The 57,671-nt window shown below is 72.2% G+C and carries 45 protein-coding genes (1 of these 45 only partly in view); 20 read left to right on the plus strand and 25 right to left on the minus strand.

Translation table 11 applies throughout. The features are described 5' to 3' along the window. The 9 genes in view from HHX35_RS32380 to HHX35_RS32420 are tightly spaced (at most 16 nt apart) and all read right to left on the minus strand, a layout consistent with a single transcriptional unit that may run on beyond the window. A protein-coding gene (locus HHX35_RS32380; RefSeq protein WP_182902458.1) for a non-ribosomal peptide synthetase crosses the window boundary here: on the minus strand, nt 1-1,539 show its start. The gene continues 1,602 nt to the left of window position 1, outside the view; 1,539 of the gene's 3,141 nt are visible here — the first part of the coding sequence; it begins with the start codon at nt 1,537-1,539; its stop codon lies beyond the left edge, outside the window. Then, nucleotides 1,536-3,431 (minus strand): non-ribosomal peptide synthetase, encoded by a 1,896-nt coding sequence (locus HHX35_RS32385; RefSeq protein ID WP_182902459.1) that lies wholly within the window; start codon nt 3,429-3,431, stop codon nt 1,536-1,538. Before HHX35_RS32385 ends, HHX35_RS32380 begins: the two co-directional genes overlap by 4 nt. A gap of 13 nt (nt 3,432-3,444) precedes the next feature. Beyond that, the gene (locus tag HHX35_RS32390) at nt 3,445-4,872 is read right to left on the minus strand and encodes a condensation domain-containing protein (RefSeq protein ID WP_182902460.1); all 1,428 of its coding nucleotides are present in this window, start codon (nt 4,870-4,872) and stop codon (nt 3,445-3,447) included. Further along, nucleotides 4,869-5,108, minus strand: coding sequence for an MbtH family protein (locus HHX35_RS32395; RefSeq protein WP_396781288.1), 240 nt, complete (start codon nt 5,106-5,108; stop codon nt 4,869-4,871). Before HHX35_RS32395 ends, HHX35_RS32390 begins: the two co-directional genes overlap by 4 nt. 16 nt (nt 5,109-5,124) lie before the next feature. Next, nucleotides 5,125-6,969 (minus strand): condensation domain-containing protein, encoded by a 1,845-nt coding sequence (locus HHX35_RS32400; RefSeq protein WP_182902462.1) that lies wholly within the window; start codon nt 6,967-6,969, stop codon nt 5,125-5,127. Beyond that, the gene (locus tag HHX35_RS32405) at nt 6,966-7,199 is read right to left on the minus strand and encodes an acyl carrier protein (RefSeq protein WP_139572866.1); all 234 of its coding nucleotides are present in this window, start codon (nt 7,197-7,199) and stop codon (nt 6,966-6,968) included. The genes HHX35_RS32400 and HHX35_RS32405 overlap by 4 nt, the downstream gene beginning before the upstream one ends. Then, nucleotides 7,193-8,764 (minus strand): condensation domain-containing protein, encoded by a 1,572-nt coding sequence (locus HHX35_RS32410; protein ID WP_182902463.1) that lies wholly within the window; start codon nt 8,762-8,764, stop codon nt 7,193-7,195. The genes HHX35_RS32405 and HHX35_RS32410 overlap by 7 nt, the downstream gene beginning before the upstream one ends. A gap of 1 nt (nt 8,765) precedes the next feature. Then, nucleotides 8,766-10,355: a class I adenylate-forming enzyme family protein gene (locus tag HHX35_RS32415; protein WP_182902464.1), complete on the minus strand. Its 1,590-nt coding sequence runs from the start codon at nt 10,353-10,355 to the stop codon at nt 8,766-8,768. Beyond that, nucleotides 10,352-15,976, minus strand: a complete 5,625-nt coding sequence (locus tag HHX35_RS32420) for a non-ribosomal peptide synthetase (protein WP_310739457.1) — start codon at nt 15,974-15,976, stop codon at nt 10,352-10,354. The genes HHX35_RS32415 and HHX35_RS32420 overlap by 4 nt, the downstream gene beginning before the upstream one ends. A gap of 545 nt (nt 15,977-16,521) precedes the next feature. Between HHX35_RS32420 and HHX35_RS32425 the strand changes: the two genes are divergently transcribed. From HHX35_RS32425 to HHX35_RS32450, 6 genes are all read left to right on the plus strand, one after another. Further along, nucleotides 16,522-17,445 (plus strand): thiamine pyrophosphate-dependent dehydrogenase E1 component subunit alpha, encoded by a 924-nt coding sequence (locus HHX35_RS32425; RefSeq protein ID WP_310739458.1) that lies wholly within the window; start codon nt 16,522-16,524, stop codon nt 17,443-17,445. Beyond that, on the plus strand, nt 17,442-18,419 hold the full coding sequence (locus HHX35_RS44830) for an alpha-ketoacid dehydrogenase subunit beta (protein ID WP_182902467.1): 978 nt from the start codon (nt 17,442-17,444) through the stop codon (nt 18,417-18,419). The genes HHX35_RS32425 and HHX35_RS44830 overlap by 4 nt, the downstream gene beginning before the upstream one ends. Continuing rightward, entirely contained in the window at nt 18,416-19,654 is a 1,239-nt protein-coding gene (locus HHX35_RS32435; RefSeq protein WP_182902468.1) for a 2-oxo acid dehydrogenase subunit E2, read from the plus strand. The genes HHX35_RS44830 and HHX35_RS32435 overlap by 4 nt, the downstream gene beginning before the upstream one ends. A gap of 4 nt (nt 19,655-19,658) precedes the next feature. Beyond that, nucleotides 19,659-20,981, plus strand: a complete 1,323-nt coding sequence (locus tag HHX35_RS32440; RefSeq protein ID WP_220506154.1) for a GH1 family beta-glucosidase — start codon at nt 19,659-19,661, stop codon at nt 20,979-20,981. A gap of 537 nt (nt 20,982-21,518) precedes the next feature. Next, nucleotides 21,519-22,415, plus strand: coding sequence for an aldose 1-epimerase family protein (locus tag HHX35_RS32445; protein ID WP_310739459.1), 897 nt, complete (start codon nt 21,519-21,521; stop codon nt 22,413-22,415). Continuing rightward, nucleotides 22,416-23,420 carry a phosphotransferase family protein gene (locus HHX35_RS32450; RefSeq protein ID WP_182902471.1) on the plus strand — a complete coding sequence of 335 codons (1,005 nt, stop codon included), beginning with the start codon at nt 22,416-22,418 and terminating at the stop codon, nt 23,418-23,420. 2 nt (nt 23,421-23,422) lie between these two features. Here the strand turns inward: HHX35_RS32450 and HHX35_RS32455 are convergent, their stop codons facing one another. Then, complete coding sequence (locus tag HHX35_RS32455) at nt 23,423-23,590, minus strand: hypothetical protein (RefSeq protein WP_161627906.1); 168 nt, start codon at nt 23,588-23,590, stop codon at nt 23,423-23,425. Nucleotides 23,591-23,709: 119 nt separating this feature from the next. Between HHX35_RS32455 and HHX35_RS32460 the strand changes: the two genes are divergently transcribed. Further along, nucleotides 23,710-24,957 (plus strand): FAD-dependent oxidoreductase, encoded by a 1,248-nt coding sequence (locus HHX35_RS32460; protein ID WP_182902472.1) that lies wholly within the window; start codon nt 23,710-23,712, stop codon nt 24,955-24,957. 11 nt (nt 24,958-24,968) lie between these two features. Further along, nucleotides 24,969-26,339 carry a class II 3-deoxy-7-phosphoheptulonate synthase gene (locus HHX35_RS32465; RefSeq protein WP_352239967.1) on the plus strand — a complete coding sequence of 457 codons (1,371 nt, stop codon included), beginning with the start codon at nt 24,969-24,971 and terminating at the stop codon, nt 26,337-26,339. A 129-nt stretch (nt 26,340-26,468) separates the two neighbouring features. Here the strand turns inward: HHX35_RS32465 and HHX35_RS32470 are convergent, their stop codons facing one another. Beyond that, a complete protein-coding gene (locus tag HHX35_RS32470) occupies nt 26,469-26,834 on the minus strand; it encodes a co-chaperone YbbN (protein WP_182902473.1) in 366 nt (121 codons plus the stop codon). A 122-nt stretch (nt 26,835-26,956) separates the two neighbouring features. On the opposite strand from HHX35_RS32470, the gene ctaD reads away from it, so the two are divergent. Next, nucleotides 26,957-28,645 carry a cytochrome c oxidase subunit I gene (ctaD, locus tag HHX35_RS32475; protein WP_182902474.1) on the plus strand — a complete coding sequence of 563 codons (1,689 nt, stop codon included), beginning with the start codon at nt 26,957-26,959 and terminating at the stop codon, nt 28,643-28,645. A 54-nt stretch (nt 28,646-28,699) separates the two neighbouring features. On the opposite strand, the gene HHX35_RS32480 is transcribed toward ctaD, so the two are convergent. The 3 genes from HHX35_RS32480 to HHX35_RS32490 all read right to left on the minus strand — a co-directional run bounded on the left by HHX35_RS32480 (nt 28,700) and on the right by HHX35_RS32490 (nt 32,756). Beyond that, nucleotides 28,700-31,153: an ExeM/NucH family extracellular endonuclease gene (locus HHX35_RS32480; protein ID WP_182902475.1), complete on the minus strand. Its 2,454-nt coding sequence runs from the start codon at nt 31,151-31,153 to the stop codon at nt 28,700-28,702. Between the two features lie 163 nt (nt 31,154-31,316). Beyond that, the gene (locus tag HHX35_RS32485) at nt 31,317-32,198 is read right to left on the minus strand and encodes a universal stress protein (protein ID WP_182902476.1); all 882 of its coding nucleotides are present in this window, start codon (nt 32,196-32,198) and stop codon (nt 31,317-31,319) included. An 87-nt stretch (nt 32,199-32,285) separates the two neighbouring features. Beyond that, a complete protein-coding gene (locus HHX35_RS32490; protein WP_182902477.1) occupies nt 32,286-32,756 on the minus strand; it encodes a universal stress protein in 471 nt (156 codons plus the stop codon). A 401-nt stretch (nt 32,757-33,157) separates the two neighbouring features. Here HHX35_RS32490 and HHX35_RS43985 point away from each other — a divergent pair, with 401 nt between their 5' ends. Beyond that, entirely contained in the window at nt 33,158-33,874 is a 717-nt protein-coding gene (locus HHX35_RS43985; protein ID WP_182902478.1) for a permease prefix domain 1-containing protein, read from the plus strand. On the opposite strand, the gene HHX35_RS32500 is transcribed toward HHX35_RS43985, so the two are convergent. Next, on the minus strand, nt 33,834-34,157 hold the full coding sequence (locus HHX35_RS32500; RefSeq protein WP_182902479.1) for a helix-turn-helix transcriptional regulator: 324 nt from the start codon (nt 34,155-34,157) through the stop codon (nt 33,834-33,836). The genes HHX35_RS43985 and HHX35_RS32500 overlap by 41 nt on opposite strands. A gap of 100 nt (nt 34,158-34,257) precedes the next feature. Here HHX35_RS32500 and HHX35_RS32505 point away from each other — a divergent pair, with 100 nt between their 5' ends. From HHX35_RS32505 to HHX35_RS32540, 8 genes are all read left to right on the plus strand, one after another. Beyond that, nucleotides 34,258-35,445 (plus strand): cytochrome ubiquinol oxidase subunit I, encoded by a 1,188-nt coding sequence (locus tag HHX35_RS32505; RefSeq protein ID WP_182902480.1) that lies wholly within the window; start codon nt 34,258-34,260, stop codon nt 35,443-35,445. Between the two features lie 14 nt (nt 35,446-35,459). After that, nucleotides 35,460-36,206, plus strand: coding sequence for a cytochrome d ubiquinol oxidase subunit II (locus tag HHX35_RS32510; RefSeq protein WP_182902481.1), 747 nt, complete (start codon nt 35,460-35,462; stop codon nt 36,204-36,206). Between the two features lie 10 nt (nt 36,207-36,216). Beyond that, nucleotides 36,217-37,941 (plus strand): thiol reductant ABC exporter subunit CydD, encoded by a 1,725-nt coding sequence (gene cydD / locus HHX35_RS32515; protein WP_182902482.1) that lies wholly within the window; start codon nt 36,217-36,219, stop codon nt 37,939-37,941. Further along, nucleotides 37,938-39,692, plus strand: coding sequence for a thiol reductant ABC exporter subunit CydC (cydC, locus tag HHX35_RS32520; RefSeq protein ID WP_259405603.1), 1,755 nt, complete (start codon nt 37,938-37,940; stop codon nt 39,690-39,692). The genes cydD and cydC overlap by 4 nt, the downstream gene beginning before the upstream one ends. 160 nt (nt 39,693-39,852) lie before the next feature. Then, nucleotides 39,853-41,160 (plus strand): extracellular solute-binding protein, encoded by a 1,308-nt coding sequence (locus tag HHX35_RS32525; protein ID WP_182902483.1) that lies wholly within the window; start codon nt 39,853-39,855, stop codon nt 41,158-41,160. Between the two features lie 95 nt (nt 41,161-41,255). Next, nucleotides 41,256-42,155, plus strand: coding sequence for a carbohydrate ABC transporter permease (locus HHX35_RS32530; RefSeq protein ID WP_285782065.1), 900 nt, complete (start codon nt 41,256-41,258; stop codon nt 42,153-42,155). After that, a complete protein-coding gene (locus HHX35_RS32535; protein WP_310739461.1) occupies nt 42,152-42,982 on the plus strand; it encodes a carbohydrate ABC transporter permease in 831 nt (276 codons plus the stop codon). Before HHX35_RS32530 ends, HHX35_RS32535 begins: the two co-directional genes overlap by 4 nt. 12 nt (nt 42,983-42,994) lie before the next feature. After that, nucleotides 42,995-43,882: a MurR/RpiR family transcriptional regulator gene (locus HHX35_RS32540; RefSeq protein WP_182902484.1), complete on the plus strand. Its 888-nt coding sequence runs from the start codon at nt 42,995-42,997 to the stop codon at nt 43,880-43,882. 72 nt (nt 43,883-43,954) lie between these two features. Here the strand turns inward: HHX35_RS32540 and HHX35_RS32545 are convergent, their stop codons facing one another. The 7 genes from HHX35_RS32545 to lon all read right to left on the minus strand — a co-directional run bounded on the left by HHX35_RS32545 (nt 43,955) and on the right by lon (nt 53,364). Further along, nucleotides 43,955-45,253: a S1C family serine protease gene (locus HHX35_RS32545; RefSeq protein WP_182902485.1), complete on the minus strand. Its 1,299-nt coding sequence runs from the start codon at nt 45,251-45,253 to the stop codon at nt 43,955-43,957. Between the two features lie 134 nt (nt 45,254-45,387). Beyond that, nucleotides 45,388-46,923 carry an acyl-CoA synthetase gene (locus HHX35_RS32550; protein ID WP_182902486.1) on the minus strand — a complete coding sequence of 512 codons (1,536 nt, stop codon included), beginning with the start codon at nt 46,921-46,923 and terminating at the stop codon, nt 45,388-45,390. A gap of 61 nt (nt 46,924-46,984) precedes the next feature. Further along, the gene (locus HHX35_RS32555) at nt 46,985-48,124 is read right to left on the minus strand and encodes a Fic family protein (protein WP_182902487.1); all 1,140 of its coding nucleotides are present in this window, start codon (nt 48,122-48,124) and stop codon (nt 46,985-46,987) included. A gap of 67 nt (nt 48,125-48,191) precedes the next feature. Beyond that, nucleotides 48,192-49,025: a MetQ/NlpA family ABC transporter substrate-binding protein gene (locus HHX35_RS32560; protein ID WP_182902488.1), complete on the minus strand. Its 834-nt coding sequence runs from the start codon at nt 49,023-49,025 to the stop codon at nt 48,192-48,194. A 22-nt stretch (nt 49,026-49,047) separates the two neighbouring features. Further along, entirely contained in the window at nt 49,048-49,704 is a 657-nt protein-coding gene (locus tag HHX35_RS32565) for a methionine ABC transporter permease (protein WP_182902489.1), read from the minus strand. After that, nucleotides 49,701-50,645: a methionine ABC transporter ATP-binding protein gene (locus HHX35_RS32570; protein ID WP_182902490.1), complete on the minus strand. Its 945-nt coding sequence runs from the start codon at nt 50,643-50,645 to the stop codon at nt 49,701-49,703. The genes HHX35_RS32565 and HHX35_RS32570 overlap by 4 nt, the downstream gene beginning before the upstream one ends. A 358-nt stretch (nt 50,646-51,003) precedes the next feature. Beyond that, nucleotides 51,004-53,364: an endopeptidase La gene (lon, locus tag HHX35_RS32575; protein WP_182902491.1), complete on the minus strand. Its 2,361-nt coding sequence runs from the start codon at nt 53,362-53,364 to the stop codon at nt 51,004-51,006. 154 nt (nt 53,365-53,518) lie between these two features. Here lon and HHX35_RS32580 point away from each other — a divergent pair, with 154 nt between their 5' ends. Continuing rightward, nucleotides 53,519-54,997, plus strand: a complete 1,479-nt coding sequence (locus HHX35_RS32580; RefSeq protein WP_259405604.1) for an MFS transporter — start codon at nt 53,519-53,521, stop codon at nt 54,995-54,997. Here HHX35_RS32580 and HHX35_RS32585 read toward each other — a convergent pair. Both HHX35_RS32585 and HHX35_RS32590 read right to left on the minus strand, forming a co-directional pair. Further along, the gene (locus HHX35_RS32585; protein ID WP_139572895.1) at nt 54,978-55,556 is read right to left on the minus strand and encodes an HAD family phosphatase; all 579 of its coding nucleotides are present in this window, start codon (nt 55,554-55,556) and stop codon (nt 54,978-54,980) included. The genes HHX35_RS32580 and HHX35_RS32585 overlap by 20 nt on opposite strands. A gap of 30 nt (nt 55,557-55,586) precedes the next feature. After that, entirely contained in the window at nt 55,587-56,420 is an 834-nt protein-coding gene (locus HHX35_RS32590; RefSeq protein WP_182902493.1) for a hypothetical protein, read from the minus strand. A 171-nt stretch (nt 56,421-56,591) separates the two neighbouring features. Between HHX35_RS32590 and arfB the strand changes: the two genes are divergently transcribed. Beyond that, the gene (gene arfB, locus HHX35_RS32595; protein ID WP_182902494.1) at nt 56,592-57,014 is read left to right on the plus strand and encodes an alternative ribosome rescue aminoacyl-tRNA hydrolase ArfB; all 423 of its coding nucleotides are present in this window, start codon (nt 56,592-56,594) and stop codon (nt 57,012-57,014) included. On the opposite strand, the gene HHX35_RS32600 is transcribed toward arfB, so the two are convergent. Continuing rightward, on the minus strand, nt 56,986-57,612 hold the full coding sequence (locus tag HHX35_RS32600; RefSeq protein ID WP_220506155.1) for a TetR/AcrR family transcriptional regulator: 627 nt from the start codon (nt 57,610-57,612) through the stop codon (nt 56,986-56,988). The genes arfB and HHX35_RS32600 overlap by 29 nt on opposite strands. Nucleotides 57,613-57,671 lie beyond the last annotated feature (59 nt).

Raw genomic sequence — 57,671 nt, forward strand, 5'->3', positions numbered from 1 at the left:
GACGCCGACCACGTCGCCGGGGCGCACGCCCTCCGCCCGCAGCGCCGCGGCGAGACGTGCCGCCCGCCGGTCCAGCTCGCCGTAGGTGATCTCGGTCTCCCCGCAGACCACCGCGACGGCGCCGGGCATGCGCCGAACGGTCTCCGCGATCATCTCGGGGACCATCGGTCCTCTGCTGTCCGGCTCCGGGGCGTCGGCGCCGTCGCCGGCCATGGCACGGATGTCGGCCTCGTCGTCGCCGGTCCAGACGCGCAGCTCGGAGATCCGGCGACGCGGCTCGGCCACGGCCGACTCGAGCAGGAGCAGGAAGCGCTCGGCGAGCCGTCGGACGGCCTCCGCCTCGTGCGGGGATCCGCTGGACCCGTCGTGGCCGAACGACACGACGATCTCGCCGTCCTCGAACCACGCCTCGGCGTACAGGCCGAGCTTGACCTGCCGGTATCCGTCGGGGAAGAAGCCGACGGACAGGTCGCCGAACGGCCGGGTGGGCCCCAGGTCCTGGGTGTGCAGGATGAACATGGTCGGCATCAGCGCCTCGGCGGGGTGCCCGATCCGCTCGAACGGGACCGAAGGCCGGCTCAGCGCCGTCAGCGCCTCATGCCTGATGCGCCCCAGCAGTTCGGTGAACGGCGGATCGCCGTCGAGGTCGCCGCGCAGCACGACGGTCTGCGAGAGGTAGCCGATCATCGGCTCCAGCTCGACCCGGTCGCGGCCGGCCACGGCCGTGCCGACGAGGACGTCGGTGTGGCCGGTGTGCCGGTGCAGCAGCACCTGGTAGGCCGTCATGAGCACGGTGAACAGCGTGGTCCTGTGCTCGCGGGCGAGCCGGTCCAGCTCGCCCGCGACCTCCCGGCCCATCCGGACGACCTGGAAGCCCGCGCGCCCCTCGTCACGGATGCCCTCGTCACCGGTGCCCCCGCTCCCCATGGCGCAGGGCAGGTCGGGCGGCGGCGGATCGGCCAGCCGCTCCTGCCAGTACGGCACCGCGCGCTCGGCGCGGCGGCGCTGCCAGCGGGCGTAGTCGGACGGCTGGACCGGCAGCGGCGCCAGACTCGGCGCGCGCCCGTGCAGGCGCGCGGTGTAGCACTCCGCCAGGTCGTCGAAGAGGATCCCCAGCGACCAGCCGTCGCCGATGATGTGGTGCATCGTGACGCACAGGACGTGGTCCAGCGCGCCGATCGCGATGACCGCGACGCGCAGCGGCACGCCCTCGGCGAGGTCGAACGGCGCGTTCACCCGCTCGGCGACGAGCCGCCGGGCGTGCTCCTCGTCGCCGGCCTGGATCCGCTCCACCGGCGGGAGGGACCCCGGCGCCCCCGGCGGCTCGGCGACCGCCCAGGGGACGCCGTCCTCCTCGTCGAACCGGGTGCGCAGGCCCTCGTGCCGGGCCACGACGTCGGCGAGGGCCTGTTCGAGGGTGCCGGTGTCGAGGGGCCCGCGCAGCCGGCGGACGGTGTACATCGTGTAGGAGGCGTCGCGGGGATTCAGCCTCTGCAGGAGCCAGAGCCGTTCCTGGCCCGGCGACAGGGGCGCCCTCATGCGTCCGACGCCATCTCGTCGAGCACGGCCGCCAGGTCCTCGGCGCTGAGGCCGTCGAGCTCGTCGCGGAGCGCGGCGATCTCGGCGAGGTCCAGATCGTCGTCGTCGAGCCGGTCCATCGCCGCAGCCAGGTCGGCCACCGTGGGGTTCTCGAACAGCACCACGATCGGCACGTTGATCGCGAAGCGCGCCTGGATCCTGGCGATGATCTGGGTGGCGGTCAGCGAGTGCCCGCCCAGCTCGAAGAAGTCGTCGTCGACGCCGACCGGCTCGGCGATGCCGAGCACCTCCCCCCACATCGCCGCGAGGTCCTCCTCCAGCGGGGTGGACGCAGGCCGGTAGGGCCGGCTCCGCGCCCGGGTCCACTCGGGCACGGGCAGGGCCTTGCGGTCGAGCTTGCCGTTGGGGGTGAGCGGCAGGGCGTCCAGCACCACGAGGTGCGCGGGCACCATGTACTCGGGCACGTCGCGGCGCAGCCGGTCACGCAGGGACGGCCACAGGTCGGCCTCCTCGGGCTCCCCGGCCGCGCGTACGACGTAGGCGACCAGACGCGGCAGCCCGTCGGGGCCGTCGCAGACGCCGACGGCGGCGCCGGCCACCTCCGGCGCGGCCCGCAGCACGCTCTCGATCTCGCCGAGCTCGATCCGGAACCCGCGCACCTTCACCTGCTGGTCGGCCCGGCCCAGGTAGCGGAGCCTGCCGTTCTCGATCTGGGCGAGGTCGCCCGTGGCGTACAGGCGGGCCCCCGGCGCTTCGGAGAACGGGTCGGGCAGGAACCTGGCCGCCGTCTGGCCCGGCATGCCGCGGTATCCCCTGGCCAGGCCGGCGCCGCCGATGTGCAGCTCACCGGCCTCGCCGGGCTGCACGGGACGCCCGTCGGGGCCGAGGATGTGCACCGTCGTGTTGCCGATGGGCTCGCCCAGGTCCACAGGCGCGGGAGAGGGCGCCACCCGGCCGGCCGTCGACCAGACCGTCGTCTCGGTCGGGCCGTACACGTTCCAGAGCCGGGCGCCGCCGTCGAGGAGGGCGTCGGCGAGGTCGCGGGGCAGTGCCTCGCCCCCGCACAGCCGGGTCGCGACGTTCTCGGGGACCCCGCCGGATTCGAGCAGGATGCGCCAGCTCGCCGGGGTCGCCTGCATGATCGTGACGGCCTCGCTCACGGCACGCGACCGCAGGGCGCGGCCGTCCGCCGTCTCATGCCCGGACGCGACCACCACCCGGGCACCGCAGGCCAGCGGCAGGAGGAGCTCGAGCACCGAGATGTCGAACGACAGCGTCGTGACCGCCAGCCAGGCGTCGCGCGGGGTGAGCTCCAGCAGGGAGGCGAAGGACTCCAGCAGGTTGACCACCGCGCCGTGCGGCACGGCGACCCCCTTGGGCCTGCCGGTGGAACCGGAGGTGTACATGAGGTAGGCCAGGTCGCCCACGGGGCCGCCGACCAACACCTCGCCGTCGCCGGACGCCCAGCCCGCGACGGGAACGCCGTCCTGCGTCAGCTCGACCACGTCGGGGACGCCGTCGAGCAGCCGGGACCCGACGCCCTGGCCGGCCAGCACCAGCCGGATGCCCGCGTCCTCCCGCATGAACCGGAGCCGGTCCTCGGGGAATCCCGGGTCGAGCGGCACGTAGGCGCCGCCGGCCCGCCACACGGCGAGCAGGGCGACGACCATGCCGGGGCAGCGCTCCAGGCACAGGCCCACCGGGACCTCCGGGCCGACTCCGCGGGCGCGCAGCAGCGCCGCCAGCCGGTCGACCCTGTCGTGCAGCTCCCGGTATGTCAGCACGCCGCCGGCGCCGCTCACCGCGACCGCGTCGGGGCTCGCGTCACGCCACCGGCGGATCAGCGCGAGCGCCGTATCAGGGCTGGTCACGCCGCTCACCGCGTCACTCACTTTCATGCACCTTTCACTTCGGGAACACGCTCGCGAACGCGCCGCTCAGCGCCGACAGCGGGACGTCCGGGTCGGCCCCGGCCCGCCGTACGACCTCAGTGAATCCGCCGAGGAGGCGGCGCGCGGTCGCGGGCGCGAACAGATCGCTGCTGTAGTCGAGGACGCCGCCCAGCCCCTCCGGGCCCCGCCACAGGTCCATCGAGACTTCCGACTTGGTGTGGCTGGGCGGGACCGTGTAGACCTCCCGATCGAGGTCGGCCATCCGGGTCCCCAGCAGGTCGTCCTTGGGCAGGTTGTGCAGATTGAACATGGCCTGGCACAGCGGCGGCCTGCTGATGTCGCGGGGGACGCGCAGCGCGGCCAGGACGTGCTCGAACGGCACCTCCGCGTGCCGCATCCCGGCCAGGGTCGACTCCCGCACGCGGTCCAGCAGCTCGTGGAACGACGGGTCGCCGGACAGGTCGGCGCGCAGCACCATCGTGTTGCCGAAGTAGCCGATCAGCGGCGCCAGCTCGCTGCGGGTACGGCCGGCCACCGGCACGCCGATACAGAAGTCGGTCTGGCCCGACGCCAGGGCGAGGGTCGCCTGGTAGGCGGCGACCAGGGCCATGAAAGACGTGCAGCGCCGCTTCCTGGCCACCTTCTCCAGCGGCGTGATCTCCTCCGGCGGCAGCAGCAGGTGTTCGCGCCCGCCGCGCCCGGACCAGCGGTCCGGCCGGGGGTGGTCGGCCGGAAGGTCCAGCGCGGGCGCGCCGGCCAGGCGGCGCGTCCAGTGCTCCAGGCCCTGCGCGTGGTCCCGCTGTCTCTCCTGTACGGCGAAGCGGGGGTACTGCGTGGGCAGCTCCGGCAGCTCGGGCTCACGTCCCTCGCGCCCGGCGGCGTAGCACTCCGTGAGCTCGCGCAGGAGCACGTCGAGCGACCAGCCGTCCATCACGATGTGGTGCAGGACGATGCACACGACCGCGTCGTCCTCGCCCGGCTCGGCCAGCCCGGCCCGCAGGGGAGGCTCGTTCTCCAGGTCGAACGGGCGCTCGACGAACTCCTTCAGGGCCCGGTCGAGGTCGGCCTCCCCGGAAAGCGCGATCTTCTCCAGCGGCACGGGTCCGGGCGGCAGCACGACCTGCACGGGGGCGTCCCCGCGCAGCCGGAAGCGGGTCCGCAGCACCTCGTGCCGCTCCACGATCCGGGTGAACGCCGCGGTCAGCGCGTCCACGTCGAGCGGCCCGCGCAGCCGCATGCACCAGGGCGTGTTGTAACTGGTGTCGCCGGGGTCGAAGCGGCTGAGGAACCACAGGCGCTCCTGTCCCGGCGACAGCGGCCACTCCTGCCCGCCGGGTTCCCGCGGCGCGCCCCCGAGGGAGCGCAGCAGCGCCGCCCGGCGCTCGGGGGGCAGCCCGGCCAGCTTCTCGATCAGCGCGGCGCGGCGCTCCGCGGTGGTCATCTGTCCCGGGCGCTCAGCGTTGCCGGGTCGCGTACGCTCAGCGTTTCCGGGTCGCGTGCGCTCAGCGTTGCCGGGTCGCGTACGCTCAGCGGGCGCATGTCGGTCCACACCGTCTCGATGTGGTCCAGGCATTCCTGCCGCGTGCCCGCGAAGCCGGTGGCCCGCCACCCGGCGGGCGGCTCGCGGTCGCTCCACCATACGGAGTACTGCTCCTCGTCGTTGACGACCACGAGCATCGGGGAGTCGGTCATGTCACCTTCCCAAGACGGTCATTGCGGAGGACGGGGCTCGGCCACCGCCCTCGATCAAGCGGGGACAGGCGGGCCAGCCGGCGGGGCCGGCCGGCGGCGCCGTGCACAGGACGTAGTGGTGGGGGGCGAGCACGTCGGTCCGGCCGGCCGCGGCGCGCATCACGGCGGTGTGGACGGCCTCGGGCGTGTCCAGCCCGGGACGCGCGACGAGATACCCGGTCAGCCGGGCCGCGGCCGCGTCTCCGGCGTCGTCTCCGGCGTCGTCTCCCGCGTCGTCTCCCGCGTCCTCCACCACGACCGCGGCCAGGTCGGTCCCGCACACCCGGCGCAGCAGCGCCTCGGTCTCCGGCACGTCCACCCAGTCGGGGCCGATCGCCGTCCACCCGGCGGGGCGCAGCACCGGGTCCAGGCCCGCCACCTTCGCGACCTGGTCGAGCGGCACCTCCTCGGAGACCGCCCGGACCAGCAGTTCCTCCAGGCCGGTGAGCATCCGCCCGGCGACGTCTCCGGGCAGGAAGGCCGTGTCCACCAGCACGTAGAACTCGCAGGTGGACGGGGCCGGGCCGGTGGCGAAGAAGATCCTCGCCTTGACCTTCGAGTAGGCGCCGACGAAGAACGTCCTGGTCCGGTCGCGCAGTGCGGCGAGCGCCGCGGCGTCCCCGGGATCGACCGGCGGCAGGCCCTGCCAGCGGCCCGCCTGCCTGACGTCGTTGAAGAACGCGTCCAGGTCGATGTCGGCGCCGCGGTCCCACGCCTCCGCTTCCCACGCGGCCTGAACGAGCGCGGGGTCGTAGTGCCCGTTCCGGTAGGTAGCCATGGTCCTGCGGTGTCCGTGCCGCAGCGCGTCGGCGAACGTGCCGGCCCCCAGCTCGACGACGCACAGCCCGTCCTGGGCGGCGGGCCCGGCCATCGCCTCCATCCCCGGGTGGTGCCGGTTCGACACGATGAGCTGCAGCGCCGCCGTGGGGTGCCCGGTGACGGCGGCCAGCAGCGCGGCGCTGGCGACCGTGAGCACGCTGGAGGTCGTCACGCCGTGCCGGGCGGCGAGCGCCTCGGCGGCGACGGCCGCCGCCGGGGAGTCCATCCCGTGCCGGACGAAGCGCGGCTCCTCGGGTTCCCTCGTCGGGAAGTCGAACATCGAACGCGGGGCGGACGCCAGCCCGGTCCGCCAGTGCCGCAGCGCCTGGCCGCCGGGCGGCGGGTCCGACCGCTCGGAGGCCGCCTGGTCGAGCGGCTGCCAGCCCGGGCCGGGCAGGTCCTCCCCCGCGACCAGCCGCGGCCACTCCGCGGCCACCATGTTCAGCGACCAGCCGTCGAGCGCGAGATGGGACAACGCGAGCGCCAGCGCGCGTGGCCGGCCCCTCTGGCAGACCACCGCGCACCGGATCGGCAGCTCGGCCGCGTAGTCGAACCCGGTCGCGGCCAGCTCGGCGGCCAGCGCCTTGGCCGCGCTCATCGGCTTGGCCGCCGCCTCGTACACGCCGACCGTGAGCCGGCCCTCCCGGCTGACGCGCTGGACCGTGTTCTCCCCGGTACCCTCCCCGTTCCCCCCGGTGCCCTCCCCGTCCTCGCCGTTCCGGACGAACGCCGTGCGCAGCGTCTCGTGCCGCTCGACGAGACGGCCCACGGCGCGCAGCACCGCGTCCAGGCCGGCCGCGCCGGTCACCGGCAGGGTCCAGGCCAGGTTGAAGTAGGGGTCGCCGTCGTCCAGCCACTGCGTGGAGCGCCAGATCCCCTGCTGGCCCCAGGTCAGCGCGGCCTGCCCGCCCCGTGCGCCGCGGAACTCCACGGTGCGCGGCGGCAGCGCCGTGAGACCGGTGACCTGCGCCGGCGGGCTCGCGGTCACTTCCGCTGCCCCGCGATGTGCTCGACCAGGCCGTCGAGCGTGTCGAGGTGGCCGCCGTCCAGGTCGACGTCGCAGTCGAACTCGGTCTCCAGCAGGTCGATCAGCCGGAGGTAGGCGATCGAGGTGAGGCCGAGCGCGGGCAGGCTGCAGTTCGCCGCCAGGATGTCGGCGACGGTGAGATCGCCGCCGCTCGCCTTCGACACCAGCTCGGCCACGCGCTCCCTCAGCACGCCTCCTCCCGCAGGCGGGCGATCTCCGCCGCGATCCCGGTGATCGTCGGCTCGTCGAAGAACACGTCGAAGGACAGCTCCACGTCCATCCGCTCGCGCACCTTCGCGATGATCTGCGTGATCGACAGCGAGTGCCCGCCGAGGTCGAACAGGTCCTCGTCCGGGCCGATCTCCGGCATGCCGAGCACCTCGCGCCAGATCTCGCCCACCTCCGCGAGGTACGGCACGGCGTCCGCCTCGCCAGCCCGTGCCGAGGGGGCCGGCTCCCCGGCCCGGGCGAAGGACGGCTCGAGCGGGGAAGGCAGCGGCAGGTCGGCCACGTCGGCGTCCGGAGCGGCGGCCAGCGCCCGCAGCAGGGCGAGCAGGTCCTCGGCGACGGTCTCGCAGCCCGACCGGTCCAGGACGAGCGGGTTGAACTGCAGCCGGGCCGCGACGCCGTCCGGCGCGTCCACCACCTGCAGGTGCAGCGTGCCGCGCACCGCGTGGTTGAACGACATCCAGTCCACCGACGCCTCGACGCCGGGGAACTCCGGCGCGCTCCCGTCACGCCTGCGGTAGCTGACCGACACCGGCGTCAGCGCGGTGCGCGGGCTCACCCCGCCGACCGCACGCGCGAGCGGCACCTCCCGGAACCGGTACGTGGCCCGCAACTCGTCGCGTACGGTGTGGGCGAACTCGGCGAACGTCCCGCCGGGTGCCGGGGCGGGCACCGGCAGTTCGTTCACGAACAGGCCGATGTGGCCCCGCGTCTCCTCGGTCCTGGTCGACAGGTCGACGGCCACCGCCGCGCCCTCGTTGCCGTACGCCGCGAGCAGGGTGTGCACGGCGGCGAGCACCAGCTCGAACCGGGTGACGCCCATCTTGTCCGCGGCGACGGCGAGATCGGCGGGCAGCGCGAAGTCGACGGCGTCGCCGTCCGCCGCGCGGGTCGAGACCCCGGACAGCCCGGGCAGCCGCAGGTCCTGCCGGTCCTGCCAGCGGCCGCGCCAGAACTCGGCGGCGTCGCCGAGCAGCTCGGCCACCCGGGTGTTCTCCCGCTCGACGGCCTCGCCGTAGGTCAGGGGAAGGGCCGGCGACGGCAACCCGGCGTAGGCGCCGGCCAGGTCGCGCACCAGGATGTCCTTCGACATGCCGTCGAAGACGGCGTGGTGGGCGACGAAGACGAGCAGGTGCCGCTCCGGCGCGAGCCGGAACACCGTGAACCGGGCGGCCGGCCCGGTCCCCAGGTCCAGGGCGAGCGACGCCTCGCGGTCGACCAGCTCGCCGGGCTCACGCCCTGCGTCCTCGAACCCGGAGGCGTCCTCGAACCCGATCGGCGGCGGCACGGCGGCGGGCACCAGGCGCACCACGCCGTCCCGCTCCGCCAGGGCCGCGGCCAGCTGGGGATGCGCGCGGACCACGTCGTGGCAGGCCGCCAGCAGCCGGTCCACGTCGAGGGGGCCGTCGAACCGGATGGCCAGCGGCATGTGATACACCCGGCCCCCGCAGCCCATCTGCTCCGTTATCCACATGCCGTGCTGTGCGAGGGACGCCTGCTCCCCCTCGTCGATGAGTGTCGGTGACATCTCACTTGCCTTCCGTCGTGCTGATCACGGAGTCGCCCAGCAGCGCGGGCAGCTCCTTCTTGATGACCTTGCCTGACTGGTTCCTGGGCAGGCTGTCGACCACGAGGACCCGTTCGGGCAGCTCGTGCCAGGCCAGCCGGTCCATCAGGAAGGCGCGCACCTCGCTCTCCGACAACCCGAGGCTTGCCGACTGTCCCGGCGACCGGGGCGAGCCGGGCACGACCGCGGCGCCCAGCACGGAGCCCAGCACCGGATGCGGGAGCCCGAACACGGCCGCCTCGGCGATCCCCGGGTGCTCGTGAAGCGCGGCCTCCACCTGCAGCGTGGACACCTTGAACGCGCCGGTCTTGACCACGTCGCTCTCCCTGTCGACGAGGTAGAGGTAGCCGTCGGCGTCCACGTATCCGACGTCTCCCATGCGCACCCAGCCGTCGCGGAACGACCGGGCGCTGGCCTCGGCGTCGCCGTAGTAGGACCGGGTGGCGGTGGGCGACCGCATCCACACCTCGCCGGTCTCCCCGGGCGGGAGCGGGTTGCCCTCCTCGTCGGTGATGCGCAGCGAGCCGCCGAACGCGGGCCGCCCCAGCGCGGCCGGCCGCGTCCGGTCGTAAATCATGATCGTCTGGGCGGGGGCGGCCTCGGTGGACGTGTAGTAGTTCGTCACGGTCGCGTTCGGGAAGGCCACCGACAGACGTTCCGACAGGGCGGGGGGAAGCGCGGCCGCCGCCGACCCCAGCAGCACCACGCTGGACATGTCGTGCCGCTCGTGCAGCCCGGCGTCGAGCAGCTCGATCGCCATCGAGGGCACCAGGAACACCGTGCCGGGACGGTAGGTCTCGATCAGCCGGGCGAACCGGCCGGGCGTGAACCTCGCCGGGGTCAGCACGGTCGGCCGGGCGTCCAGCGCGTTGATCAGCATGGTCTGGCCGGCGTTGGTGCCGATCGGGAAGGCGTGCAGCAGGTGGCGCGAGTGGGCGAACCTGCGGTGCTTGGGCTGTGTGACGCACCCGTAGGCCAGGTTGGCGTGGCTCGCGCCGACCCCCTTGGGCCGCCCGGTCGTGCCGGAGGTGTAGAGGATCTGCGCCAGGTCGCCGGGCCGCACCCGCGGTCCTTCCTGCGCCGTCTCCGCCCCGAAGCCGGCTTCCAGCTCCGCCGGGGTCGCGGTCCACGGCTCCCCGGCCCTCTCCACAGGCCCCGGCCCCGACGGCGCCGTGAGGTCCCGGCCGAGCAGCACCGCCGACGCCGCGCAGTGCTCGATCATGTAACGCAGCTCGGCGGGCGCCAGCCGGTCCGACATCGGCACGGCCACCGCGCCCGCCTTGAGCACCCCGAAGAACGCCACGGCGAAGTCGATCCAGTCGCGGCTGCCGAAGTGCAGCGCCACCCGGTCGCCCGGAGCGACGCCCCGGTCCGCCAGCCCGGCGGCGAGCGCCGCCGACCTGCGGTCCCATTCGGCGAAGGTGAGCGTCCCGTGCCCCTCCACGATCATCGCGACGCCGTCCGGTTCCTGCCCCGCGCGCAGCCGCAGCAACTCCGGCACGGTGAGCGCGGGCGCGCCCCGCGTCCTCGTCGTCCTCGTCGTCCCCGTCATGCGTGCTCCTTCTCGGGTTCGCGGGCCGCCCGTGTGTCCGTGCGCGCGTCCGCCCGTGCGTCCGTACGGGCGGCCGCGATGCGTTCGGTCAGGGCCTGGTAGCCGACGACGTCGTCCGGCAGGGCGTCGGGCACGTCGGTGTCGAACCGGCGCAGCACCCGGATCCGCAGCGCGACCAGTGCGATGACCGCGATCGCCACCGCGAAGCAGGCGTACATGAAGCCGATCCCGCGGCCGACGCCGGTGCCGAGCACCGCGCCCGCCGTGCTCGCGAGCGGCCCGTCCGGAGCGAGCAGCGGCTCGAAGACCTGCGCGCCGTACGGCGCGACCAGGCCGAACCCGATGGGCAAGGTGGACCAGGCGATCAGCGTGTTCAGCGCGATGACCCGGCCGTGGAACCGCTGCGGCACCTTGACCTGGATGATCGTGGCGTAGACGCCGTTCAGCAGGGTGAGGCACAGCGACATGCCGAACGCGCCGACCGCGATGAGGAACAGGTCCGGGCGCAGCCCGGTCAGCAGGCAGAACACCGACAGGGCGAGCGTGGACAGCAGCACGCCGAGCAACCGCCTGCGGCGCGGTCCGCCCCAGGCGGCCATGGCCAGGCCGCCGAGGAAGGCGCCGAGCCCGCCCGCGAACGACACCCGTCCGACCTCGGCCAGCGACCCGAACGACAGCACCAGCGGCGAGATCATCATGAACAGCGGGGACAGGAAGATGTTCAGCACCGCGAAATAGAACAGCATCGCGCGGAAGCCCCGGTTGCCCCAGGAGTGGCGGATGCCGCCCATCATCTCGGCGAGCACGCTCTCCCGCCGCTTCCAGGCCATCGTCGCCGGGAAGCGGATCAGCGCGACGGTGAGCGTGGCGACGACGTAGCTGACCACGTCGATGACGAGGATGCCCTCCAGCCCGATCGCCGCCATCAGCCCGACCGCGATCAGCGGCACGATGAGCTGCGCGGTGCCGGTGGCCATCTGGACGACGCCGTTGGCGTGCCCGAGGAACCGTTTCGGCACCAGCTGCGGGATCGCCGAGCCGTACGCGAGCCGTTGGAAGGTGAGCGCGACCGACAGGCAGACCAGCAGCGGATAGATGTGCCAGGTCTGCAGGTTCCCGGTCCACAGCAGCAGTCCCAGCACGAGCTGGGTGCCGCCGGCGGCCGCGTCCCCTGCCATCATGACCTTGCGCCGGTCGAACCGGTCGACGATGGCTCCGGCCAGCGGCGCGACGAGCATGCCGGGCAGCAGTCCGAGCACGGAGAACAGCGCGAACCGGGCGAGCGAACCGGTGGTGAGGTAGATCCACAGCGGGATGGCGAACTCGGTCAGCGCGGAGCCGGTGATCGAGACGAGCTGTCCGGCCGCGACGACGAGGAAGCGCCGCATGCTGGGCGGTGGGCCGACGCGCACCGGCGTGCCCACCGCGCCGTCCGGTTCGTCCTGCGTCCCGCTCACCTCGGCCTCAGCCGCGCCGGTTTCAGCCGCGTCCACCTGGGCCGCGTCCATCTGGGCCCTGGCCGCGGCGGACCGGCGCGAGACGCCCTGCAGCCACCAGGTGCGGTCCTCGTCCCGTTCCATCCCCTCCGTACGCCCGGAGGCGAGGGCGGCGTAGGTGCCGGTGACGATCTCGGCCAGCTCCTCGTTGCGGTAGCGCAGGAAGAAGTGCCCGGCCTCGTCGAGGACGACGCACGCCGTCTCGTCTGACAGGCAGTGCCACTCCTTGTAACGTTCCTGGTAGAACTCGGCCGCCGGGTCGCGTTCGCCGACCACGGAGATCACCGGCGCGCGCAGCGCCGGACCGCCGCCCTCCTCGAAGATCCGCGTGAAGTACCGCTCGGCGGCGCGGGTGCCTTCGCGGCGGTTGCGCACGATCAGTTTGACCTGTTCCCGGCCGAGGTCCTCCACGTCGAGCCCGGCCGCGGTCAGGGCGTTGACCCGCTGCTGGTCGCTGGTGAGGCGGTCGAAGAAGGCACCGAGCCAGTTCAGCCCGCGGCCCGGGCGGGCGAAGGGGAACACGCCGCCGAGGTACAGCGCGTCCACCGTGCGGCCGTCCGCCTCCAGCCTCCGGGCCATCTCGGCGGACAGCATGACGCCGAGGCCGCAGTGGCCGTACAGCACGAGCGAGCCGCCGTCCCTGTCCATGATCTCGGAGATCTCGGCCACGCAGTCGAGCACGACCTCGTCGAACGGCCGGGCCTCCTCACCCAGCTCGTGACCGGGCACGGCGACCGAGTAGAGCGCCCAGTCGTCCGGCAGCGCGTCCGCGAGCGGCTGGTAGACGACCGCGCTGCCCCCGCCGTATGGCACGCACACCAGGGTGGTGGTGGCGGCCCGGGCGGGGGTGAGCCGGTGCAGCAGGGATCGCGGCACGTCCCCCTCGGCCGTGAGCAGCCGGGCCAGCTCACGGACGGTGCGGTGCTTGAACACGTCGAGCACCGTGATCTGCCGGTCCGGATGCGCCTTGCGCAGCCGGGCGATGACGCGCATCGCCAGCAGCGAGTGGCCGCCCAGGGCGAAGAAGTCGTCGAGCGCCCCCACGCGCTCGACGTCCAGCACCTCCGCCCAGACGCGGGCCACGTCCTCCTCGGCGCCGGGCGCCGGGGCGACGTATTCGGCCGCCGCCACGTCGGCCTCCGGCTCGGGCAGCCGCGAGCGGTCCACCTTGCCGTGCGACTTGAGCGGCAGCTCGTCCAGCCAGGCGTACCGCGACGGGATCATGTACGCGGGCAGCCGGTCGGCCAGCCACGCGCGCACGTCCGCGGTCTCCGGCCGCGCGCCGTCCACGGCGCTTTCGGCGTTCCCGGCGGCGGCGGGGACGAGGTAGGCGACGAGCTGCTCGCCGCGTGGCTCGACCACGGCCTGGGCGACGTCCGGATGGTCGGCCAGCACCGACTCGACCTCGCCGAGCTCGACCCGGTAACCGCGGATCTTCACCTGCAGGTCGCGGCGGCCGAGGAACTCCAGGTCGCCCGCGTCGGACCACCGGCCGAGGTCGCCGGTGCGGTACATGCGCGCGCCGGGCGGGCCGTACGGGTCGGGGAGGAACCGGTCGGCGGTCAGGCCGGGACGGTTCAGGTAGCCGCGGGCCAGCCGGTCGCCGCCGAGGTAGATCTCCCCCGGCACTCCCGCGGGCACCGGCCGCAACCGCTCGTCCAGCACGTACGCCCGCGCCCCGGGCAGCGGCGAGCCGATCGGCAGGCTCACGCTCGCCTCGGCCGGGCCGTCGGGAGCGGGCAGCCGGGCGACGTCGTAGGTGGTCACGCCGACGGTGGCCTCGGTCGGCCCGTAGTGGTTGACGACCCGGCAGCGGCCCGTCGCCTCGAGCTCGGCCGCCCAGCCGCGCGGGGCCGCCTCGCCACCCAGGAGCAGCAGCTTCCTGGGCAGCAGGTCGTCAGGCCCGGCGTCCGCGAGCAAGGCGGCCAGATGCGACGGCGTGATCTTGAGGTAGTCGATCCCGGTCCGCCGGAAGATCTCCGCCAGCTCGGGACCGGCGGTGCGCGAGGGCACCAGGTGCAGGGTGCCGCCGGTCATCAGGCACAGGTAGAAGACCGTGACGCCGAAGTCGAAGGCGAGGGACTGGAGCAGGGCGAAGGACGAGCCGGGCTCCACGTCAAGCCGCTCGCGCACGCCGGCGAGGTAGACCATGACCTCGTGGTGCTGCACCGCGACGCCCTTGGGCCGCCCGGTGGTGCCGGAGGTGTAGATCACGTACGCCAGGTCGCCCGGCGCCGCGGGCTCCCAGGGGTCCACCGGCTCCTGTGCCTCCTCGTCGAGGTGCACGGCGGTGATCGCGTCGGGCAGCCGGTCGCGCAGGTCCGGGCTGGTCACGACGATGGACGCGGCGGCGTCGGCCAGGACGTACTCGAGCCGGCCGCGCGGGTGCTCCGGGTCGAGCGGCAGGTAGGCCGCGCCCGCCTTGAGCACGCCGAGCACCGCGACCGCGAGCCCGGTGGACTGCTCCAGGCAGATCGCCACGCGGTCGTCGCGCCGCACGCCGAGCCCGCGCAGCCGCCGGGCGAGCCGGTCGGCCGCGGCGTCCAGCTCGGCGTACGTGAGAGCGTCGCCGCCGCAGGCGACGGCGGTCGCGGACGGGGTGCGGGCCGCCTGGGCGGTGATCACCTCATGGAGCGCCGACGCCCCGCCGAACGCGTCCGCCGGGGGCGCCACGGCCTCGGGAGCCGCTCCCGCGAACCCGAGCACGCGGTCGCGCTCGGCCGCCGGGAGCAGCTCCAGGGTCGACACCCGGGCGTGGGGATCGGCGACGATCGACCTGAGCAGGTTCTCGAAGCACTCCGCCAGGCGCGCGATCGTGGCCGGCCGGAACAGCTCGGTGCGGTAGGTGATGTTGCCGCGCAGGCCGTCGCCCTGGTCCATCAGATAGAGCGCGAGGTCGAACCTGCTGGCGGTCACCTCGAACGGGTACGCCGACATGGTCAGGCCCTGGGTGCGCAGCGGGGCCGACCGGTAGTTCTGCAGCGCGAACATCACCTGGAACACCGGCGATCTGCTCACGTCGCGCTCGACGCCGAGCTCGCCGACCAGCCGGTCGAAGGGGAGTTCCTGGTGCGCGTAGGCGTCCAGCGCCGTCTCGCGCACCCGGCCGAGCAGCTCGGTGAAGGTCGGGTCGCCGGACAGGTCGGCCCGCATCGGCAGCGAGTTGATGAAGAGCCCGACGACCCGCTCCAGCTCCGGCAGGTCACGCCCCGACACGGGCGATCCCACCGCGAAGTCGTCCTGGCCGGAGTACCGCGCGAGCAGCACCTGGTAGGCGGCGAGCAGGGTCATGTACAGCGTCGCGCCGTTCTCCCCGCCCAGCGCCGTGAGCGCGTCCACCAGCTCGCGGTCCAGCGCGACGCCGTGGGCGGCCCCCGCCGAACCCTGCTCCGGCGGGCGCGGCAGGTCGGTCGGCAGCTCGAGCGGCGGCAGCCCGGCCAGCCGCTCCCGCCAGTAACGGATGTCGTCCTCGTGGGTCCGTTCGCGTTCCCACAGCGCGTAGTCGCCGTACTGCACGGGCGGGGCGGCGAGACCGGCGTCGGTCCCGGTCCGGTACGCCTCGTGCAGGGCGAGCAGCTCCTCCATCACGATGTCGCACGACCAGCCGTCGGTGACGGCGTGGTGCATGGTCAGGAGCAGCACGTGTTCGCGGGCGCCGAGCCGGACCAGGAGCAGCCGCAGCAGCGGGCCGGTCGCGAGGTCGAACGGCCGGCTCAGCTCCTCCTGTACGTCCTCCTGCACAGTCGCGGGGTCGTCCGACAGCCGCAGCTCGACCAGCCGCAGCTCCACCAGGGGCTCGTCGTCCAGCACGATCTCCGGCGTCCCGTCGTCGGTGGTGACGAACCGGGTGCGCAGGCTCTCGTGGCGCCGGGCCACCTCGGTGAGGGCGCGCTCCAGGGCCGCGTCGTCGATCTCACCGCCGTCCAGCCGGACGGCGAAGGCGACGGTGTAGGCGGTGGTGCCCGGGGCGTACTGCTCCAGGAACCACAGGCGCTCCTGCGCGTGCGAAAGCGGCGGGTGGGTGCCGACCGGCCGCGGCGGCACGGTGACCCTCGCGGCTTTCCCGGCCCTGAGCCGCTGCGCCAGTAGCGCCTGCTTGGCCGGTGAGAGGCCGGTCCGGGTCACGACGCCGGCACCTCGGTTGAAATTTGCATTAAGAACATGGCATTCCTCTGTGCGCTCTGCGCCCGGTACGCCGGCGATTCGATGCGAAGACGCGGACGACCAACGATCCGGCGACGGAATCACCGCCGGTGAGCTTCCTGCCTGGTGCCTGGCGCGGCACGGAATACACTGGCCGCTCGCGCCGGTAACCCCCATTTCGGACGCGGTAGTGGGAACGCTCCCACGGCAGTGGAGGCTAGGGATCACGGCTTTCGTTCGTCAAGTGTCGTGGAAGTTTCTGTCCGTTATTAGCCCCAAGGCGGGGAATGTGAGGATATTGCCGCAGATCACGGACAATGCGGTCGTAATCTCCCAAATTCACCGTATGGCCAGGGATTGACAGGGCTCCTTACCGCACCTACCCTCCGTGGGAGCGCTCCCAGACAGGATGCTCCTGTCAATGATGCTGGCGCTCCTGTCCACGGATGCTGGTGCTCCTGTCCCGGGCAGCGGGGCCCGGCGTCGAGCGCGCCCTCGACCAGAGACGCACCAGGAGCGGACCACCTGTGATCGTCACCGCTGCACCGCCCCGGAGCCCGCGGCATGCCCTCAACGACGGGGATCTCCGCTCACTCCTCCTCATCCGGCACTTCGAACGCGCCCTGCTCCGCCTGTTCGAGCAGGGCGTGCTGAGCGGCACCACCCATACCTGCCTCGGGCAGGAGTACATCCCGGTCACGCTGTCGGCCCTGCTCCGCGACGACGACTTCGTGTTCAGCAACCACCGGGGGCACGGCCACTTCCTCGCCCGCCATCCCGACCCGCACGGCCTGCTCGCCGAGATCATGGGGCGGGAGGGCGCCCTGTGCGGGGGCGTCGGCGGCAGCCAGCACATCTACCACCGGCGTTTCCTGTCCACCGGCGTGCAGGGCGAGAGCCTGCCCGTGGCGACCGGGGTGGCACTGAAACTGGCCGGCACGGGAGCGCTGGCCTGCGCGTACATCGGAGACGGCACCTGGGGCGAGGGCGCCGTCTACGAAGCGCTGAACATGGCGTCCCTCTGGCGGGTGCCGCTGCTCGTCGTGGTCGAGCACAACGGCATCGCCCAGTCGACCCCCACGTCCGCGCAGATGGCCGGCACGATCGCCGCCCGGGCGGCGGCCTTCGGCGTCCGGCACCACCACGTCACCTCCACCGACGTCGGCGAGATCAGGGAGGCCCTCGCCCCGCTGGTCGACGCCGTGCGGGCCGAGCCGTCCCCGCTGGTCGTCGAGTTCGCCACGCACCGCCTCGGACCGCACAGCAAGGGCGACGACACCCGCTCGCCGGAGGAGATCCGCCGGGCACAGGAGTCCGACTGGTACGACCGATACGCCGAGGCCGATCCCGAGCGGTTCGCCCGGCTCGACCGGGAGCAGCGAGAGCTCGTCGAGCGGGTGGTCGCCGAGGTCTCCGCCCGGCCCCTCTCCCGGCCGGGGGGAGCGGCGTGACCAGGGTCTCCGAGCACCTCAACCAGGCGCTGCACGATCTCATGGAGTCCGACCCCTCGGTCCACCTGCTCGGCGAGGACGTCAGCGACCCCTACGGCGGCGCGTTCAAGGTCACCCGGGGGCTGTCCGGCCGGTTCGGCTCCCGCGTGAGGTCCACGCCGCTGAGCGAGGGCGCGATCGCCGGGGTCGGGGCCGGGCTGGCCCTGGCCGGCGACAAGGCCATCGTCGAGATCATGTTCGCCGACTTCGTGGCGCTGGCGTTCGACCAGATCACGAACTTCGCCGCCAAGTCCACCTCGATGTACGGCAGGCCCGTGCCGGTGCCGCTCGTGGTGCGCTGTCCCACGGGCGGCAACCGCGGCTACGGCCCGACCCACAGCCAGAACCCGCAGAAGCACTTCATCGGCGTGCCGGGGCTGTCCCTGTTCGAGATGACGCCGTTCCACGACGCGGGCGAGCTGTTCGCCCGGATGTTCGGGCTCGGCCGGCCCTGCCTGTTCTTCGAGGACAAGGTCCTGTACACGCGGCAGATGTACCGCACGGACGACCTGTTCCGGTTCGAGCTGGTGGACGACGTGGCGCGGGTGTACCTCGACGGCGCGGGCCGTCCCGACTGCACGCTGGTCACCCATGGCGGGCTCGTCCACCGGGCGCTCGACGCCATGCGGGCGCTGCTCCTGGAGGACGAACTGGTCTGCGAGCTGCTGGTGCCCGCCCAGCTCTACCCCGTGCCCCATCTGCCGGGACTGGAGGACGCGCCGCACGTCTGCGTCGTGGACGACGGAACCGAGGGCGGCACCTGGGCGGCCGAGGTGGCCACGGCGCTCTACCCGCGCCTGTGGGACCGCCTGCGCCGCCCGATCACGCTAATAAATTCGGCGGACGGGGTGATCCCCGCCGCCCCCCATCTGGAACGTGAGGTGCTCGTGCAGGCCGACAGCATCCGGGCCGCGGTGAGGGAGGCGCTGTCGTGACCGACTTCCGGGTGCCCAAGCTCAACAACAACGACACGTCGTACGTCCTGGTCGAGTGGCTGGCCGAGGACGGGCAGGCGGTGCGGGACGGCGATCCGATCGTGCTGCTGGAGACGTCGAAGGCGACCGAGGAGGTCGAGGCCCCGGCGGACGGCGTCCTGCGGCGGCTGCTCGCCGAGGGGGCCGAGTGCGAGCCGGGACAGGTGATCGCCCGCCTGCTCGGGAGCGCGGACGAGGCCGCCGGGGACACCGCGGGCGAACCCGCGCGGGAGGCCGCCCAGAAGACCGCTCAGGAGGCCGCGGACGAGAACCCGGGCACGCCGGAGACCCCGGCGCCGCCCGGCGACCCCTCCGGCGTGGTCGTCACGGCGCCCGCGCGCGAACTAATCGAGGCGCACGGCATCGCCATGGAGCGGGTGTACGCCCTCGGCCGCAAGGTGATCAGGCGGACCGACGTCGAGGAACTGCTCGGCGGACAGGCGCCGCCCTCCCCCGCGGCCGTCACCGGCGACGCCCCGGCGGCGGCCGGAGCGGGCGGGGACGACGACGCGCAGTGGATCACGCTGTCGCGGGCGCAGCAGCGGACGGCCGAGGTCGTCGAGCGCTCCCTCCGCGAGATCCCGGCGGCCTTCACGGCGATGAACGTCGACGTGACCGAGGTCCTGTCGCTCGCCCGCGACCTCACCCGCCGGCTGCGCACCCTGGTCGGCCTGCCCGAGATGGTGGTGAAGGCGGCCGGCGGGCTGCTCGACCGCTTCCCGATGTTCTTCGCGGCGCCCGGCCCCGGCCCGCGGGCGAGAAGGGCCGCCACCGCCGACGTGGGCGTGACGGTCGACGTGGGCCGCGGGCTGTTCATCCCGGTCGTCCGCGACGCCGGCAACCGGCCGCTCGCCGAGATCGCCGGCGATCTGGTCGGCTTCCGCAAGACGGCGCTCACCGGGTCGTTCCGGGAACGCGACCTCCAGGGGGGAGCCATCACACTCACCCTGCACACGCACGACGGCATCGTGTTCGCCGTCCCGATCGTCTTCCCCGGCCAGACGTGCGCGCTTTCGCTGACCGCGCCGCGTTCGGAGGTCGTCCAGGACGGTTCGGGCTTCGCCGTACGCAGGACCGCCACAATAGGCCTCGCATACGACCACCGTTTCATCAACGGTCGCGATGCCGCGGAGTTCCTCGGCGAACTCCGCACGGCGCTCGAATCACCCGCGCGTTTCCTCACCGAGAATGGATGAAGCCATGAACTCACCCGCACGGTTTCCGGCCGACTTCGTCTGGGGCGCGTCCACCGCGGCGTACCAGATCGAGGGCGCGACCACGGAGGACGGCCGCGGGCCCTCGGTGTGGGACACCTTCTGCGCGGTCCCCGGCAACGTACGCGACGGCGACAGCGGAGAGCACGCCGCCGACCACTACCACCGATACAACGAGGACCTGGACCTGATCGCCGATCTGGGCCTGGGCAGCTACCGCTTCTCCATCGCCTGGCCGCGGATCCAGCCGACCGGCTCGGGAAGGCCCAACCAGAAGGGCCTCGACTTCTACCGCCGGCTCGTGGACGGGCTGGCCGAACGCGGCATCCGGCCGATGGCCACGCTCTTCCACTGGGACCTGCCGCAGGAACTGCAGGACCGAGGGGGCTGGGAGAACCGGGAAACGGCCGAACGCTTCGCCGAGTACGCCGAGATCTGCTTCGACGCCCTGGAGATCAGGGACTGGCTGACGATCAACGAGCCCAAGACCGTGGTCGACTGCGGATACCGCTTCGGCAGCCACGCGCCGGGCTTCAAGGACGACGCTCGCGCGTTCGTCGCCTGCCATCACCTGCTGCTCGCCCACGGCCTCGCCTCCCGGGTGCTGCACGAGCGGCACCCCGGACGCCGCATCGGGCCGGCGCTCAACCTGCACCCCACCTACGCGGCCGACGACACGCCGGAGGCGCGCGAGGCGGCCCACCACCAGGACGGGCTGGAGAACCGGCTCTACCTCGACCCCGTCTTCAAGGGCCGCTACCCCGAGGACACGCTGCGCTGGATCTCCGAGCGCGGCCCGATGGCCGACCACATCCTCGACGGGGACCTCGGCGTCATCAGCGAGCCCATCGACGTCCTCGGCGTGCAGTACTACACCCCGGTCTTCGTGGACGGCAAGGGCGAGCGGGTCTTCCTGCACGAGCGGGCCCAGGCCGAGTGGCTCGAGATCTACCCCGATGGCCTCCACGACATCCTCGTCCGGGTGCAGCGGGACTACCCCGGCGTGCCGATGATCATCACCGAGAACGGCCTGGCCACCGTGGACGGGGTCGACGCCGACGGCCGCGTCCGCGACGCGCGACGGATCGCGTACCTGCGCGACCACCTGAACGCGGTGCACCGCGCCATGGAGGCCGGCGCGCGGGTCGAGGGCTACCACGTGTGGTCGCTGCTCGACAACTTCGAGTGGGCCGAGGGGTACAGCCAGCGGTTCGGCATCGTGCACGTGGACTACACGACGCAGCAGCGCACTCCCAAGGACAGCGCGTTCTGGTACCGCGACGTCGTGAAGAGCGGCGAACTGCGCTGACACCCCTGCGGGCCGCACGGGCCCGATGATCAGGGCCGGACGATCAGGGCCCGATGAACAGGGCCCGGCAACAGCCCGGCGAGCCGGCCCGGTGGGCGAGGCGGTTCCGCGCCGCGCACCGGGCTGGCGGCTTTCCGCCGACGGCCCGGGCTTCTCCCCGCGCCTTTTCCACCGGCGATTCCGCGGCACGGTGCGCACCCGGCCGCGCCTTTTCGCGTGCCCGGAACCATGGTGCGCGACGGCACGATGACGGCTGCCCGGAGCTGCTGAAACTTTCAGCACGGAATGGTGGGCGGTCGCCCATGCACGTGCATGCGAGGACCGCTCTGCGGCAAATTGATGCCGTTATACCGATCTACGCGATAATCCCGCGAATAAGTTGACGCGTCCGCCGAAAAGACTTAGCTTTACCCGAAGTGGGAGCGCTCCCACTATCCTCCCACCCCGCTTGGATCAAGGGCGATGAGCTGGGATAAAGTCCCTGCATACCGTCAGATGACCCGCTTCTTGACGTCGCGTCAGCGAGAGGACTCCCCCGTGCCCGATTACACGATTGCCGGCGGCGGATACCAGGCCACGATCAGCGAGCGGGGCGGCGCGCTCCGGGCGCTGTCCCACGAGGGCCGCGATCTGGTGACGAGCTGGCCGGAAGGCGGGCCGGTCCCCTACTACAGCGGCACCATCCTGGCCCCGTGGCCGAACCGGGTGGTCGGCGGCACGTACGTCTTCGAAGGGCGGCGCCGCCACCTGCCGGTGAACGAGCCCGACCGCGGCCACGCCCTGCACGGCCTGGTCGCCGAGCTCGACTGGAAGTGCGCGGAGCTGCTGTCGGTCGAGGACCACCACGGCCACGTACGGCTGACGCACGTCGTGGAGCCCACCGAGGGCTACCCGCACAGGATCGCCCTGGAGGTGCGGCACTCGGTGTCCGAGGAGGGCCTGTCGACCACGCTGACGGCGCAGAACGTGGGCGAGACGGCGGCGCCGTACGGCTGCGGGCCGCACCCGTGGCTGCTTGCCGGGCCCGACGTCACCGCCTACGAGCTCGGCCTGCCGGCCGGGCGGGTGCTGCTCACCGACGACCTGCTCGCCCCCACCGACCTGGTGGAGGTCGCGGAGACGCCGTACGACTTCAGGACGCCGCGCGTGATCGGGGACACCGCCGTCGACCACGCCTTCACGGGCGTGACGGAGGGGCGCGTGCGCGTGCTCGGGCCCGAGGGCGGGGTGGAGCTCACCTGGGACCCGGCGGTGATGCCGTGGGTCCAGGTCTGCACCGGCACGGGGCTCGGCCACCGGGGGCTGGCCGTGGAGCCGATGACCTGCCCGCCCGACGCGTTCAACTCGGGCACTGATCTGATCGTTCTGCAGCCGGGGGACAAGCACGAGGCCACGTGGACCATCGCGGTCACCACTGCGTCATTGGAAGGGTGAATGGACAGCAAGACGAAGAGGCGGTTGTCCCCCGCCCAGCTCGACGAGGTCACCCGCGACGCGCTGGGCTGCGGGGTGACCTCGTCGGAGGAGCTCGCCGACGGCTTCGCGAACGCCGTCTGGCGGCTCGGCCTCGACGACGGACGTCAGGTGGTGCTCAAGCTCGGGCCGCCGCCCGATCTGCGGCTGCTGACCTACGAGCGCCACCTGCTGCGCACCGAGGCGATGGTCTACCACCTCGCCCAGCCCGTGGGGCTGCCGATGCCCGCCCTGCTCAAGGCGTCGTTCGACGACCCGCTGCTGGGCGGCGACTACCTCATCCTGTCCGCCCTCGACGGGATGCCGTGGAACCGGACGTCGCTCAGCCCCGCGGAGGAGAGCGCGCTGCGGTTCGAACTGGGCCGCCACCTCGCCCGCCTGCACGCCATCCCGGGCACGGGTGTCTTCGGCTACCCGTACGCCGGGCTGACCGGCAGGACCTGGCGGGAGGCGTTCCTCGTCATGGTCGGCGCCCTGCTGGACGACGCGGTCTACTACAACACCCCGCTTCCCGCGACGATCGTGGAGATCGTCGGGCTCGTCCACATGAACGCGCACGTCCTCGACCAGGTCACCGCCCCGTCGCTGGTGCACTTCGACATGTGGCCGGGCAACGTGTTCCTGAACGGCGACAAGCGCGTCCAGGCGCTCATCGACCACGAGAGGGCGTTCTGGGGCGACCCGCTCGCCGACTTCGTCACCCCCACCATCTTCGATGAGCTGCGCGAGGACGATCCGATGCTCGCGGGCTACCGGCAGGAGGCCGGCCCGCTGACGCTGGACCACGCCGCCCGCGTCCGAATCGCCCTCTACCGGGTCTACCTCTACCTGATCATGCTGGTGGAGGACGGCCCGCGGCAGTATCCGGAGGAGGCCTACGCCCCCACCAGGGACATCACCACGCGGTCACTGGTCGCCTGCCTGGACCTGCTGCGCGCGGGGTCCCGAAACCACGCGCACGTCTGAGGTCACGCCTCCAGCGTGAGGGACTGCGAGCCGCACCCGTTGCCGGTGTGCGGCTCGGAGTCGCCGGTCGCGGCGAGGGCCGCGGGCGCTCCGACGGTCAGCGACGCCACAAGGGACAGGACCATCGCCCCGGCCGCGACACGGGGCAGGTGACTGACACGAGCACTCACAGCGGACTCCAGAAGGCCGACTCCATTGATCACAAAATAGCGGTCCCGCGCGCGCTCCGGTAGGCCCACATCTGGCGGCCCGGGCTCCCGCGTGAGATGATTTCAGCGGGTGATGAATTATGGAGACGACATGTGTGATCGCGGGCGGCGGGCCCGCGGGGGCCATGCTCGCGCTGCTTCTGGCCCGCGCGGGCGTCGACGTCACTCTGCTGGAGAAGCACGGGGACTTCCTGCGCGACTTCCGCGGTGACACCATCCATCCCTCGACCCTCCAGGTCCTGGACGAGATCGGCCTGGCCGAGGCGTTCCACCGGCTGCCGCACCGCAAGGCGTACTCGATGTCCATACGGACCGACGACGGCCAGGTGCCCATCGCCGACCTGCGGCGACTGCCGGGGAAGTACCGGTACATCGCCTTCGTTCCGCAGTGGGACTTCCTCGACCTCCTCACCCGCGAGGCGGCCGCGTATCCCAACTTCCACCTCCTGATGAACGCCAAGGTCGTCGATCTCGTACGGCACGACGGCGCGGTCCGCGGGGTGCGCTACCGCGACGAGCGAGGTGAGGAGCACGAGATACGGGCCGTGCTCACGGTCGCCGCCGACGGCCGGCACTCCGACGTGCGGCGGGCGGCCGGGCTGTCGCCGAGACGGTTCGGCGCGCCGATGGACGTCGTCTGGTTCCGGCTGACGCGGGAGGAGGGCGATCCCGAGCAGCCGTTCCTGCGGGCGTCGGCCGGACGGCTCATGGTCGCCATCAACAGGGAGACGTACTGGCAGCTCGCCTATCTCATCCCGAAGGGCGGCTTCGCCGCGCTCGAGGCGAAGGGCGTCGACGCGCTGCGCCGCGACGTGGAACGGCTGCTGCCCTACCTCGGCGGCAGGACCTCCGAGCTGCGCGGCTTCGACGAGACCGGCGTGCTCAGCGTCGAAGTGAACCGGCTCACGCGCTGGCACCTGCCCGGGCTGCTGCTGATCGGCGACGCGGCCCACGCCATGTCGCCGGTCTTCGGCGTCGGGATCAACCTCGCGGTGCAGGACGCGGTCGCGGCCGCCAACATCGTCGGGCCGGCGCTGCTGCGCGGCACGGCCCCCGCCGCGGTGCTCGCCAGAGTGGAGCGCCGCAGGAAGATCCCCACGGCCGTCGTGCAGACCGCGCAGCGGGTGGTGCAGGAACGCCTCATCCGGCCGGCGCTCGCCGGTCCCGTTGCGTCGGTCCCCGACCTCACCCGCGTGCCGGTGGTGCGCTCGCTGGTGCCCCGGCTCATCGGGCTCGGCGTGCTGCCCGAGCACGTACGTCTTCCGCTGCGAGAAAAAAGATCTCAGCAAATGGACAGGAAGGGGTCCACACGGGACAGGGTGCAATAACCTTGGTACCCGTGAGCGCAACGAACCTCGACCCCGTGAGCGGCCCGGACACCCGGCGTGCCCTGGACACCTGGCGCGACCTGCCCGCGGCCCAGCAGCCGGACTGGCCCGACCGCGGCGAGCTGGACAAGGTCGTCGCGGAGCTGGCGTCCCTGCCCCCGCTGGTGTTCGCCGGCGAGTGCGACCAGCTCAAGGACAGCATGGCCGCCGTGGCGCGCGGGGAGGCGTTCGTCCTGCAGGGCGGCGACTGCGCCGAGACCTTCGCGGGCGCGACGGCCGAGAACGTGCGCAACAAGCTCAAGACGCTGCTGCAGATGGCGATCGTGCTGACCTACGCCGGCCGCGTGCCGGTCGTGAAGATCGGCAGGCTCGCCGGGCAGTTCGCCAAGCCGCGGTCCAAGCCCATGGAGACCCGCGACGGCGTCGAGCTCCCGGCCTACCGGGGCGACATGGTCAACGGCTTCGACTTCACCGCCGAGGCCCGCCGTCCCGACCCGAACCGGCTGCTGCGCGCCTACCACTCCTCCGCCGTCACGCTGAACCTCGCGCGGGCCTTCACCAAGGGCGGCTACGCCGACCTGCGCCAGGTCCACGCGTGGAACCAGGACTTCGTCGCGGAGTCCCCGGCGGGGCGGCGCTACGAGCAGCTCGCGCGGGAGATCGACCAGGCGCTCTCGTTCATGCGGGCCTGCGGGGCCGACCCCGAGGAGTTCCACACCGTCGAGTTCTACTCCTCCCACGAGGCCCTGATCCTCGACTACGACCGGGCGCTGACCCGGATCGACTCGCGTACGGGCCTGCCCTACGACGTGTCGGCGCACATGGTGTGGATCGGCGAGCGCACCCGGCAGCTCGACGGGGCGCACGTCGAGTTCTTCAGCCGCATCCGCAACCCGATCGGCGTGAAGCTCGGCCCGACCACCACGCCCGAAGAGGCCATCGCGCTGATCGACAAGCTCAACCCGGACAACGAGCCCGGACGGCTCACCTTCATCGCCCGCATGGGCGCGGGCAAGGTCCGCGACGCCCTGCCGACACTGGTGGAGAAGGTCAACGCGAGCGGCGCCACCGTGGCCTGGGTGTGCGACCCGATGCACGGCAACACCTTCGAGGCGCCGAGCGGCCACAAGACCCGCCGCCTCGACGACGTGCTCGACGAGGTCGCGGGCTTCTTCGAGGTGCACCACGCGCTCGGCACCCACCCCGGCGGCATCCACATCGAGTTCACCGGCGACGACGTGACCGAGTGCGTGGGCGGCGGGCACGCGATCGTGGAGGAGGACCTGGCGCTGCGGTACGAGACCGCGTGCGACCCCCGCCTCAACCGCGGTCAGTCGCTCGATCTCGCCTTCCGCGTCGCGGAGCTGTACCGGTCGAGCTGACCCGCACCGGGCCTTACTGTGCCGCCCGGTACTGTGCCGCCCGGTCCGGCCGTCTGAATCCGCCGTCGCCCTCCGATCACTCGGACGGGGTGACGGCGGTTTCCGTTTCCGGGGCGCGGCCCGGGGGCCTCAGGAGTTCTTGGCCTCCGCCTCGATCTGAGCGCGGATGGCGTCCATGTCGAGCGCGCGCAGCTGCCGGATCAAATCCTCGAGCGCCGGCGCGGGAAGGGCGCCCGGCTGGGCGAACACCACGATGCCGTCGCGGATCGCCATGATAGTCGGAATCGCGGTGATCTCGAAGCCCTCCGACAGGGCCGGCTGCGCCTCGGTGTCGATCTTGCCGAAGGTGATGTCCCCGTGCTCCTCGGACGCCTTTTCGAAGATCGGCGCGAAGGACCGGCAGGGGCCGCACCAGGATGCCCAGAAATCGAGCAGTACGATGCCGTTGTCGGCGATGTCGTTGAAGTTCTTCTCGGTTACCTCGATGGTCGCCATGGGCGACTCCTTTCGCTCGGTCTTCAGCGGGCATAACCAGCCGGACAATCCCAGCATTCCATTTCGCGATGAGCCTCGTGTGATTGGGCAGGAGACCTCCTTGACCTAGAAGGAGCACCCGGATGACGACTCATGCCGTACGGCCGACCGACTTGACGGCCCAGAAGGGCACAGGCGCCCGGATCGCCTCATGGTTATCGAGCACGGACCACAAGGTGATCGGAAACCTCTATCTGATCACCACGTTCTTCTTCTTCCTGGTCGGCGGCCTGCAGGCGATGGTCATCCGGGCGGAGCTCCTCGAGCCCGGCATGCAGTTCGTCACGTTGCAGCAGTACAACCAGCTGTTCACGCTGCACGGCACCATCATGCTGCTGTTCTTCGCGACGCCGTTGTTCGCCGGATTCGCCAACGCGATCATGCCGCTGCAGATCGGCGCTCCGGACGTGGCGTTCCCGAGGCTGAACATGGCGAGCTACTGGCTGTTCCTCTTCGGCGGCCTGATGGTGCTCGGATCGATGCTGACCGGTGGGGCGCCGACGTTCGGCTGGACGGCTTACACGCCGCTGTCGACCGCGCCGTTCACCCCGCAGCTCGGCGGGGACCTGTGGGTGATGGGCCTGGCCCTGTCCGGCCTCGGGACGATCCTCGGCTCGGTCAACTTCATCACGACGATCATGTGCATGCGCGCCCCGGGCATGACGATGTTCCGGATGCCGATCTTCACGTGGAACGTGTTCTTCACCTCGATCCTCGTGCTGATCGCCTTCCCGGTGCTCGCCGCCGCGCTGCTGGCACTGGAGATCGACCGCAAGCTGGGCGCCCACATCTACGACCCGCAGACCGGCGGTCCGCTCCTGTGGCAGCACCTGTTCTGGTTCTTCGGCCATCCGGAGGTCTACATCATCGCGCTGCCGTTCTTCGGCATCGTCACCGAGGTGATCCCGGTCTTCAGCCGCAAGCCGCTGTTCGGGTACGTCGGGATGGTCGGCGCGACGATCGCGATCACCGCGCTGTCGGTCACCGTGTGGGCGCACCACATGTTCGCCACCGGGAACGTGCTGCTGCCGTTCTTCTCCCTGATGACGTTCCTGATCGCCGTGCCCACGGGGGTGAAGTTCTTCAACTGGACCGGCACGATGTGGCGGGGCCATCTCACCTTCGAGACGCCGATGCTGTGGGCCGTGGGCTTCCTCGTGACGTTCCTGCTCGGCGGGCTCACCGGGGTGATCCTGGCGTCGCCCCCGCTGGACTTCCACGTGACCGACACCTACTTCGTGGTCGCCCACTTCCACTACGTGGTGTTCGGCACGGTGGTCTTCGCGATGTTCTCCGGCTTCTACTTCTGGTGGCCGAAGCTGACCGGCCGGATGCTGAACGAGCCGCTCGGGAAGATCCACTTCTGGATGCTGTTCATCGGCTTCCACATGACGTTCCTCATCCAGCACTGGCTCGGCGCGCAGGGCATGCCGCGGCGGTACGGCGACTACGCGGCCGGCGACGGCTTCACGTGGATGCACCAGGTGTCGAGCGTGGGGGCGTTCCTGCTCGGGCTGTCCACCCTGCCGTTCCTCTACAACATCTGGTGGATCGTACGGCACGGGGAGAAGGTGACGGTCGACGATCCGTGGGGGCACGCCAACGCGCTGGAGTGGACGACGTCCTGCCCGCCGCCGCGCCACAACTTCGTGTCGATCCCGCCGATCCGCTCCGAGCGGCCCGCCTTCGACCTGCGCTATCCGCGGATCGGCGGCAAGCCGGGCGAGCCGCCGGAGACCAAGCGGGACTTCGTCGATCCCGACGCGAAATAGGAGCGCGGAACAGAAAGGGGCCCCGTCGCCGGGGGCCCCTTCGCGTGCGAATCGTCAGCTCTTGCCGCCGGGCAGGTTCAGCCCGATCAGCAGCGGGTCGTGGTCGGAGGAGCGGAACGCGTCGGGCCGGTAGAGGCTCGGCGGGTTGTACTCCAGGTTGTAGTCGAGGATGCGCGGCTCGTCGGCGTTGACGTGCCAGATGGTCGCCCCGGTCACCCGCTTGACCAGCTGCTTGCCGGCCATCGCGTGGTCCAGCTCGCCCGACAGCCCGTCGAACAGGTAGCTGTAGCGCTGGGCCGCGGGGACGAACCGCTTGGACAGGCTGGTCAGGCCGCCCGTCTCCAGGGTGTGGATCGGGTCCTCCTCGCCGTACGCGTTGAGGTCGCCGATCACGAGCGGGTTCGGCAGGTCCATCGAGTCGATGAGACCGAGCACGGCCTTGGCCTGCCGTACGCGCTCGGCGTTGTAGCAGCTCTGCCCGTCGCCCTGGTCGGTGTCGCCGCCGGTGGCCTCCTCGTCACAGCCCTTGGACTTGAAGTGGTTGACGAGCAGCGTGAACGGCTGGCCGCCGCCCACCCGGCGGAAGGTCTGGATCAGCGGCGGCCGCCGGAAGACGGGATCGGTCGAGGACCGCGTCTGTCCGACGGGGGTCAGCTTCGCCGGCTTGTAGATCGCGGCGACGTGGATGGCGTCGGTGCCCGGGTAGGGGTGGGTCAGGGCGGCGTACGTGCCCGCGCCCACCTCGGCGTTCAGGGCGTCGACCAGCGCGTCGACGGCCGTCTGACCGTTGTTCTCGACCTCCATGAGCCCGACCACGTCGGCGTTCAGGCCCTTGAGCGTCGCGACGGTCTTCTTGAGCTGCCGCTGCTGCTCCTCGGCGGTGCCCGCGCCGCGCGAGCCGAGCGTCGTGAACCAGTTGAGCGTGTTGAGACTGGCCACGCGGACGTTGCCGCCCACGGGAAGGGGCGCGGGCAGCCGCGGGTTGGTGCGCAGGAAGGTGACCTGCTTCGTGGGCTCCAGCAGGTACTGCCCGAAGCCGTAGGTCAGCACGCCGGTCATGCCCACGGCGGTGTCGCCGAGCCGGACGACCTGCGGCGTGGTGTACGGGATGGTGGCGGGGTTCTCGGTGCTGGAGCCGTCGTCGACCAGCAGCGACCTGCGGGCGTCGAGTGCGGGGTTCACGCCGGGCCGGTCGGTCGGCTGGAAGAGCCTGCCGCCGGCGGAGACCGTCACCTCGCCGTACCGGCCGAGGTTGTAGTGGTCGGTCACGGTCAGCGGCTCGGGGAAGGTCACGAGCATGTTCTCGTACGGCTCGAAGGTGGCGCCGTCGGCCCGCGGCAGGTCGTAGGCCTTCGGCGTGATCGCCCCGGTGCCGCACACGTCCACCGCCGTGACCGGGGACAGCTCGGTGAGCCCGTTGAACTCGGTGACCCGGCCGGTGACGAGCACGCGGTCACCGGCCTTGACGTCCTTGAACGACGCCCGGGCGAACGCGAACAGGCCGTCGGAGGTGGCCGGGTCGGCGTCGGGCGTGGGGTCCTGGAAGTAGAACCCGCTGAGCTGGTTCGTGGCCTGGAAGTCGCCGGTCACCACGCCCTCGACCCGGACGGTCTGCCCTGCGAGCGGGGAGGCGGCGCCGCTGCCCTGGACCTCGGCGATCTGCCGGTTCACCGGCACGTCGCACGGGTCCGTGCTGGGCGTCGGCGAGGCGGAGGGCGACGCCGACGGCGAGACCGAGACCGAGGGCGAGGGCGAGGCGGACGGCGACGGGGAGGCGGCGCCACAGGGCGCCGGGGGCGTCGCGGTGTTGCGCGGCGCTGGCGTGCCCGCGGCGAAGTCCGCGGCGTTGTCGTCGGTGTCCGCGCAGCCGCCGCCGGCGCGCACCGCGGCGGTGGAGTTGCTCAGGCCCGGGGCCGCCGCCGTGCCCTCGAAGTAGTTGGCCGTGCCGTATCCGACGAGGTCGGCGATCTGCGCGGTCTGCTCGGGTGTGCAGGGCGAGGAGCCGCCGTTGCAGGCGAGACCGGTGGCCGAGCGGACCAGGGCGACCTTGCCGGCCGTGGCGCTCAGGCTGAGAGCGCCGACGGTGTCGGCGGACGGCAGCGTACCGCTCGGCGTCGATCCGGCGGAAAGCTGAACCAGGTGATATCGACCGGGGGCGAGCGAGCCCGACAGGTCCTGCTTCTGGGAGCCGAACTGGCCGGTCCCGGTGGCACTCGTGTACTGGAGGGACCAGCCGTCCAGCGAGATCGTGGCGGTGCCGCGGTTGAACAGTTCGACGTAGTCGTTGGTGTAGGGGGCGCCGGAGTTGCCGCCGCCTCCGTACACCTGGCTGATCACCACGGCGCCCGGCTCGGCCGAGGCGGGCGCCGGCGACGCGACCGTGACGCCGGCGGTCAGGAGACCGGCGGCCGCGAGCGCGGCGACCGCGCGGGCGCCGCGTCTCGCGCCACGTCTCAGGTCGCGGCCACCGGGGTGGTCATCGGGAAAGGCCCGGGAGAGAGCACGCATGCCCCGGACTTTAGGGGTAGACCACCGCGACACCAGGACCAATAAGTGTCTTTAACACAAACTTGTATGAATTTGCCGATTGCCTGACGGCGCAAACGTAGGCGTGCTGCCCTTGCGCGGCGCGGTTCGGGATGGATCGGTCCTATCCGGACGGGTCCCCCGGTCAGCAGTGGACGACGGCCACCGGACAGGTGACCGCGTCGATCAGCGGCCGGGTGACCGATCCGAGCCTGCCGAGCACCCCTCGGGCGCGGGTCGCGCCGACGACCAGCATGGTCGCACCGGGTGCGGTGTCGGCCAGCACGTCGAGCACGGGCCCCTCGACGGGCTGGAGCACGATGTGCACGTCCGGATACCGCGCCCGCCAGGGCTCCAGGGTGCGCTCCAGGGCCTCGACGGCCTCCCTGCCGGGGACGTCGGACATCACCATGGGCGCCATGCCCGCACTCCAGGCGGCGGCCGGGTAGCGCCAGGCGTGCACCGCGATCAGCGACAGCCCGCGCAGGGCGGCCTCGCGGAACGCGAAGGCGAGGACGTGGTCGTCGCCGCCGCCGACGCCGGCGACGATGGGGCCGGGGTGCCTGCGATGCGGCAGCGACCCCGTGCCGCGGACCACGATCACCGGGCAGAGGGCGTGCGTCGCGACGTGCCCCGCGACCGACCCCATCATCCGGCGGGCCGCGCCGCTCAGGCCGCGCGACCCCACGACGACGAGGTCGGCCGTCTCCGACAGCGCGACGAGCCGGTCGGAGGCCGGCCCCTCGAACAGGTCCTCCCGCACGCGGACGCCGCTCGTGCACTGCCGGGCGCATTCCGCGCCGTGCCACAGCACGTGCTCGGCCGCCTGGTGCAGCGACTTGCGCGCCTCCTCGTCGCCCGCGCCGTACGGCGACTGCCAGGCGTGGCAGACGGTGATGGGCGTGTCCCTGAACTCGGCCTCGTCCATCGCCCAGTCGAGCGCCTGCATGGCGAAGTCGGAGCCGTCGTACCCGACGACGATGCCCTGGTTGGTGGCTGGGCCGCCGGCTGGGCTGTTGGGGTCCATGCCCTCATGCTCCGCCCGGGCCGTGCGGTCCGGCAGGGCGGAAAGTCCCGAGACCGGGAGGACATCCGGCCCCCGGCGGAGGTCAGGTCAGGACCGGCTGCCGGCGAGCACTCCGGGACGGCGGTCGTGCTCCATGCCGGGCAGCACGACGACGACCGGGCACCTGGCCCGCAGCAGGCAGGCGGAGACGACCGGGTTGAGCACGGGGTAGGGCTCGGACTCGGCCTCGTGCGCGCCCAGCACCAGCAGGTCGGCGCCCTCTGTCGCGCGCAGCAGGACCTGCGCCGGCGGACCCTCGACGACGACCGGCTCGACATGGCGCTCACCGAGTTCGGCGACGGCCTGACCGGCGACGTCCAGGGCGGTCCTGCGCTCGTCCTCCCGTGAGGTGCGGCTCGCGATCGGCGCGTAGTGGGCGTGCAGCCCGCCCGTCCACTCCCAGGCGTACACCGCCTCGACCCGCGCGCCGCGCAGCGAACCCTCGGCGGCGGCCCACCGCAGTGCGGCCTGCGACGCCATCGACCCGTTGATGCCCACCACGATCTTCGGCTGGTTCACGTTCCGCCTCGCTCTCCGCTCTCAGTCTCGCCGACCAGGGTTAACAGGGTGTTGCCGCGGCGAAACGGTCAGAAGACACCGCCCACGAGCATCCCTGTACCCACAAAGACCGCCTGTCCCTCCCACCTCAGAAGGGACAGGGCCATGTTTTGGGGGGCCGGGCTCACCTGAGGACAGGGTATCTGCGAACCGGAGCGGTGCCGCTCCCCCCCTTTACCGATCCGGAGACGCCCGCTGACCGTCTCGTTGCCCGCTCCACATCCTCAAGGACACCGCACGGCGGCCCGCGGCGGCAGTGCCGTACGGCTCGGGTCGCACGGGACCTTGGGCCCAGGTCAGGGATCACCCTGATGCGCCCCAGGGCTCCCGGCCGTACGCTTGCCGCAGACCGGGGAGGGACGATGGGGAACGCGGGTCCGATCGACGAGTACGTCGCGTCGATGCGTCATGCGCTGCGGGGCCCGGGCGGCGCCAAGCGCGACCTGCTGACCGAGGCGCGCGACAGCCTGCTCGACGCGGCCGAGGCGTACGAGGGCGAGGGTCTCCCCCGGGCCGAGGCCGAACGGCTGGCGGTCGCCGACTTCGGGACCGTGCCCGAGGTCGCGCCGGGCTTCCAGGGGGAGCTGACGGTGAGCCAGGGCCGCCGCACGGCCACGCTGCTGTTCCTCAGCGTGCCGCTCATCGCGTTCATGTGGGCGGTGATCTGGCGGATCTTCCCCGAGAGCCCGCATGTCGACGAAATCAAACCGGCGTGGTTCGGGCTGCTGGCCAGGACGGTGGACCTGCTCCAGCTCAGCGTGGGCGTGCTAGGCGGCGTCGCGCTGCTCGCGTTCGGCCGCGGGGCGCGGCGCGTCCGCCGTCCCGCGCGGCTCACCCGGTGGCTGGGGTTGTTCGTCTGGATCGAGACGCCGCTGATCGGGGTGTCGGGCCTGGCGCTGGCGGCGGCCGCCCACGGCCCTGTGGGGTTCTCCGGCTACGCCCCCGGACTGGCCGTGGCCCTGGTCAGCGACCTGCTCTCCGCCTGGCAGCTGTACAGCGCGGCGCACTGCCTGCGCTGCACCAGGGCCGTCGCCGCGCTCAGCGCAGCGGATCGAGAACGCTCCCTATCGCGGTCGTGAACGACCGCCAGGCCGACCGCTCCCCCGCCAGCGACTTGCGCCCGGCGTCGGTGAGGCGGTAGGTCCGCCGTTTGCGCCCCCCGTCGGAGGCCCACTCGCCGGCGAGCAGCCCGGCCCGCTCCAGCCTGCGCAGCGCGGGGTAGACCGTGCCCGTCGGCACGTCGAGTGCGCCGCCGCTGCGCTCGCGCAGCGCCTCGATGATCGCGTAGCCGTGCAGCGGCTCGCGCTCCAGCACGGAGAGCAGCAGGGCGTCCATATGGCCCCGGAGCGCATCGGCGTTCACGCCCGCAGCCTATCCCGGTTCTTCACGCGTCCAGTCTATATGTAGGCTGTCTATATGTAGGCAGTCTACGTATAGGCTTCAAGACGCCAAGGAGAGACCAATGGACGTCGTCGGCCTCGCCCGGATGCAGTTCGCCGTGACCGGAAGCCTCCACTTCCTGTTCGTCGTGCTCACGCTCGGGCTGGCCCCACTGGTGGCGATCATGCACACGCGGTACGCCATCGGCGGGAACCCCCTGCACGAGCGGATGACCCGCTTCTGGGGGCAGATCTACGTGATCAACTATGCGCTCGGCGTCGTCACCGGGCTCGTGATGGAGTTCCAGTTCGGGCTGAGCTGGAGCGGGCTTTCGCACTACGCGGGCGACGTGTTCGGCGCGCCGCTGGCCATGGAGACGCTGCTGGCCTTCTTCCTGGAGTCCACGTTCCTGGGCCTGTGGATCTTCGGCTGGCACCGGCTGCCGCGCGGCCTCCACGTGGCCTGCATCTGGCTGGTGACGCTGACGGCGTACGCCTCGGCGCTGTTCATCATGGTCGCCAACTCCTTCCTGCAGAACCCGGCGGGCTCGGCCGAGGAGGGCGGACGGCTCGTGCTGCGCGACTTCGGCGCCCTGTTCACCAACCCGACCCTCGTCTTCGCGCTCCCCCACGTGCTGAGCGCCGGTCTGTGGGCCGGCGGGTTCGTCGTGATGGGCGCCAGCGCCTACCACCTGTACCGGCGCACCACCGACCGGGAGTTCTTCACCCGCTCCCTGCGCATCGGCGTGCTGGCCGCCTTCGTCGGGTCGCTGTTCACGGTGGGGTTCGGCTACGCCCAGTTCGGGCCGGTCAGCGACGTGCAGCCGGACAAGTTCCACGGGGCGGCCCCCGGCGTCGCACTCGGACTGATGATCATGATCGGGCAGTTCGTCCAGTTCGGCGTGATGTTCGTGCTGGCGCCGCTGCTCATCCGCGACCTGCTGGCCCGCTGGCGCTGGCTGCACCCGCTCCTCATGATCATGACCCCGCTGCCGTTCGTCGCGGCGATCGCCGGTTGGATCGTCCGTGAGGTCGGCCGCCAGCCCTGGCTGGTGTACGGCAAGCTCTCCGTGGCCGACGCCCTCACCCCCGGACTGACCCGGGCGGACATCACCGCCTCCTTCGCGGGGTTCGCGGGCGTCCTCGGGCTGCTCGCCCTCGTCGACTACGTCCTCATCGCCCGTGCCGTACGGCGCGGCCCGGGACGGGTCGCGCTCGGCGCCGCGGACCTTCCCGTCACCGCCGAGCCCGTCCCCGCCCACTCGCTGTAGAGGACACGCTCCCCATGGACATCTTCTGGTTCCTGACGTTCGCCGTCCTGCTGGCCGGCTACTTCGCCCTGGAGGGCTTCGACATCGGGCTCGGCGTACTGCTGCCCGTGCTGGGCCGCTCCCCCGCCGACCGCGACCGCCTCGTCGGCGCGATGGCGCCGTTCGTGCTCGCCAACGAGGTGTGGCTGGTCGCGCTCGCCGGTGTGCTGTTCGGCGCGTTCCCGGTGCTGGAGGGCCAGGCGCTGAGCCGCCTGTATCCCCTCGTCGTCGCCCTGCTGCTGGCCTGGATCGTGCGCGACGCGGGGCTGTGGTTCCGCCGCAGGGCCGACGGCGCCGCCTGGCGGCTGGCGTGGGACGGCGCGCTGTGGGCGGGCTCGGCGGGGCTGGCGCTCGCGTGGGGCGCGATCCTGGTGGCCGTCGCGCGCGGCCTGCCCGCCTCGCCCCTCGACGTCCCGGCCGTGGCGGGAGGTGTGGCGCTGCTCGCGCTGCTCGCCTGGCACGGCCGCACCTTCGCGGCCTGGCGCCTGCGGAACGGCCCGCGCGGGAGCGGGCGGGCGCTGCTGCTGTCGGCCTGCGCCGCCGCCGCGCCCGCGGTCCTGGTCATGGCGGCCGCGGCCGCCCGCATGCTCGGCAACGCCGCCCCGGATCAGACACTGACTGTGCTCAGTGTCATGGTGGTCCCGGTCGCCCCGATCCTCGCGGGCGCGCAAGTATGGGTGTGGCGCACCTTCTCCAGGGGCGCGCTGCCGACGTTCTTCTGATTGGGGACCGTTGCACAAGGATCTCCTCCGGCTGGCCCGCGCGGAGCGGAGCGTCCGCATCCATCTCGCCTGCTGCCTGGCGGCGGCGGTGGTGGCCGGGCTGCTCGTGCTCGTGCAGGCGGAGTTGCTGGCCGGGGTGCTGTCCGGCCGGTTCGCGGTCGTCGTGCTGCTCCCGCTGGCGCTCGTCGTCGCCTGCCGCGGGCTGCTCGGATGGGCGCAGGGAGTGCTCGCGGGCCGCGCGGCCACCGCGCTGAAGTCGGCCCTGCGGCGGCTGCTCCTCGGCCGGGTGGAGGGGCTCGGGCCGGCGTACCGGTCGGGTGAGCTGGTGACGCTCGCGGGCCGGGGACTCGACGCGCTCGACCCCTACCTGACGGGTTACCTGCCGTCGGTCGCCGTGGCCGGGGTCGTGCCGCTCGCGGTCGTGGTCCGGCTCTTCGTGGCCGACCTGGCCACCGCCGTGATCGTGGTGCTCACGCTGCCGCTGATCCCGATCTTCGGGGCGCTGGTCGGGTGGACCACCAAGACCGTGACGGAACGGCAGTGGCGCGCGCTGGCCCGCCTCGGCGGCCACTTCCTCGACGTCGTGCGCGGCCTGCCCACGCTGCGGGCCTTCGGCCGGGCCCGCTACCAGGCGTCGGTGATCCGCGAGGTGGCCGAGGCCCACCGCGCCGCGACCATGCGCACGCTGCGGGTGGCGTTCCTGTCGTCGCTGGTGCTCGAACTCGTGGCGTCGCTGTCGCTGGCGCTGGTCGCGGTTCCCGTGGGGCTGCGGCTGCTGTCTGGCTCGCTCGACCTGCGCACGGCGCTGCTCGTGCTGCTGCTGGCCCCGGAGGCGTACCTGCCGCTGCGCGCTATGGGCACCCGCTTCCACGCCGCCATGGAGGGCGTCGCCGCCGCCGACGAGGCGTTCGCGGTGATCAACCCGCCGCAGGAGGCAGGGCAGGAGACCCCGTCGGCCGGAGCCGCGACGGGCACGGGGAAGGCGCCAAGCGCGAGGAGCGCGGAGAAGGCAGGGGCCGCGGGGCGTGCCGCGCCGGCCGGCGGGCCGCCGGAGATCCGGCTGGAGGACGTCACCGTGCGCTACCCGGGCCGCGAGGAGACCGCGCTCGACGGCGTCTCGCTGGTCATCCGGCCGGGTGAGCGGGTGGCGATCGTCGGCCCGAGCGGCGCGGGCAAGAGCACGCTGCTGCACCTGCTGCTCGGGTTCGTGACCCCGTCCGAGGGGCGGGTGCTGGCGGACGGGACGGATCTGGCCGGCCTCGACCTCGACGCGTGGCGGCGGCGGCTCGCCTTCGTGCCGCAACGCCCGCACCTGTTCGCGACGTCGGTGGCCGACAACATCGCGCTCGGCTCTGCCGCCGGACCCGACGAGATCAGGGCCGCCGCCGAGGCGGCGCGGGTGGCCGAGTTCGCCGGCGCCCTGCCGCAGGGGTACGACACCCCGCTCGGCGAGCGCGGCGCGAACCTGTCGGCGGGCCAGCGTCAGCGGGTCGCCCTGGCCAGGGCCTTCTGCCGCCCCGCCGCCCAGGTGCTGCTGCTGGACGAGCCCACGGCGCGGCTCGACGGCAGGAGCGAGGCGGCGATCGTGGCGGCCACGCGCAGGCTGGCCGAGGGCCGCACGGCGATCATCGTCGCGCACCGCCCGGCGATGATCGACCTGGCCGACCGGGTCGTCCGCCTCGACGGCGGCGTCCTCGTCCCGCCGGTTCCGGTGCAGGGCGGGGAGGCCCGATGAGCCGCGCGAGGACAACCACGAAGACAGCCACGGAGACGACCGCAGCGGCCTCACCGCTGTCGGTGGTCACCGGCACCGGCATGGGCCGGCGGCTCGTGCTCGCCGCGCTCGCCGGGGCGGCGGCCGACCTCGCGGGGGTCGCGCTCATCGCGTCGGCCGCCTGGCTGATCACACGGGCCGCCGAGCAGCCGCCCCTGGCGGCGCTGTCGGTCGCGATCGTGGCCGTGCGGGCGTTCGCGACCACCCGCGGCGTGTTCCGGTACGGCGAGCGCCTGGCCGGGCACGACGTCGCGCTGCGGGCCCAGGCGGGCACCCGCGAGCGTCTCTACCGGGCGCTGATCCCGGCCGGGCCGCTGCCGCAGCGCGGGGCCGACCTGCTCAGCCGCATGGTGGACGACACCGACGCCGTGCAGGACCTGCTCGTCCGCTGCCTGCTGCCGGCCGCCGCCGCGCTGATCACCGGCGTCGCCGCCGTCGTCATCGCGGGCTTCCTGCTGCCCGCCGCCGCGTTCGTACTCGCCGCCGGCCTGCTCGTCGCCGGGGTGCTGCTGCCCGCGGGCACGGCCGCCGCCGCGCGGCGCTGGTCGGCGCGGATCGCCCCGGCCCGCGCCGACCTGGCCGCCCGGGTGGCCGACCTCGTCCACGGCGCGGCCGACCTCGCGGCCTACGGCGCGCGTGACCGGGCGCTGTCGGCGGCGATGGACGCCGACGGGCGGCTGTCCCGGTTGGAGCGGGGGCAGGCCCGGATCAACGCCGCCGCGCTCGGCGTCGGCATGCTGACCCAGGGGCTGACCGTCGTCGCCGTGGTCCTGACGGCCCAGGCCGCCGGTCTCGACCGGGTCGCGACCGCCGTGGCCGCCCTGACCTCGCTGGTCGCCTTCGAGCCCGCGCTGCCGCTGGCGGCGGCGGGCGAGCGGTTCGCGGGAGTCGTCGCGGCGCTGCGCAGGCTCAGGGAGATCGCCGCCACTTCCCCTGCGGTGCGCGAGCCCGCGGACCCGGCGCCCGCGCCCGAGCCGCCGCTGATAGTTGAGGTCGACGACCTCGTGGTGCGCCACGGCGGGCGCGAGCCCGCGCTGAACGGCGTGAGCCTGACGCTGACGCCGGGCCGCCGCGTCGCGGTGGTCGGCCCGAGCGGCGCGGGCAAGAGCACTCTGCTGTCGGCGCTGATGCGGACCGTGGAGATCGAGTCCGGCGCGATCCGGCTCGACGGGATCGACGTGCGGCGCCTGTCCTCCGACGACGTGCGGGCGCTCGTCACGGGTCTCACCCAGGACCCGTACGTCTTCCAGGCCACGGTCAGGGACAACCTGCGCCTGGCCGGGCCGCGGGCGTCCACCGAGGACATCGAGGCGGCCGTGCGACGGGCCCGCCTGGACGCCTGGACCGAGCGCACCGGCTGGGACGCGGTGCTCGGCGAGGACGGCCGCACCGTCTCCGGCGGCCAGCTCCAGCGGCTCGCGCTGGCCCGGGCCCTGCTGTACGACCCGCCGGTGCTGCTGCTGGACGAGCCGGCCGAGGCCCTGGACGAGGAGACGGCCGACCTGCTGATGGCCGACCTGCTGGACGCCACCCGGGGCCGCACCACGCTGCTGGTCACCCACCGGCTGCGCGGCCTGGAGCAGGTCGACGAGATCGTCGTGCTGGAGGGCGGCAGGGTCACCCAGCGCGGCACGCACGCCGACCTCGTCGCCGTGCCGGGCTACTACCGCGACCTGTGGGAGTCGGAGGCCCTCACCCGCCACCGCGGCTGAACGCTCCCGCCCCGCCACCTGTTCGCGTGAACCTTCCGTGAAGAAGGCATTGCGGATCTTGTCAGATGTAAGTAATTTTCAGACAACGCGATGACCTTGCATGGCATTTACCTACACGCATGGCGCTCGCCGAACTGGCTACGAGCCGAAAGGGAGTCTCATGAAGAGAAGGTGGATCGCGGGAGCGATCGGCGTGCTCGCGGTGGCGCTGGCGGCGTGCGCTCCCGGGGGCGGCGCATCCGGCCAGGGCGGTGAGGCACAGGGCGACAAGGCGGGCGGTGACAAGGTCACGCTGAGCCTGTGGTCGTGGCGGGTGGAGGACGTCAAGGCGTACGAGAAGATCCTCGCCAAGTTCGAGGAGTCGCACCCGAAGATCCACGTCGAGTTCAAGCCGTTCCAGGCCACCGAGTACAACAACATCCTGGCCACCGGCCTGTCCGGCACCGCCGGGCCCGACGTCGCCCAGCTGCGGGCGTACGGCGGGCTCCAGCCGCTGGTCGAGGCGGGCCAGCTGGTGCCGCTGGACGGCAAGGTCGAGGCGCTGTCCGGCTTCGACGCCAAGCTGCTGGAAGGTGCCAAGGGCCACAAGGACGGCAAGATCTACGGCGTGCCGTTCGCCTACCAGACGCTCCAGGTGCTCTACAACAAGAAGCTCTTCGGCGACAACGGCATCCAGCCCCCCGCCACCTGGGACGACATGATCGCGGCGGCCGGGAAGCTGAAGGCGGCCGGGATCACGCCGTTCGCCGTCGCGGCAGGGCCAGACGCGACCTGGACGCTGCCGATCGTCCACGAGATCTTCGGCAACGCCCGTTACGGCAGCACGAAGTTCCGGGACGCGCTGCTGAGCGGCGAGAAGAAGTTCACCGACCCCGACTTCACGGCCTCGATCAAGCTGCTCAAGGACCTGGAGCCGTACTTCCCCAAGGACGTGGTGGCCGTCAAGATCCCTGACGTCCAGGCGCTGTTCGCCACCGGGAAGGCCGCGATGTACCCCACGGGCAGCTTCGACCTGGCGCCCGTGCTCGCGGCCAACCCGAGCCTGGAGGTCGGCGCCTTCCAGGTGCCGCCGCCGCCCGGCTCCCCGGTGACCACGCCCGTCACGCCGGGCTGGGCCGACGGCTCGTTCGGCGTCAACGCCAAGTCGGCTCACCAGGCCGAGGCGCTCGAACTGGTCAAGTGGATGGCGACGCCGGAGTTCGGGCAGCTCTACGCGAGCGAGCTCAAGCAGCTGTCCGCGGTTCCCGGGGTCACGCCGTCGGATCCGCTGCTGGCGGAGATGGCGAAGAACTACGCCGCCAACGGCGCGCCGTACACGCTGCTCGTCGACTTCCGGTACGGCCAGCCGAACGGTGACGCGGTCTTCCGGGACGAGGTGCAGAAGATGCTGGTCGGCCAGACCGATCCCAAGGCGGTCGCCGAGAGCGTGCAGAAGGGCGTCGAGCAGTGGTTCAAGCCGGGGAACTGAGCGCGCGCCGACGCTCTCCCGGCCGCTCTCCCCGCCGCTCTCCCGGGCGATCCCCCGGAGGTCGCGCGGCACGCACCGGCGCCGGTCGCCGCTACGTGCCGCGGTGGCGGGTGCTGGCCGTCTTCCTGCTGCCCGCGCTCCTGCTCTACTCGGTGTTCATCGTCTATCCGCTGGTCACCGCGCTCGACTACAGCTTCTTCGAGTGGCGCGGGATCCGGCAGACAGGGTTCGCCGGGCTCGGCAACTACCGCGACCTGTTCGGCGTCTACCCCTACGACCAGCAGCTGTGGCGGGCGTTCGGGCACAACGCGCTGTTCTTCGCCGGGACGATGCTGATCCAGAACACGGTCGGGCTGCTGTTCGCCCTGCTGCTGTACCGGTACGGCCGCGGCAAGCGGTTCCTGCAGGCCGCGTTCACCACGCCCTACCTGGTGGACCCGCTGGTCGTCGGCTACCTGTGGAGCCTGCTGCTCAACCCGACGTTCGGCCCGGTCAACTCCCTGCTCGAGGCGGCCGGGCTGGACTCGTGGGCGTTGCCCTGGCTGGGCGACACGCGTACGGCGCTGCCGATCGTCATCGTGGTCAACGCGTGGCAGTGGGTGGGCTTCCCCATGCTGCTGTTCTCGGCCGCGCTCGCCGGAATCCCGGCCGAATACCACGAGGCGGCCCGGGTCGACGGCGCCTCGGCCTGGCAGGCGTTCCGGCGGGTGACGCTGCCGCTGCTCACCCCGGCGATCGGCGTGGTGAGTGTGCTGACGTTCATCGGCAACTTCAACGCCTTCGGGCTGGTCTACGCGATGGCCGGATCGACCGGGTCCCCGGCGGGCTCGACCGACGTGCTCGGCCTGCTGTTCTACCGGGTCGCGTTCGTGGAGGGCGGCACGGAGGCCATCGGGCGGTCGTCGGCGCTCGCCGTGCTGATGTTCGTGTTCATCTTCGGGGTGTCGCTGCTGGCAAGCTCGTACTTCCGCCGCCGCGAGAGGAGACTGCTGTGACGGCCCCGCACCGGGCTCCCGGGCGCGTCGCCGTCCACCTGCTGCTGTGGGGGTACGCGGTCGTCGCGCTGCTGCCGTTGGCCGTCATGGTGCTCAACTCGCTGCGGCCCACGAGCGAGATCTTCACCACGCCGCTGGGGCTGCCGGCGTCCCCCACGCTGCACAGTTACGCCCGGGTGTGGACGGAGGCGTCGTTCAGCACCTACCTGCTGAACTCGCTGGTCGTCACCTGTGGCGCGGTGCTGCTCGGCACGGCGGTCTCCGCGCTGGCCGCCTATCCGCTGGCCCGCTACGACTTCGTCGGCAACCGGGTGCTCGGGGCGTACTTCCTGGCGGGGCTGATGCTGCCGATCCGCCTGGGCCTGGTGCCGATCTTCTACCTCATGGACTCCATGGGCCTGATCGACTCGCTGCTGGGGCTCACGCTGCTGTACGCCGCGTCCGGGGTGCCGTTCTGCATGTTCGTGCTGTCGGCGTTCTACCGTTCCCTGCCCGGCGAGCTGGACGAGGCGGCCAGGCTCGACGGGGCCGGCGAGTTCCGGATCTTCGGCCAGATCATGCTGCCGCTGGTGCGGCCCGCGCTGGCGTCGGTGATGCTGTTCCAGTTCGTGCCGCTGTGGCATGAGTTCCTCTACCCGCTGGTGCTGCTGCGCTCCGACGAGAAGTTCACGATCCCGCGCGGGTTGTCGCAGTTCTTCGGCGAGTACACGACCGACTGGTCGGCGCTGTTCGCCGGGCTGGTCCTCGCCACGGCACCGCTCTTCGTGCTGTTCGTCCTGGCGACCAAGCAGATCATCGCCGGGCTGACCGCCGGCATGAGCAAGTAGAGGCAGGGTGGCGTGAGCACCGGCGGGGACTATTCGAACGGGATTCTCGTGCGGCTGCGCGGCGCGATCCGGTCTCTGCGGCCCGCGGAGCAACGGGTCGCGCGGGCGGTGCTGGCCGACCCCCAGGGCGTCGCGGACCGGCCGATCGGGACGCTCGCCCGCGAGTGCGGCACCTCGGAGGCCACCGTGCTGCGCTTCTGCCGGGCCATCGGGCTGCGCGGTTATCCCGAGCTGCGGATCGCGCTCGCCCGCGAGGCGACGCTGGAGGCGTCGCGTGCCGGGAGTGCCCGCCCGCTCGACGGGGACATCAGCGCCGACGATCCGCTGGAGGAGATCATCGCCAAGATCGGGTACAGCGACTCCCGCGCGGTCGCGGAGACCGCCGAGCATCTCGACATCGCCGCGCTGGAGCGCGCGGTCGACGCGATCGCCGAGGCCCGCCGCGTGGATCTCTACGGCGCCGGGGCGAGTGGCTTCGTCGCCGCCGATCTGCACCAGAAGCTGCACAGGATCGGCCTGATGGCGTTCGCCTGGCAGGACTTCCACAGCGCGCTCACCTCGGCCGCGCTGCTGCGCGCGGGCGACGTCGCGATCGGCATCTCGCACACCGGCACCACCGTCGACGTCCTGGACGCGCTGCGGCTCGCCGCCGACCGGCAGGCGACCACGATCGCGATCACGAACTTCGACCCCTCGCCGATCACGGAGCTGGCCGACATCGTGCTGCGGACCGCGGCACGCGAGACCCCGTTCCGCTTCGGCGCGATGGGCAGCAGGATCGCCCAGCTCACCGTCGTCGACTGCCTCTCCGTCGGGGTGGCCGCCCGGCGCACGTACGACGAGACCCTCACCGCCCTGGAGGACACCTTCCGCGCGATCAGCGGCCGCCGGCGCAGGTAGCCACTGTTCCGGAGAAAAGCGATCGCCGGCGGGCCGTCCCCCCAGAGGCCCGCCGGCGACGTTCGTGGGCCGTCAGCTCGTCGGCGACTTCTCCGCGAGCGTGGCGGTGATCGTGTTCTCCTTGCCGTCGCGGGTGAAGGTGACGGTCACCTTGTCGCCGGGGCGCGAGCTGCGGATGGTGCCGAGCACCGCCTCCGCGCTGTCCACCAGCTTGTCGTTGATCTTGGTGATCAGGTCGCCCTCCTTGAGGCCGGCCTTCTCCGCCGGGCTGCCGGCCGTGATCGAGCTGACCACCGCGCCGGACGAGCCGCCCACCGCGTCGGCCACGCTCACGCCGAGGAACGCGTGGGTCGCCTTACCGGTCTTGATGAGCTGGTCGGAGACCAGCTTCGCGGTGTTGATGGGGATCGCGAAGCCGACGCCGATGTTGCCGGAGCTGGAGCCCGAGGTGGCGATCGCGGTGTTGACGCCGACGACCTGCCCGGAGGAGTTGACCAGCGCGCCGCCGGAGTTGCCGGGGTTGATCGCGGCGTCGGTCTGGATCATGCCGCCGATCGTCGTGCCCTGGCTCTGCGGCTGCTGCTGCTCCATCCCCCAGGGGAACTGCTGCTGCTGCTCTTCGGGGGCCTCGGTCAGCGTGCGGTCGAGCGCGCTCACGATGCCGGAGGTGACCGATCCCTCCAGGCCGAGCGGGCTGCCGATCGCGAGGACGGCGTCACCGACCTGGAGCTTGTCGCTGTCGCCGAGGGAGGCGGGGGTCAGGCCGGACACGCCCTGCGCCTGGATGACCGCGAGGTCCGTGAGAGGGTCGGTGCCCTTGACGACGGCGTTGGCGGTCTTGCCGTCGCTGAACTTCACGGTGACCGTGCCGCCGCCCCCGCCGCCGATGCTCACCACGTGGTTGTTCGTCAGGATCAGTCCGTCGGCCGACAGGATGACGCCGGACCCCTCGCCGCCGGCCGTGGCGGTCTTCACCTCGATGGACACCACCGACGGCATGATCGCCTTGGCCACCGCGGCGATCGTGGTGGTCGAGGAGTTGGACACTCCCTTGACCACCGGGCTCGCGATCACCGTCTGCCCGCCGTTCACGCTGTTCGCGACGAGGGCCCCGGTGACCCCGCCGCCCAGTGCCACGGCCACGAGGGCGAGGCCCGCGCCCGCCTTCTGGCGGGCGGTCAGCGTGCCCTTCCGCGCCGGTGGCGGCGGAAACTGCGCCGTGTCATAAGAGCCGCTCCCGTAGGCGCCGTACGACTGGTACGCCCCGGTGTACTGCCCGTGCTGCGGCGGGGTGCTGCCGAACTGGCTCCAGCCGTGACCGGGGAGTATCTCGGTGTTCTCGTTGCCGGGAACGTGCTCAGGTGAGCTCATCGCCATCCCCCTCAATGGATTCGCCGGTGATCCCGGCTCTCCGCCGGTACACGTAATACGATGACGCATCGGCGATAAGGTCACGCTAAGCGATCAGCGGCAGGGATCCCCGAGCGCCCTACGCGTACTTTATGTCAGCTCGTCCGAGGCCAGTACTCGTCCCTGAGCAGGCGCTTGTACAGCTTGCCCGTGGGGTGGCGGGGCAGCTCGTCCCGGAAGTCGACCGACTTCGGGCACTTGTAGTGGGCCAGGCGTTCCCGGCAGTAGGCGATCAGCTCGGCCTCCAGGGCGGGACCGGCGCCCGCCGGGTCCGCCGGCTGCACCACCGCCTTGACCTGCTCGCCCATCTCGGGGTCCGGCACCCCGAAGACGGCCACGTCGGCCACCTCGGGATGCAACGCCAGCACGTTCTCGGCCTCCTGCGGGTAGATGTTCACCCCGCCAGAGATGATCATGTACGAGCGCCGGTCGGTGAGGTAGAGGAACCCGTCCTCGTCCAGGTAGCCGATGTCCCCCAGCGTGGTCCAGCCGCGGCCCTTGGGGTCCTGGACCGACGCGGTCTTCTCGGGGTCGCCGTGATACTCGAACTTCGGGCCGTCGGAGAAGTAGACCGTGCCGTGCTCGCCGGGCGGCAGCTCGCCGCCGTCCTCGTCGCAGACGTGGGTGACCCCGAGCAGCGGCCGGCCCACCGTGCCCTTGTGGCCGAGCCAGTCCTCCGGCCCTGCGTACAGGAAGCAGTTGCCCTCCGTGCCCGCGTAGTACTCGTGGATGATCGGCCCCCACCACTCCATCATCCGCTCCTTGACCTCGACGGGGCAGGGCGCGGCGGCGTGGACGGCGCAGCGCAGCGACGACAGGTCGTAGCGCCCGCGCACCTCCTCGGGCAGCTTGAGCATCTTGACGAACATCGTGGGCACCCACTGCGCGTGGGTGACCCGGTGCCGCTCGACGAGCGCCAGCGCCTCCTCGGGGTCGAACCTCTCCATCACCACCACGGTCGCGCCGAGGCGCTGGAAGGACATGCTGTAACGCAGCGGAGCGGCGTGGTAGAGCGGCGCGGGCGACAGGTACACGCTGTCGGCCGAGGGCGCGAACAAAAACTGGATGAGCTGCACCAGGGCCCCGGGGGCCTCCAGCGGCGCCCGGCTGAGCGGCGGCTTGACCCCCTTGGGGCGTCCCGTGGTGCCCGACGAGTAGAGCATGTCGGCGCCCTGGCACTCGTCGTCGAGCGGTGTCGCGGGCTGCCCCGCCACGGCCTCCTCGTAGGAGGTGAAGCCCGGGGCGACGCCGTCGACCATGAGCCGCAGCTCGACCCCGGGCGTGGCCTCGGTGACGGCGGTCGCGACGCCGGCGAGCTTCGCCGAGGAGATGAAGACCCGCGCCCCGCAGTTGTCCACGATGTACGCCAGCTCGTCGGCCTGCAGACGGGAGCTGATCGCGGTGTAGTACAGGCCCGAGCGGTGCGCGGCCCACGCGATCACGAGGAAGAGCGGATGGTTCTCCAGCATGAGCGCGATGTGGTCGCCGGGCTTCAGGCCCGCCGCCCGCAGCAGGTGCGCGAGCCGGTTGGATTCCTCGTCGAGCTCACGGAAGGTGACCACGCGGCCGGAGCCCGCCATGATCACCGCAGGCTTGTCCGGCGTCACCGCCGCGATCGCCCCAGGGTGCATAACCGAACGTTACTCGGTTTGCCGTCGATGTGGTAGGAGTCACATCCTGATGCGCCCGTGATCAGCTCTCCAGCGTCCGATAGGGGTCGCGCAGCAGTGCGGCCCGCTCGGCGAACGCCGCCTTGATCTCCGTCATCTTCGGCCCCGGCGCGTAGAAACGCCCCTTCGTCTCGCCGTACGGCCGGAGCCACCCGGTGGCCGCCAGTTCGCGCAGGTCGCGGGCGGCCTGGCCCTGGCTCAGCCCCTCGTCGGCCTGGTACATGCCCCGGCGCAGCCGCCTGGAGACGAACACCTGGTAGAGCGCCGAGACGGTGCGCGGGTGCAGGCCCTGCGTCCCGGTCCGCTCCTCCAGCAGCATCCACACCTCGCCCGCCTCCGCGAGCCGGCGTCCCACCCGCTGCGCCTGCATGTGGTGGCAGCGCAGGACGAACCGCACCCACGAGAGGGTGTCCCCGTGCGGGCTCCACCGGCGGCGTCCCACCTCGCCCAGCACGTCGTAGTAGTCGTAGGTGGTGCGGCCCTCGCCCAGCCACTCCTCGATCGAGGCGAACTCCGGCGTGGTGATCTGGTCGCGGCCGAGCACGAGCGTCTGCAGCGCCCGCGACATGCGCCCGTTCCCGTCCCGCCAGGGGTGGATCTTGACGAGGTTGAGGTGCGCCATGGCGGCGCGCACGTAGCTGGGCGCGTCGAGGTCGCCCCCGTTGAGCCACTCGACCAGTTCCGTCAGCAGGCCGGGGACCTGCTCGTGGTCCGGGCCCTCGTAGACCACCTCGCCGGTGGCGGAGTCGCGCACGTAGATCCCACCGGGCCGCACCGTGCCCGGCGTCTTGTCCACGTGGTGGCCGATCATCATGAAGTTGAGCCCATGAAGCAGGCCCACGTCGTAGCGGAAGGCCCACACCCGCGAGAGGGTGCCGATGTAGGTGAGCGCCTGCCGGTAGCCGGCGATCTCGCGGGCCACGGCGGCCGACGTCTCCAGGGGGTCCTCACCCGACATGATCGACTCGATGTCCTCGACGCTGGCGTGGTAACCCTCGATGGAGTTCGACCCCTGGATCGCCCGCGCCTGCAACTGCCGCCGCAGCAGGCCGTCCCAGCGATGCGCCTCGGCCAGCCGATATTTCAGGTCGCGCCGCATCTCCTCGATCTCGGCGAGCACCTTCTCGTCCGAGGCCTCCAGTGCCGGTGTGCCGTACAACATGGAGTCATGACAGCATGAACGAATCATCCGGTCAAGCGACTGGATGATTCGTCCACGTATGTGCGCGTCAGGCGGCGGGGATGACCGAGCCCTTGAACGTGTCCTCGATGTACTTCTTCACCTCGGGGCCGGTCAGCAGCCCGACCAGCGTCTTCACCCGCGGGTCGCTCTCGTGCCCCTGCGCGACCACCAGGCCGTTGGCGTACGGGTTGCCCTCGGCCTTCTCCAGCACCAGCGCGTCGGAGGACGGATTGAGGTTCGCCTCCAGGGCGTAGTTGCCGTTGATCACGGCGGCGTCCACGTCGTCGAGCGAGCGCGGGAGCTGGGCGGCCTCCAGCGGGCGGAAGGTCAGGTTCTTCGGGTTGCCGGTCACGTCGCGCTCCGTCGCGGCGGTGCCCACGCCGTCCTTGAGCGTGACCACGCCGTTGTCGGCGAGCAGCTTGAGCGCCCGGCCGAGGTTGGTGGCGTCGTTGGGCACGGCGACCGTGCCGCCCTGCGGCAGCGAGGCGAGGTCCTTGACCTTCCTGGAGTACAGGCCGAGCGGCTCCAGGTGCACCGGGGCGACGAAGCTCAGCTTGGTGCCCTTGGAGGCGTTGAAGTCGTCCAGGTATGGCTTGTGCTGGAAGTAGTTGGCGTCGAGCTGGCCGTCCTGGAGCTGCAGGTTGGGCTGCACATAGTCGCTGAACTCCACGATCTCCAGCTTCAGGCCCTTCGCGGCGGCCAGGTTGTCGGCCACGTACTTCAGGATCTGCGCGTGCGGCACCGGGCTCACGCCGACCTTGAGCGGGGCGTCCGCCGCCGCCGTGCCGGAGGCGGACGCCGTGTCCGGAGACGAGGACCCGCAGGCGGACAACACGAGCGCGACCACGGCGGCGATGACGAGGCCGAGCGTTCTACGCATGGGACAGAACTCCTTCGATGGGTTAACGGTGAGAAAGCCGACGGGCGACGGCGTCGCCCAGGGTCTGCGCGAGCTGCACCACGACGACCAGGACGACCACGGTGACGACCATGAGCGTGGTCTCGAACCGCTGGTATCCGTAGCGGACGGCGAGGTCGCCGAGACCGCCGCCGCCGATCACTCCGGCCATCGCCGAGTAGGAGATGAGCGTGACCACGGTGACGGTCAGCCCCGCGACCAGGCCGGGCAGCGCCTCGGGCAGCAAGACGCGCGCCACGATCGTCACCCGGCCCGCCCCCATCGCCTCGGCCGCCTGCACGATGTCGCGGCCCACCTCGCGCAGCGCCGTCTCGACCAGCCGGGCGAAGAACGGCACCGCGCCGATCGTCAGCGGGACCACCGCGGCGGCGGTCCCGATCGTGGTGCCGGTGAGCACGCGGGTGACCGGGATGACCGCGATCATGAGGACGATGAAGGGCAGCGACCGTCCCACGTTCACGACCAGGCCGAGCACGCGCCGCACGGCGGGCGCGGGGAACAGCCCGCCCCGGTCCGTCCCGGCGAGACAGACGCCGAGCGGCAGCCCGAACAGCACGGTGAACAACGTGGACCAGCCCACCATCACCGCGGTCTGCCCGGTGGCCTCCCACAGCAGGGGGCTCATCTCCGACCAGGTCATGCGTCCTCCTCCACCAGCAGGCCGCGCTCGCGCAACTCCGCGAGGGCGGCGGCCGTACCGGCTCCGGTGACCCGCAGCCGCAGCCGGCCCGCCGGGACCCCGGCGACCTGCTCGACCGCGCCCGCGGCGATGGCGACGTCCACGTCGTGCGTACGCGCGAGACGCGACAGCAGGGTCTGGTCCGCGGCCAGGGCGACCGTCACGGCGCCTGGCTCGGCGGGCGGCAGCGGGAACAGCTCGGCCGCCAGGCGCGACCCGGGGGTGGCGAGCAGCTCGGGGATGGCCCCCGCCTCGGCGATCCGCCCGTCACTCATGATCGCCGCCGAGTCGCAGACGGCCTTGATCACGTCCATCTCGTGGGTGATGAGCAGGATGGTCAGCCCCAGCTCCCGGTTGAGCCGCCGGAGCAGGGCCAGGATCGACTGGGTCGTGGCGGGGTCGAGCGCGGAGGTGGCCTCGTCCGACAGCAGCACCGACGGCTCGGCGGCGAGCGCCCGCGCGATGCCGACCCGCTGCTTCTGGCCGCCGGACAGCTGCGCGGGGTAGGCCCCGGCGCGGTCGGCCAGGCCCACGAGGTCGAGCATCTCCGCGACGCGCCGGGCCCGGGCGGCCCGGCCGACGCCCATGACCTCCAGCGGGAAGGCCACGTTGCCCGCCACCGTGCGCGACGACAGCAGCGCGAAGTGCTGATGGATCATGCCGATGCGCTGGCGGGCGCGGCGCAGGTCGGCGGCGCCGAGGGCGGTCAGCTCGCGCCCGTCGACGGTCACCGCGCCCTCGTCGGGACGTTCGAGCAGGTTGACGCAGCGCAGCAGGGTGCTCTTGCCGGCGCCGCTGCGCCCGAGCACACCGAAGACCTCGCCCTTGCCGACGTGGAGGTCGACGCCGTCGAGCGCGACGACGTCGCCGTAGGCCTTGCGCAGGCCGGAAACCGTGATCACTTGCTGTCCTTCGAAGACGTGTGGGCCGACTCCGTTTCGCGTCGCGAACGTGCGGCTAGCGCGTGCCGGGCGGGAAGGGCAGATGCGTGATCCGGCGCAGGATCAGATCGGGCAGCGGGGAGAGCGTCATCGGTGAGTGCCTTCGTGGGGAGGGTGCGGACGGATGATGTTCAGGCCGCGGGACACCCTCGCTCGGGCGGGTTCACCAGGTTCGATACGCTCACGACCGGCTGAAACAGGGGCGAGCTAATCCTTATTCCATACCGGGAATGTGTCCTTTGTCACAAGGAAGGGCCCGCGTCACAGGGAAAAGGCCCGCGCCTCCGAGAGGACGGAGACGCGGGCCGGGTGGAGTGGGTCAGGCGACCGCCTGCCGGGCGAACGAGGCCGGAGTGAGGGCCAGGTCGAGGGCCTCGCGCACGTCGCTCACCGCGTGGACGGTGAGGTCGGCCAGCACCTCAGCCGGGACGTCGTCCAGGTCGGGCTCGTTGCGCGCCGGGATGAGCACGGTGGTGATCCCCGCCCGGTGGGCGGCCAGCAGCTTCTGCTTGACCCCGCCGATCGGCAGCACCCGCCCGGTGAGGGACACCTCGCCGGTCATCGCCACGTCGGCGCGGACCGGCCGGCCCGACAGCAGTGAGGCCAGGGCGGTGGTCATCGTGACACCGGCCGACGGGCCGTCCTTCGGCACCGCGCCCGCGGGCACGTGGATGTGCACCGACCTGTCCTTGAGCGACCCGACCGGCAGCTCCAGCTCCGCGCCCCGGGACCGCAGGAAGGACAGCGCGATCTGCGCCGACTCCTTCATCACGTCGCCCAGCTGACCGGTCAGGGTCACACCGGTCGCCCCGGTCTCCGGGTCGGCCAGCGACGCCTCGACGTAGAGGACGTCGCCGCCCGCGCCGGTCACCGCGAGGCCGGTCGCCACGCCCGGCACCGCCGTACGCTGCCGAGCCTCCGGCAGGGACGACTCGGGCACGTGGCGCGGCCGGCCCAGGTAGGAGACCAGGTCGTCGGCGGTGACCGTCACCGGGAGAGCGGCCTCGCCGAGGGCGACCTTCGCCGTCACCTTGCGCAGGATCCGGGCGATCGAGCGCTCGAGAGAGCGGACGCCGGCCTCGCGGGTGTACTCGCCGGCCAGCCGGCGCAGCGCCGACTCCTCCACCGCCACGTCGTCGGCGGTGAGGCCCGCCTTCTCCAGGTTGCGCGGGAGCAGGTGGTCGCGGGCGATGGCGACCTTCTCGTCCTCGGTGTAGCCGTCGAGCGTGACGATCTCCATGCGGTCGAGCAGCGGCCCTGGCACCTGCTCCAGCACGTTGGCCGTGGCGAGGAACAGCACGTCGCTCAGGTCGAGCTCGACCTCGAGGTAGTGGTCGCGGAACGTGTGGTTCTGCGCCGGGTCGAGCACCTCGAGCAGCGCGGCCGTCGGGTCGCCCCGGTAGTCGGCGCCGACCTTGTCGATCTCGTCCAGCAGCACGACCGGGTTCATCGAGCCCGCCTCGCGGATGGCGCGGACGATGCGGCCGGGCAGCGCCCCCACGTACGTGCGCCGGTGACCGCGGATCTCCGCCTCGTCGCGGACGCCGCCGAGGGCGACGCGGACGAACGTGCGGCCCATGGCGCGGGCGACCGACTCGCCGAGCGAGGTCTTGCCGACTCCGGGAGGACCGGCCAGCGCGAGGACGGCGCCGCTGCGGCGGCCGCCGACCACGCCGAGGCCCTGGTCGGCCCTGCGCTTGCGCACCGCGAGGTATTCCACGATGCGGTCCTTCACGTCGTCCAGACCCGTGTGGTCGGCGTCGAGCACCGCGCGGGCCCCGGCGATGTCGTACTCGTCGGTCGTGTGGACGTTCCACGGAATGTCGAGCACGGTGTCGAGCCAGGTGCGGATCCAGCCGCTCTCGGGCGACTGGTCGGAGGCCCGCTCCAGCTTGTCGACCTCCTTGAGCGCGGCCTCCCTGACCTTCTCCGGCAGGTCGGCGGCCTCGATGCGGGCGCGGTAGTCCTCCTCCTCGTCAGAGGGGTCCCCGTTGAGCTCGGCGAGCTCCTTGCGCACGGCCGCGAGCTGCTGGCGGAGCAGGAACTCGCGCTGCTGCTTCTCCATGCCCTCCTGGACGTCCTTGCGGATCGTCTCCGCGACGTCCAGCTCGGCGAGGTGGTCGCGGGCCCAGCCGACCAGCTTGTCCAGCCGCTCGGCCGGATCGGGGGTCTCCAGCAGCAGCAGCTTCTGCGGCGTCTGCAGCCAGGGAGCGTACCCCGCGCTGTCGGCGAGGACAGCGGGGTCCGTGATCTGGTTGACCGCGTCGACCACCTGCCACGCGCCCCGCTTCTGCAGGATCGTGGTGGTGAGGGCCTTGTACTCCTTGGCGAGCTCCTCGGCCCTCGGCCCTGCCGTGACCGGCTCCAGCACGGTCGCCTCGACCCACAGCGCCGCGCCGGGACCGGTGGTGCCGGTGCCGACCCGCATGCGGTCGACGCCGCGGACCACGGCCGCGGGCTCCCCGCCCGGCAGGCGGCCGACCTGTTCCACGACGGCGCTCACCCCCACCGGGCCGTAGCGACCGTCTACGCGGGGCACCAGCAGGACCGTGCTCTCGCCACTGGCGCGGGCGGCGTCGATGGCGGCGCGGACCTCGGAGGCCGACAGATCGAGGGGCACGACCATGCCGGGCAGGACGACCTCGTCGTCGAGCGGGAGGACGGGAAGGATCTGGGACATCAGCACTCCACTAGGTTGAGTTATGTCGGCTCAACTAACAGGAGTCCGATCCTGTTCCCTGTTCTGCGTCAGTTCGCTGTGAGCGATCGTAATTGTGTAATCCGTCTTGCCGCGACGGCGCGTTCACTCCCCCCGGTAACGCATGATGTGGTCCATGACATCCGGAAATATCCGGCTTCGCTCGGCGCCAGGCCGGTGGGTGCTGCTCACCACGGTCCTCGGGTCGGGCATGGCGACGCTCGACGGCACCGTGGTCAACGTGGCCCTTCCCGCCCTCGGGCGCGACCTCCACACCGGGATGTCCGGCCTCCAGTGGACCGTGAACGCGTACACACTCACCATGGCCGCGCTGATCCTGCTCGGCGGGTCGCTGGGCGACCGGCTCGGCAGGCGGAAGGTCTTCGTCGCCGGGGTGGTCTGGTTCGCCCTGGCCTCCGCCCTCTGCGGGGCCGCGCCGAACACGCCCGTGCTCGTGCTCGCCCGTGCGCTCCAGGGCATCGGCGGGGCCCTGCTGATCCCCGGGTCCCTGGCGATCATTCAGGCGAGCTACGTGCCGGACGACCGGCCGCGGGCCGTCGGCGCCTGGTCGGGACTGGGCGGCGTGGCCGCCGCCCTCGGGCCGCTGCTCGGCGGCTGGCTCGTCGAGGCGGCCGGCTGGCGGTGGGTCTTCCTGCTCAATCTTCCGCTCGCGGCCGTCGTGGTCGGCGTCGCCGCCCGGCACGTGCCCGAGACCCGGGACGCCGGGCCACACGGCCGCTTCGACGTGCTTGGGACCGTCCTCGCCGCACCCGCGCTGGCCGGGCTGACGTACGGCCTGATCCTCGCGGGCGACGGGCTGATACCGCTGGCCGCCGGGCTCGTCCTGGCCGCGTGCTTCGTGGTGGTGGAGATCAGGCGCTCCCCCCGGTCCCTCGTCCCCGTGGGTGTGTTCGCCTCGCGGGAGTTCACCGCGGTCAACGTCGTCACGCTGGTCATGTACGCGGCGATGGGCCTGGTGTTCTTCCTGCTGGTCGTCCAGCTCCAGGTGTCGGCCGGGTTCTCTCCCGTCGCCGCCGGGTCGGCGATGCTCCCGGTCACGATCCTCATGCTGCTGCTGTCGCCCCGGGCCGGCGAACTGGCGAAGCGGGTGGGCCCACGCCTCCCCATGGCAGGAGGGATTTTCCTGTGCGCGGCCGGACTGCTGCTGATGAGCCGCATCGCCCCGAACTCGTCCTATCTCGCCGACGTGCTGCCCTCGGCGGTCGTGTTCGGGCTCGGCCTGTCCGCCGCCGTCGCCCCGCTCACCGCGACCGTGCTCTCCACGGCGGAGGAGCGGTACGCGGGCGTCGCGAGCGGGATCAACAACGCCCTGGCCAGGACGGGCGGCCTCCTGGCCGTCGCCGCCGTCCCGCCGTTGGTGGGGCTGGCCGGGGACGCCTACGACTCCCCGGCGGCGTTCACCCGGGGGTTCCACACCTCGATGCTGGTCGGCGCGGCCATGATGGCCGTCGCGGCGGTCGTCACGTTCGTCACGATCAGGACGAACGTCCTCGCGGCCGCGCCCGAACCACCCGCCCCCGGCTGCCCGGTCGACGCACCATCCCTCGATCCCGGGCCTCCGAGGAGTTCGGGGACTAGACCAGCAGCGTCTTGAGGTCCTCACGCAGGGCGGCCGCGTCGCGGAAGTGGACTGCGGCGAGCCCCGCCTGCTCGGCCGCCGTGACGTTCTCCAGCCGGTCGTCCACGAAGACGAGGTCGCCGGGGGCCACTCCGAGCCAGGCCACGGTCTCGTGGAAGATCTCCGGCTCCGGCTTCACCAGGCCCATCCGGCCGCTGTAGAACCGCGGGCCGATCGGCCGCATGAACGGCAGCGCGTCGATGCCCTCGGCGACGCAGACCGGCATGTTGGACAGCAGCGCCATGGGCACCCCGACGGCGGCCAGCTCGTCGATGATCGCCACGGTCTCCTCGTTGGGCCGCGACCAGCTCGCCGCGTCGAGGGCGACGACCACGTCGAGCTCGGCTCCGTCCATCGGCCTGCCGTACACGTGGGACCAGTAGGCGGCCGGGTCGAGCGTGCCCCGGTCGAAGTCGAGCCGCACCTCCCAGTAGCGGTCCTCGAACCCCGGATCACCTCCCGCCATGCGCGCGACGTCCTCGGGGGCCTGGGGAAGCGACACGACGTTGCCGTAGTCGAAAAGCACAGTCTTCATGGTCGTACGATCATAACCGGTGTTCGTAACTCAGGCCACGTAGGGCTTGAGGTACGCGTTGGCGCTCCCGCAGCGCAGGTAGTTGCGCACGGTGTGGAAGTCGAGCCAGTCGATGTCGCAGGAGACGTCCCGCTCGACGCCGTCGAAGCACGACGCGAGCACGGCCGGGATCGCGGCGATGTCGTCCTTGTCGGCGATGTTGATCCAGCGGCGCACCCCCGGCGGGCGCGCCCCTCGTCCCCGGACCGGGACCGGCGCGAGCCGCTCGAAGACCACGTCGCGCATGCCGAGCGGGCTGCCCAGCGTCACCAGCAGCTCGACCGACAGATCGGGGTGCGCCCACAGCGCCTCGTACGTCACGACGCTGCCGAGGGAGTGGGCGACGACCACCCGGGGACGGCGCCTGCGGACGACGTCGGCCACCGCGTCGCGGGCCCGCACCCGCGGGTCGCCGCCGCCGAGATAGGCGGCCACCTCCGGGCAGAAGTCCTGGGCGAACCGCACCGCCTGCGGGCCCATCCTCGTCAGCAGCCACCCGGCCAGCCGGTGCGCGAGACCGGTGAGCGACTCCCCCGCCGCGTCGCGGAACGGACCGCCGAGCTGGACCGCCCAGTCGGCGAGGACCAGCTTGGCCGGCGCCTCCATCCGCCGCGGCGGCTTCGGCGGCCCGCTGTGCAGGTGGTGGGCGTAGTAGGCGATCTCGGCGAAGTACTCGCCGGCGCCGTCCGCCCGGCCGGTGAGACCCTGGTGCAGGTAGGCGTTCCACTTGGCCCGCATGACCTCGGCGGCGCCGCCCGCCGACCCGTCGGCCTCCTCGTAGTAGTGGTACTTGCCGATGCCGTGGACGCCCACGATCGAGGTCATGCTCCCCGCCCGTCCCTGTCGCCTGGAGTACGGGGGCCACTGTGCACGACGCGATGGACCGCGACAACCCGCAGCCGCGTTTACGGTGATAAATGGAGAGCGGCGGTGATATTCACCCCGATAAGTTGGTCGTCCCGTCAGTACGCCAGAGGAGAGAAAGGGAGAGAACCGATGTCAGGCCCGTTGCACGTGCGCGGCTCGATCGTCGTGCCCGAGGCGGAGCTCGCCTGGCGCTTCTCCCGCTCGTCCGGCCCAGGCGGCCAGGGCGTCAACACCACCGACAGCCGGGTCGAGCTGAGCTTCGACCTCGCGCGCACCACCGCCCTCGGCCCGGCGCTCAGGGCCCGCGCGCTCGAACGGCTCGCCGCCCGCGTCGTGGACGGCGTGATCACGGTGGCGGCCTCCGAGCAGCGCTCGCAGCTGCGCAACCGGGAGGCGGCGCGGGAACGGCTCGCCGCCCTCCTCCGCGACGCGATCGCGCCGCCGCCCAAGCGGCGCCGTCCCACCAAGCCGTCGAAGGGCGCCGTCGAGCGCCGCCTGGCGGCCAAGAAACAACGCTCCGACCTCAAGCGCCTGCGTCGTACGGAGGACTGAGCCGCGACGCGCTCTCGCGCAGGTGCCGGATGCCCATGTCCAGCGCCGCCTCCAGGTGGGTGAGCCGGCCGGTGGACAGATGGAGCAGCACGCCGCCCTGGATGCCCGCGAGCAGCGCGGCCGCCGCCCGCACGGGATCGATGCCCGGGTCGATCTCGCCCGCGGCCTGCATGTGCCGCACGCCGGCCGCGATCTCCGCCTCCCACCGGAGCATCAGCTCGGTCACCACGGCCTGAGCGCCCGGCGTGCTGTGGCCCACCTGCGACATCACCACGTTGAGCGGGCACTGCCGCCCCTGCTCGCGGTAGCGCTCCACCACGCGGTCGCGCCAGGCCCGCCAGGCCGCCCACGAGGTGAGCTCGCCGAGGTAGGGCTGCTGGTCGGCGAGCACCCGGTCGGCTTCGAAACGGGCCACGGCCAGCAGCAGCTCCTCCTTGCCGCCGGGAAAGTAGTGGAACAGCTGGCTCTTGCTGGTGCGCGTACGGGCACGCACGTCGTCGAGAGTGGTGTCCATCACCCCGCGCTCGCGGATCGTCTCGGCCGCGCCCTCGACGATCCGCTGCCGCGTGGCGGCCCCCTTCGTGGTCAGCGTCCGCACCGCGGCCTCCCTCTTCTGGACTTGCTGGTCCATTCTGCCGCAGGCGGCGACCGCCCAAG

The organism is Microbispora sp. H10830 (assembly GCF_014161375.1).
In the GTDB taxonomy this organism is placed as follows: domain Bacteria; phylum Actinomycetota; class Actinomycetes; order Streptosporangiales; family Streptosporangiaceae; genus Microbispora; species Microbispora catharanthi.

Coding starts and splice junctions, on each gene's coding strand:
- HHX35_RS32390 (WP_182902460.1), bottom strand. CDS start 4,872: ATGACCACCGCGGAGCGCCGCGCCGCGCTGATCGAGAAGCTGGCCGGG.
- HHX35_RS32395 (WP_396781288.1), bottom strand. CDS start 5,108: ATGCTCGTGGTCGTCAACGACGAGGAGCAGTACTCCGTATGGTGGAGC.
- HHX35_RS32410 (WP_182902463.1), bottom strand. CDS start 8,764: ATGTCACCGACACTCATCGACGAGGGGGAGCAGGCGTCCCTCGCACAG.
- HHX35_RS32415 (WP_182902464.1), bottom strand. CDS start 10,355: ATGACGGGGACGACGAGGACGACGAGGACGCGGGGCGCGCCCGCGCTC.
- HHX35_RS32440 (WP_220506154.1), top strand. CDS start 19,659: ATGAACTCACCCGCACGGTTTCCGGCCGACTTCGTCTGGGGCGCGTCC.
- HHX35_RS32450 (WP_182902471.1), top strand. CDS start 22,416: ATGGACAGCAAGACGAAGAGGCGGTTGTCCCCCGCCCAGCTCGACGAG.
- HHX35_RS32460 (WP_182902472.1), top strand. CDS start 23,710: ATGGAGACGACATGTGTGATCGCGGGCGGCGGGCCCGCGGGGGCCATG.
- HHX35_RS32470 (WP_182902473.1), bottom strand. CDS start 26,834: ATGGCGACCATCGAGGTAACCGAGAAGAACTTCAACGACATCGCCGAC.
- ctaD (WP_182902474.1), top strand. CDS start 26,957: ATGACGACTCATGCCGTACGGCCGACCGACTTGACGGCCCAGAAGGGC.
- HHX35_RS32480 (WP_182902475.1), bottom strand. CDS start 31,153: ATGCGTGCTCTCTCCCGGGCCTTTCCCGATGACCACCCCGGTGGCCGC.
- HHX35_RS32485 (WP_182902476.1), bottom strand. CDS start 32,198: ATGGACCCCAACAGCCCAGCCGGCGGCCCAGCCACCAACCAGGGCATC.
- HHX35_RS43985 (WP_182902478.1), top strand. CDS start 33,158: ATGGGGAACGCGGGTCCGATCGACGAGTACGTCGCGTCGATGCGTCAT.
- HHX35_RS32505 (WP_182902480.1), top strand. CDS start 34,258: ATGGACGTCGTCGGCCTCGCCCGGATGCAGTTCGCCGTGACCGGAAGC.
- HHX35_RS32510 (WP_182902481.1), top strand. CDS start 35,460: ATGGACATCTTCTGGTTCCTGACGTTCGCCGTCCTGCTGGCCGGCTAC.
- cydC (WP_259405603.1), top strand. CDS start 37,938: ATGAGCCGCGCGAGGACAACCACGAAGACAGCCACGGAGACGACCGCA.
- HHX35_RS32525 (WP_182902483.1), top strand. CDS start 39,853: ATGAAGAGAAGGTGGATCGCGGGAGCGATCGGCGTGCTCGCGGTGGCG.
- HHX35_RS32545 (WP_182902485.1), bottom strand. CDS start 45,253: ATGAGCTCACCTGAGCACGTTCCCGGCAACGAGAACACCGAGATACTC.
- HHX35_RS32550 (WP_182902486.1), bottom strand. CDS start 46,923: ATGCACCCTGGGGCGATCGCGGCGGTGACGCCGGACAAGCCTGCGGTG.
- HHX35_RS32555 (WP_182902487.1), bottom strand. CDS start 48,124: ATGTTGTACGGCACACCGGCACTGGAGGCCTCGGACGAGAAGGTGCTC.
- HHX35_RS32560 (WP_182902488.1), bottom strand. CDS start 49,025: ATGCGTAGAACGCTCGGCCTCGTCATCGCCGCCGTGGTCGCGCTCGTG.
- HHX35_RS32565 (WP_182902489.1), bottom strand. CDS start 49,704: ATGACCTGGTCGGAGATGAGCCCCCTGCTGTGGGAGGCCACCGGGCAG.
- lon (WP_182902491.1), bottom strand. CDS start 53,364: ATGTCCCAGATCCTTCCCGTCCTCCCGCTCGACGACGAGGTCGTCCTG.
- HHX35_RS32580 (WP_259405604.1), top strand. CDS start 53,519: ATGACATCCGGAAATATCCGGCTTCGCTCGGCGCCAGGCCGGTGGGTG.
- HHX35_RS32585 (WP_139572895.1), bottom strand. CDS start 55,556: ATGAAGACTGTGCTTTTCGACTACGGCAACGTCGTGTCGCTTCCCCAG.
- HHX35_RS32590 (WP_182902493.1), bottom strand. CDS start 56,420: ATGACCTCGATCGTGGGCGTCCACGGCATCGGCAAGTACCACTACTAC.
- arfB (WP_182902494.1), top strand. CDS start 56,592: ATGTCAGGCCCGTTGCACGTGCGCGGCTCGATCGTCGTGCCCGAGGCG.